At 47.5% G+C, this 56,768-nt stretch carries 55 protein-coding genes, 1 tRNA gene and 2 pseudogenes (1 of these 58 running past the window's edge); 20 read left to right on the forward strand and 38 right to left on the reverse strand.

Annotated features, from left to right (window positions below):
* Positions 1 to 218: pseudogene (locus tag RWM02_RS05925) on the forward strand (cytochrome C); the annotation flags it as partial.
* Positions 219 to 799: 581 nt separating this feature from the next.
* On the opposite strand, the gene ppk2 reads toward RWM02_RS05925, so the two are convergent.
* Positions 800 to 1,609 (reverse strand): polyphosphate kinase 2, encoded by an 810-nt coding sequence (gene ppk2, locus RWM02_RS05930; protein ID WP_314070053.1) that lies wholly within the window; start codon positions 1,607 to 1,609, stop codon positions 800 to 802.
* 138 nt (positions 1,610 to 1,747) lie between these two features.
* Here ppk2 and dsbD point away from each other — a divergent pair, with 138 nt between their 5' ends.
* Complete coding sequence (gene dsbD / locus RWM02_RS05935; protein ID WP_314070056.1) at positions 1,748 to 3,628, forward strand: protein-disulfide reductase DsbD; 1,881 nt, start codon at positions 1,748 to 1,750, stop codon at positions 3,626 to 3,628.
* 91 nt (positions 3,629 to 3,719) lie between these two features.
* A tRNA-Gln gene (locus RWM02_RS05940) sits at positions 3,720 to 3,793 on the forward strand.
* Positions 3,794 to 3,960: 167 nt separating this feature from the next.
* On the opposite strand, the gene RWM02_RS05945 is transcribed toward RWM02_RS05940, so the two are convergent.
* From RWM02_RS05945 to RWM02_RS05975, 7 genes are all read right to left on the reverse strand, one after another.
* Positions 3,961 to 4,326, reverse strand: coding sequence for a nitrous oxide-stimulated promoter family protein (locus tag RWM02_RS05945; RefSeq protein ID WP_314070058.1), 366 nt, complete (start codon positions 4,324 to 4,326; stop codon positions 3,961 to 3,963).
* Positions 4,327 to 4,372: 46 nt separating this feature from the next.
* A complete protein-coding gene (kdsB, locus tag RWM02_RS05950) occupies positions 4,373 to 5,092 on the reverse strand; it encodes a 3-deoxy-manno-octulosonate cytidylyltransferase (protein WP_314070060.1) in 720 nt (239 codons plus the stop codon).
* Positions 5,089 to 6,549, reverse strand: a complete 1,461-nt coding sequence (gene thrC / locus RWM02_RS05955; protein ID WP_314070063.1) for a threonine synthase — start codon at positions 6,547 to 6,549, stop codon at positions 5,089 to 5,091. Before thrC ends, kdsB begins: the two co-directional genes overlap by 4 nt.
* On the reverse strand, positions 6,546 to 6,848 hold the full coding sequence (gene cutA / locus RWM02_RS05960) for a divalent-cation tolerance protein CutA (RefSeq protein ID WP_314070066.1): 303 nt from the start codon (positions 6,846 to 6,848) through the stop codon (positions 6,546 to 6,548). Before cutA ends, thrC begins: the two co-directional genes overlap by 4 nt.
* A gap of 26 nt (positions 6,849 to 6,874) precedes the next feature.
* Complete coding sequence (locus RWM02_RS05965) at positions 6,875 to 7,789, reverse strand: tetraacyldisaccharide 4'-kinase (RefSeq protein ID WP_314070068.1); 915 nt, start codon at positions 7,787 to 7,789, stop codon at positions 6,875 to 6,877.
* The gene (locus RWM02_RS05970; RefSeq protein ID WP_314070071.1) at positions 7,782 to 8,918 is read right to left on the reverse strand and encodes a DegT/DnrJ/EryC1/StrS family aminotransferase; all 1,137 of its coding nucleotides are present in this window, start codon (positions 8,916 to 8,918) and stop codon (positions 7,782 to 7,784) included. Before RWM02_RS05970 ends, RWM02_RS05965 begins: the two co-directional genes overlap by 8 nt.
* Before the next feature lie 216 nt (positions 8,919 to 9,134).
* The gene (locus RWM02_RS05975) at positions 9,135 to 9,890 is read right to left on the reverse strand and encodes an NAD+ synthase (RefSeq protein WP_314070074.1); all 756 of its coding nucleotides are present in this window, start codon (positions 9,888 to 9,890) and stop codon (positions 9,135 to 9,137) included.
* A gap of 118 nt (positions 9,891 to 10,008) precedes the next feature.
* Here RWM02_RS05975 and RWM02_RS05980 point away from each other — a divergent pair, with 118 nt between their 5' ends.
* On the forward strand, positions 10,009 to 10,632 hold the full coding sequence (locus tag RWM02_RS05980; protein ID WP_314070077.1) for an MBL fold metallo-hydrolase: 624 nt from the start codon (positions 10,009 to 10,011) through the stop codon (positions 10,630 to 10,632).
* A gap of 188 nt (positions 10,633 to 10,820) precedes the next feature.
* Here the strand turns inward: RWM02_RS05980 and RWM02_RS05985 are convergent, their stop codons facing one another.
* Genes RWM02_RS05985 through RWM02_RS06015 form a run of 7 tightly spaced genes read right to left on the reverse strand, consistent with a single transcriptional unit; the run spans position 10,821 to position 16,378 of the window.
* Complete coding sequence (locus RWM02_RS05985; RefSeq protein ID WP_314070078.1) at positions 10,821 to 11,357, reverse strand: PaaI family thioesterase; 537 nt, start codon at positions 11,355 to 11,357, stop codon at positions 10,821 to 10,823.
* Positions 11,358 to 11,368: 11 nt separating this feature from the next.
* The gene (gene cmoB, locus RWM02_RS05990) at positions 11,369 to 12,274 is read right to left on the reverse strand and encodes a tRNA 5-methoxyuridine(34)/uridine 5-oxyacetic acid(34) synthase CmoB (RefSeq protein ID WP_314070081.1); all 906 of its coding nucleotides are present in this window, start codon (positions 12,272 to 12,274) and stop codon (positions 11,369 to 11,371) included.
* A complete protein-coding gene (locus RWM02_RS05995) occupies positions 12,274 to 12,453 on the reverse strand; it encodes a hypothetical protein (protein ID WP_122874065.1) in 180 nt (59 codons plus the stop codon). The genes cmoB and RWM02_RS05995 overlap by 1 nt, the downstream gene beginning before the upstream one ends.
* Positions 12,450 to 12,677 (reverse strand): hypothetical protein, encoded by a 228-nt coding sequence (locus RWM02_RS06000; protein WP_002945055.1) that lies wholly within the window; start codon positions 12,675 to 12,677, stop codon positions 12,450 to 12,452. The genes RWM02_RS05995 and RWM02_RS06000 overlap by 4 nt, the downstream gene beginning before the upstream one ends.
* 3 nt (positions 12,678 to 12,680) lie before the next feature.
* Positions 12,681 to 13,799: a DHH family phosphoesterase gene (locus tag RWM02_RS06005; RefSeq protein ID WP_314070083.1), complete on the reverse strand. Its 1,119-nt coding sequence runs from the start codon at positions 13,797 to 13,799 to the stop codon at positions 12,681 to 12,683.
* Between the two features lie 8 nt (positions 13,800 to 13,807).
* Positions 13,808 to 15,970: a flagellar biosynthesis protein FlhA gene (flhA, locus tag RWM02_RS06010; RefSeq protein WP_314070086.1), complete on the reverse strand. Its 2,163-nt coding sequence runs from the start codon at positions 15,968 to 15,970 to the stop codon at positions 13,808 to 13,810.
* Between the two features lie 3 nt (positions 15,971 to 15,973).
* Positions 15,974 to 16,378 (reverse strand): RrF2 family transcriptional regulator, encoded by a 405-nt coding sequence (locus tag RWM02_RS06015; RefSeq protein WP_314070089.1) that lies wholly within the window; start codon positions 16,376 to 16,378, stop codon positions 15,974 to 15,976.
* Positions 16,379 to 16,537: 159 nt separating this feature from the next.
* On the opposite strand from RWM02_RS06015, the gene rpsO reads away from it, so the two are divergent.
* From rpsO to RWM02_RS06040, 5 genes are all read left to right on the forward strand, one after another.
* The gene (gene rpsO, locus RWM02_RS06020) at positions 16,538 to 16,810 is read left to right on the forward strand and encodes a 30S ribosomal protein S15 (RefSeq protein WP_002952011.1); all 273 of its coding nucleotides are present in this window, start codon (positions 16,538 to 16,540) and stop codon (positions 16,808 to 16,810) included.
* 300 nt (positions 16,811 to 17,110) lie between these two features.
* The gene (locus tag RWM02_RS06025; protein ID WP_314070092.1) at positions 17,111 to 17,890 is read left to right on the forward strand and encodes an HrcA family transcriptional regulator; all 780 of its coding nucleotides are present in this window, start codon (positions 17,111 to 17,113) and stop codon (positions 17,888 to 17,890) included.
* Positions 17,887 to 18,414 carry a nucleotide exchange factor GrpE gene (gene grpE, locus RWM02_RS06030; protein WP_314070095.1) on the forward strand — a complete coding sequence of 176 codons (528 nt, stop codon included), beginning with the start codon at positions 17,887 to 17,889 and terminating at the stop codon, positions 18,412 to 18,414. Before RWM02_RS06025 ends, grpE begins: the two co-directional genes overlap by 4 nt.
* A gap of 35 nt (positions 18,415 to 18,449) precedes the next feature.
* Positions 18,450 to 20,327 carry a molecular chaperone DnaK gene (gene dnaK / locus RWM02_RS06035; RefSeq protein ID WP_314070097.1) on the forward strand — a complete coding sequence of 626 codons (1,878 nt, stop codon included), beginning with the start codon at positions 18,450 to 18,452 and terminating at the stop codon, positions 20,325 to 20,327.
* Between the two features lie 292 nt (positions 20,328 to 20,619).
* Positions 20,620 to 21,051 carry a trehalose-6-phosphate synthase gene (locus RWM02_RS06040; RefSeq protein WP_314070098.1) on the forward strand — a complete coding sequence of 144 codons (432 nt, stop codon included), beginning with the start codon at positions 20,620 to 20,622 and terminating at the stop codon, positions 21,049 to 21,051.
* Positions 21,052 to 21,252: 201 nt separating this feature from the next.
* Here RWM02_RS06040 and RWM02_RS06045 read toward each other — a convergent pair whose 3' ends face one another.
* The 5 genes from RWM02_RS06045 to RWM02_RS06065 all read right to left on the reverse strand — a co-directional run bounded on the left by RWM02_RS06045 (position 21,253) and on the right by RWM02_RS06065 (position 27,358).
* Entirely contained in the window at positions 21,253 to 22,011 is a 759-nt protein-coding gene (locus tag RWM02_RS06045) for a flagellin (RefSeq protein WP_314070100.1), read from the reverse strand.
* A gap of 106 nt (positions 22,012 to 22,117) precedes the next feature.
* Entirely contained in the window at positions 22,118 to 23,584 is a 1,467-nt protein-coding gene (locus RWM02_RS06050) for a DKNYY domain-containing protein (protein WP_314070102.1), read from the reverse strand.
* A gap of 61 nt (positions 23,585 to 23,645) precedes the next feature.
* Positions 23,646 to 24,098, reverse strand: a complete 453-nt coding sequence (locus RWM02_RS06055) for a hypothetical protein (RefSeq protein ID WP_314070104.1) — start codon at positions 24,096 to 24,098, stop codon at positions 23,646 to 23,648.
* Positions 24,099 to 24,100: 2 nt separating this feature from the next.
* Complete coding sequence (gene abc-f / locus RWM02_RS06060) at positions 24,101 to 26,035, reverse strand: ribosomal protection-like ABC-F family protein (protein WP_314070107.1); 1,935 nt, start codon at positions 26,033 to 26,035, stop codon at positions 24,101 to 24,103.
* 9 nt (positions 26,036 to 26,044) lie between these two features.
* Complete coding sequence (locus tag RWM02_RS06065) at positions 26,045 to 27,358, reverse strand: sodium-dependent transporter (protein ID WP_314070110.1); 1,314 nt, start codon at positions 27,356 to 27,358, stop codon at positions 26,045 to 26,047.
* A 164-nt stretch (positions 27,359 to 27,522) separates the two neighbouring features.
* Here RWM02_RS06065 and RWM02_RS06070 point away from each other — a divergent pair, with 164 nt between their 5' ends.
* From RWM02_RS06070 to RWM02_RS06080, 3 genes are read left to right on the forward strand one after another with little or no spacing between them, the layout of a single operon-like run.
* Positions 27,523 to 28,842, forward strand: coding sequence for an MATE family efflux transporter (locus RWM02_RS06070; protein WP_314070113.1), 1,320 nt, complete (start codon positions 27,523 to 27,525; stop codon positions 28,840 to 28,842).
* Positions 28,818 to 29,639, forward strand: coding sequence for a M48 family metallopeptidase (locus RWM02_RS06075; RefSeq protein ID WP_314070115.1), 822 nt, complete (start codon positions 28,818 to 28,820; stop codon positions 29,637 to 29,639). The genes RWM02_RS06070 and RWM02_RS06075 overlap by 25 nt, the downstream gene beginning before the upstream one ends.
* Positions 29,640 to 29,684: 45 nt before the next feature.
* A complete protein-coding gene (locus RWM02_RS06080) occupies positions 29,685 to 30,167 on the forward strand; it encodes a tetratricopeptide repeat protein (RefSeq protein WP_314070117.1) in 483 nt (160 codons plus the stop codon).
* A gap of 155 nt (positions 30,168 to 30,322) precedes the next feature.
* Here the strand turns inward: RWM02_RS06080 and RWM02_RS06085 are convergent, their stop codons facing one another.
* The 15 genes and pseudogenes from RWM02_RS06085 to RWM02_RS06155 all read right to left on the reverse strand — a co-directional run bounded on the left by RWM02_RS06085 (position 30,323) and on the right by RWM02_RS06155 (position 47,040).
* On the reverse strand, positions 30,323 to 32,422 hold the full coding sequence (locus RWM02_RS06085; RefSeq protein ID WP_314070120.1) for a TRAP transporter permease: 2,100 nt from the start codon (positions 32,420 to 32,422) through the stop codon (positions 30,323 to 30,325).
* Between the two features lie 352 nt (positions 32,423 to 32,774).
* Positions 32,775 to 33,713 carry a TAXI family TRAP transporter solute-binding subunit gene (locus RWM02_RS06090; protein ID WP_314070122.1) on the reverse strand — a complete coding sequence of 313 codons (939 nt, stop codon included), beginning with the start codon at positions 33,711 to 33,713 and terminating at the stop codon, positions 32,775 to 32,777.
* Between the two features lie 515 nt (positions 33,714 to 34,228).
* On the reverse strand, positions 34,229 to 34,933 hold the full coding sequence (cmoA, locus tag RWM02_RS06095; RefSeq protein WP_314070125.1) for a carboxy-S-adenosyl-L-methionine synthase CmoA: 705 nt from the start codon (positions 34,931 to 34,933) through the stop codon (positions 34,229 to 34,231).
* On the reverse strand, positions 34,930 to 35,811 hold the full coding sequence (locus tag RWM02_RS06100; RefSeq protein ID WP_314070128.1) for a bifunctional riboflavin kinase/FAD synthetase: 882 nt from the start codon (positions 35,809 to 35,811) through the stop codon (positions 34,930 to 34,932). Before RWM02_RS06100 ends, cmoA begins: the two co-directional genes overlap by 4 nt.
* A complete protein-coding gene (locus RWM02_RS06105; protein WP_314070171.1) occupies positions 35,777 to 36,808 on the reverse strand; it encodes an SAM-dependent methyltransferase in 1,032 nt (343 codons plus the stop codon). The genes RWM02_RS06100 and RWM02_RS06105 overlap by 35 nt, the downstream gene beginning before the upstream one ends.
* 45 nt (positions 36,809 to 36,853) lie before the next feature.
* Positions 36,854 to 36,928: pseudogene (locus RWM02_RS10610) on the reverse strand (23S rRNA (cytidine-2'-O)-methyltransferase TlyA); the annotation flags it as partial.
* Positions 36,918 to 38,846 carry an NAD-dependent DNA ligase LigA gene (gene ligA, locus RWM02_RS06115; protein ID WP_314070131.1) on the reverse strand — a complete coding sequence of 643 codons (1,929 nt, stop codon included), beginning with the start codon at positions 38,844 to 38,846 and terminating at the stop codon, positions 36,918 to 36,920. The pseudogene RWM02_RS10610 and the gene ligA, both read right to left, overlap by 11 nt.
* Before the next feature lie 24 nt (positions 38,847 to 38,870).
* Positions 38,871 to 40,007 (reverse strand): dihydropteroate synthase, encoded by a 1,137-nt coding sequence (gene folP, locus RWM02_RS06120; RefSeq protein ID WP_314070134.1) that lies wholly within the window; start codon positions 40,005 to 40,007, stop codon positions 38,871 to 38,873.
* The gene (locus RWM02_RS06125; protein WP_314070135.1) at positions 40,004 to 40,624 is read right to left on the reverse strand and encodes a DNA polymerase III subunit delta'; all 621 of its coding nucleotides are present in this window, start codon (positions 40,622 to 40,624) and stop codon (positions 40,004 to 40,006) included. Before RWM02_RS06125 ends, folP begins: the two co-directional genes overlap by 4 nt.
* A 3-nt stretch (positions 40,625 to 40,627) precedes the next feature.
* The gene (locus tag RWM02_RS06130) at positions 40,628 to 41,170 is read right to left on the reverse strand and encodes a HobA family DNA replication regulator (RefSeq protein ID WP_009495895.1); all 543 of its coding nucleotides are present in this window, start codon (positions 41,168 to 41,170) and stop codon (positions 40,628 to 40,630) included.
* Positions 41,167 to 42,366 (reverse strand): aspartate kinase, encoded by a 1,200-nt coding sequence (locus tag RWM02_RS06135; protein ID WP_297966372.1) that lies wholly within the window; start codon positions 42,364 to 42,366, stop codon positions 41,167 to 41,169. The genes RWM02_RS06130 and RWM02_RS06135 overlap by 4 nt, the downstream gene beginning before the upstream one ends.
* The gene (locus RWM02_RS06140) at positions 42,366 to 42,833 is read right to left on the reverse strand and encodes an RNA pyrophosphohydrolase (RefSeq protein ID WP_295140599.1); all 468 of its coding nucleotides are present in this window, start codon (positions 42,831 to 42,833) and stop codon (positions 42,366 to 42,368) included. The genes RWM02_RS06135 and RWM02_RS06140 overlap by 1 nt, the downstream gene beginning before the upstream one ends.
* Before the next feature lie 216 nt (positions 42,834 to 43,049).
* Positions 43,050 to 43,814, reverse strand: a complete 765-nt coding sequence (locus tag RWM02_RS06145; protein WP_314070139.1) for a hypothetical protein — start codon at positions 43,812 to 43,814, stop codon at positions 43,050 to 43,052.
* A 40-nt stretch (positions 43,815 to 43,854) separates the two neighbouring features.
* Positions 43,855 to 44,991 (reverse strand): PepSY-associated TM helix domain-containing protein, encoded by a 1,137-nt coding sequence (locus tag RWM02_RS06150; protein WP_314070141.1) that lies wholly within the window; start codon positions 44,989 to 44,991, stop codon positions 43,855 to 43,857.
* An 87-nt stretch (positions 44,992 to 45,078) separates the two neighbouring features.
* On the reverse strand, positions 45,079 to 47,040 hold the full coding sequence (locus tag RWM02_RS06155) for a TonB-dependent receptor domain-containing protein (RefSeq protein WP_314070144.1): 1,962 nt from the start codon (positions 47,038 to 47,040) through the stop codon (positions 45,079 to 45,081).
* Between the two features lie 113 nt (positions 47,041 to 47,153).
* On the opposite strand from RWM02_RS06155, the gene RWM02_RS06160 reads away from it, so the two are divergent.
* The 8 genes from RWM02_RS06160 (at position 47,154) to RWM02_RS06195 (ending at position 53,952) form a co-directional block, all read left to right on the forward strand.
* Entirely contained in the window at positions 47,154 to 48,104 is a 951-nt protein-coding gene (locus RWM02_RS06160) for a helix-turn-helix domain-containing protein (RefSeq protein ID WP_122874094.1), read from the forward strand.
* A gap of 273 nt (positions 48,105 to 48,377) precedes the next feature.
* Positions 48,378 to 49,430 (forward strand): radical SAM family heme chaperone HemW, encoded by a 1,053-nt coding sequence (gene hemW, locus RWM02_RS06165; RefSeq protein ID WP_314070146.1) that lies wholly within the window; start codon positions 48,378 to 48,380, stop codon positions 49,428 to 49,430.
* A gap of 65 nt (positions 49,431 to 49,495) precedes the next feature.
* Complete coding sequence (gene tatB / locus RWM02_RS06170) at positions 49,496 to 49,900, forward strand: Sec-independent protein translocase protein TatB (RefSeq protein WP_002946440.1); 405 nt, start codon at positions 49,496 to 49,498, stop codon at positions 49,898 to 49,900.
* Complete coding sequence (tatC, locus tag RWM02_RS06175; RefSeq protein ID WP_314070149.1) at positions 49,900 to 50,655, forward strand: twin-arginine translocase subunit TatC; 756 nt, start codon at positions 49,900 to 49,902, stop codon at positions 50,653 to 50,655. Before tatB ends, tatC begins: the two co-directional genes overlap by 1 nt.
* Before the next feature lie 25 nt (positions 50,656 to 50,680).
* Positions 50,681 to 51,709, forward strand: coding sequence for a tRNA preQ1(34) S-adenosylmethionine ribosyltransferase-isomerase QueA (gene queA, locus RWM02_RS06180; RefSeq protein ID WP_314070152.1), 1,029 nt, complete (start codon positions 50,681 to 50,683; stop codon positions 51,707 to 51,709).
* A 2-nt stretch (positions 51,710 to 51,711) separates the two neighbouring features.
* Positions 51,712 to 52,734 (forward strand): hypothetical protein, encoded by a 1,023-nt coding sequence (locus RWM02_RS06185; protein WP_314070155.1) that lies wholly within the window; start codon positions 51,712 to 51,714, stop codon positions 52,732 to 52,734.
* A gap of 126 nt (positions 52,735 to 52,860) precedes the next feature.
* Entirely contained in the window at positions 52,861 to 53,292 is a 432-nt protein-coding gene (locus tag RWM02_RS06190; RefSeq protein WP_314070158.1) for a VOC family protein, read from the forward strand.
* A gap of 57 nt (positions 53,293 to 53,349) precedes the next feature.
* A complete protein-coding gene (locus RWM02_RS06195) occupies positions 53,350 to 53,952 on the forward strand; it encodes an alpha/beta hydrolase (RefSeq protein ID WP_314070161.1) in 603 nt (200 codons plus the stop codon).
* Positions 53,953 to 54,196: 244 nt separating this feature from the next.
* On the opposite strand, the gene ruvX is transcribed toward RWM02_RS06195, so the two are convergent.
* From ruvX to RWM02_RS06210, 3 genes are all read right to left on the reverse strand, one after another.
* Positions 54,197 to 54,571, reverse strand: a complete 375-nt coding sequence (ruvX, locus tag RWM02_RS06200; protein ID WP_314070163.1) for a Holliday junction resolvase RuvX — start codon at positions 54,569 to 54,571, stop codon at positions 54,197 to 54,199.
* A 476-nt stretch (positions 54,572 to 55,047) separates the two neighbouring features.
* Entirely contained in the window at positions 55,048 to 55,815 is a 768-nt protein-coding gene (gene dprA, locus RWM02_RS06205) for a DNA-processing protein DprA (protein WP_314070165.1), read from the reverse strand.
* Positions 55,812 to 56,768, reverse strand: partial view of a divergent polysaccharide deacetylase family protein gene (locus RWM02_RS06210; protein WP_314070168.1) — the 3' portion only. It continues 669 nt past the right edge of the window; only the last 957 of its 1,626 coding nucleotides appear in the window; its start codon lies off the right edge, out of view — the gene reads right to left on this strand; the stop codon is at positions 55,812 to 55,814. The genes dprA and RWM02_RS06210 overlap by 4 nt, the downstream gene beginning before the upstream one ends.

Raw genomic sequence — 56,768 nt, forward strand, 5'->3', positions numbered from 1 at the left:
ATACCGATAAGCAACTAACCTGCGCTAGCTGTCACGCCGAGGTAGGCCACAGCGGACTAAACAACATGCTAAACTACTGGAAGCCTGAATACAAAATCTACGAAAAGAAAGCCACAATCAAAAAAGAAGAGATAAAGAAGGCTTATTTTGGGGAGGATTATGTAGCACCGAAAGAGGTAAAGGCTGAAGATAAAGCGGATAAAAACGCGACTAAGTAAACTTTCCTAAATTTAATAGCCCGCGTGAATTTGGGCTATTAAAATTTTACTCAAAATCGTACAATTTCAAATTCTCACACCTTTTAAATTATCAAAATCCTCCATTAAATTTCATTACATCATACTCATAGTCTCTGTCGTATCTAGCCTCACGGTATTTTTTCTAAAAGCAAACCTAGGCTCCGTGCTTTACTACGCGGACGCGGCGATAACGGCGACGGCTCAAGCTCTGCTCGTGGGTGCATGGTACGGCGTGGATGATGTGGAGGATGTTTAAATTTGGCTATAAAATGCGCGAGTAACGGCTCTGCGAGGCTTAAATTTGATCTGCCGACGCCGGTAAAATTTGGCAAATTTGAGTTAAAATTAGCCCCGTTCGGCTTTGTTAAATTTGCCATAACCGCTGGCAAATTTATATTTTATAAAACAAGCAAGCGCTGATTTTACCGCCGTTCGTATCAAAAAGGCGCGGGTTTGGCTGCCCGCGTATAAATTTAACGGTCGAGTCAAATTTGACACATTTATGCAAAATCTCGCGAAGCCGTTTGCTGTGCCGTGCGTCAAATTTGACCCGCGACGCCCTATCCGTTCATCTTGGATAGCTTTTCGTTTTTGAGATTTGCCTCCATCTGGCGGATCTCCTCCTCGCCGCTCCTTACGATACCTTTATCGCACTCAAAGTTTTTGGCGTCTATCTTTTTCGGATATTCGACATTTGCTAGGATGTATCTAAAAAGGTTTATGCGAGCCTGCTTTTTGCTATCTGAGACGATGATCGTCCACGGACAAAACGGCGTATTTGAGGCTAGCAGCATCGAGTATTTGGCGATAGTGTATTGATCCCAGAGCTCCTGGCTTTTTTCATCCACGGGGGAGATTTTAAACTGCTTGAGCGGATCTGTGAGGCGCTCTTTGAAGCGCTTTTTTTGCTCCTCTTTTGAAACCGAGAGGTAAAATTTAAAGAAAATGATGCCCGAGTTTTTGATCATCTCTTCAAATTTAGGCACTTCGCGCAAAAACTCCTTGTGTTCCTCCTGTGTGCAAAAGCCCATAACGGGCTCCACGCCAGCGCGGTTGTACCACGAGCGGTCAAAGATCACGATCTCGCCCGCACTCGGTAAATGCGCGACGTAACGCTGGAAATACCACTGCGAGCGCTCGACGTCGCTTGGCTTTTCAAGCGCCACGATGCGGCATCCGCGCGGATTTAGATGCTCGGTTAGGCGCTTTATCGAGCCACCCTTGCCCGCCGCGTCACGCCCCTCGATGATGATGAGTACGCGCAGACCCTGCTCTTTTACGTGATTTTGAAATTTTAAAAGCTCGATTTGCAGCTTTCTAAGCTCGTGCTCGTAGTCGAATTTCACGCTATCCGTGCCGTTTTTACTCACTCTAAACCTCCTTTGGGCATTTTTAAAATGTTACTATCAAATAATTAAAATTTAGCTAAAATACGCCTCTTAATTTAACATTTAACGCTGACTTTATGGGAGCTTGTGTAAAATACGACAAAAATTTCAAGGAATATTATGATTTTTAGGATGATTTTTGCGGCGATTCTGACTTGCTGCGCTATGTTTGCCGAACCGCTTTCGGTCAAAGAAGCCTTCGGTCTCACCGCGCACGCCGACGAACAAAACGTCGAGTTTAGATTCGCCCCGGCGCCAAATATACACGTCTACAAAGATAGCCTAGCAGCGAGCCTAGGCGATAAAATTTTAAACTCGCATCTAAACTTCCCAAAAGGCGAAATTTACGAAGAACGCGAGGTTTATACTGGTAAATTTAGCCTTTTCGTGCCGATAAATTTACTAAAAGGGCTTAGCGGCGGCGAAAATTTCACTCTAAAGTTCGAATACCAAGGCTGCGCCAAAGACGGCATCTGCTACCAACCGCAAGTGCTCAAATTTAGCGTCAAAAAGGGGCTTGGCGGCTACTCCGTCGCGCAGATCATAGAGGCCGCCGAGCCTGATTTTGCAAGCTCGCAAGCCCCGCTCTCCGAGCAAGACTCCATCGCCGCAAGCCTTAGCAGCGCAAATTTCCTCCTCTCGCTCGCCACGTTTTTTGGCTACGGACTGCTACTCTCGCTCACGCCTTGCATCTTTCCGATGATCCCGATCCTATCATCCATCATCGTCTCAAAGCAAGCTAGCAGCGCGCGCGGCGGCAAAGACGGCGCCGTAAATTTAAGCGCGGTAGACGAAAACTCAGTCAAATTTGATAGCAGTAACCCGCACGCTAAAAACGTCAAAAGCAAAAACTCGCGTAATCCGAGCGGCTTTTTCCTCTCTATCGTCTACGTTTTTGCGATGGCCTGCGCCTACGCGGTAGCAGGCGTGGCGGCTAGCGTTTTTGGCTCGGGCGTACAAAGCGCGCTACAAACCCCGGCCGTACTGATCGGCTTTAGCCTCGTTTTCGTCGCGCTCGCGCTTTCGATGTTCGGACTTTACGAGCTTCAGATGCCCCTTGCCATGCAAAACGCGCTTAGCAAAAAAGCTCAAAGCAAGGGCGGCATAATCGGCGTTTTTGTGATGGGATTTTTATCCGCGCTAATCGCTAGCCCATGCGTCGCCGCTCCGCTTGCAGGTGCACTGCTTTACATAGCGCAGAGCGGAAACGCGCTGTTTGGCGGGCTTGCGCTATTTACGATGGGGGTTGGCATGGGCGTGCCGCTACTGCTGATCGGAGCAAGCTCGGGTAAAATTTTGCCGCGGCCGGGCGCTTGGATGGACAAAATCAAGACGCTTTTTGGCTTTATCATGCTGATAATGGCGGTCTGGCTGAGCGCGCGCGTACTAGGCGCTACGGCGGAGCTACTGCTTTACGGCGTTATCGGCGTGTTTGCTAGCGTATTTTTCGGAGCTTTTGATGCGACAAATAGCGAGCAAAGCGGCGGCAAAAAACTACTAAAAGGCGCGGCGCTGCTAGCATTTATCTACTCCGTCTTGCTGATCGCGGGCTCGTTTTCGGGCGCTAAATCGGCGCTAAATCTGCTCGAAGGTTTTAAAAATACAGGCGGCGCAGGCATAAATTTGGGCAAAAACGAACCGAATTTTATCGCCGTCTCAAATTTGACCGAGCTAGAAAATGCGGTAAAAAGCTCGTCTAAACCCGCGCTGATCGATTTTTATGCGACTTGGTGCGCTAGCTGTAACGAGCTTGACGAGATCACTTTTAAAGACGAAGCCGTGCTAAAAAAACTGGAAAATTTCACTCTTTTGCGAGTGGACGTAACGAAAAATAGCAGTGACGACGCACAGATAATGAAAAAATTCGGACTCATCGGACCGCCTGCGATCCTATTTTTTCACGCAGGTAGCCACATGCAAGACGAGCTAAAAAACGCGCGACTCATCGGCTTTTACCCGCCCGAAAAGTTTTTAGCGCATCTTGAAAAATTCGGGCTGTGAAATTTGAGCGGCGATTTTTGCAGTTTTATCCTCAAAATTTGAGATAATTAAAGCTGATTTAAATTTCGCTCGCTATAATTTCGCCTATCGTTACCCTGTAGTTTAGTGGTAGAACTGCTGACTCTGGATCAGCTAACAGAGGTTCGAATCCTTTCAGGGTAACCACTTAATCCCTTTTAAATCCCCAAAATACGGCACTTTTGATGGATTTGTTATACACTTATTGATTTTGCAACGCTCTATTACGCCACTGGTTGGCATAGTTAGGTTATTGCAGCTTTGAAGCTCGGTGCAGTAGAATCGCCTATCAAACTTTAAGCCTCTCGCCGACCCTACTCCGTCGTTTTTGAAAAGGTAAATATCTTTTTAAGTTTTATAAGCCCGAGTTTCACGCCGCTATATCTCATTATCTTTGCCATCTGCGTCCATCTAGGCTTTTCGTAGCACGGATGCGGGCACTTGCGGCAGCTCGGCTTGATATCGTGCGAACAGGCCAAAAGCCGCTCGTGAGCGTAGAAAAACAGCTGCTCGCACTCGGCGCAAAGCTGCGTCTGGACGCTAGTATTTAAATTTTCGCCCTTATAAATTAGCTCCAAATTTATCTCTCGCTTGGGCTCTAGCGCGTGCTTATCGGCGCAGTAAGTCTGCAAAAATTTCGCCAAAGTCGTAACCTGCTCGGTAAATTTCTCATTCGTCATACATTTTTCCTTTGGGCAAATTTACCGAATTTCGGCGCTTGCGGCGTTAATTTACCTCAATTCCGAATTTAGCTCGCGCCCTTTGCAGATCCTCCTCGCAGTCGATACCGATGCTGTCGCTTTGCACTTCGAGCATGAGGATTTTCTCGCCGTTTGATAGAGCGCGCAGTTGCTCGAGCTTTTCGGTATTTTCGAGAGTCGACGGTGCAAATGAGCAAAATCTTTTTAAATTTGCCGCGCCGTAGCCGTAGATGCCCAGATGCGCCTTGTACGCACCAAACTCAGCGCGGTCAAACGGGATACGCGAACGCGAGAAATAAAGCGCGTAACCCGCGTCGTCGGTCACGACCTTAACTAGGTTTTTATCGTCCGCTAGCTCACTGCCGACAAATTTAAAACACGAAAACATAAATGCCCTCTCCGCGTTTTTCTCGCAAAATTCTCTAAATTTGACGATATTTTCAGGCTCGATAAAGGGCTCATCGGCCTGCACGTTTATGATTATTTCATTGTCTTTAACGCCCAGGATGCCCGCTGCTTCGTTGATGCGGTCGGTTCCGCTTTGATGCGCCTGGCTCGTCATCACGGCTTTAAAGCCGAATTTTTGCGCGATCTGCGCCACGCCCTCGTCGTCTGCGGCGATAGCGACCTCACCAGCCGCGCTCACCCTGCGCGCCGTAGCGACGAACATCGGCACGCCGTTTATTTCGCGTAAAATTTTATTAGGCATTCGCGTCGAAGCTAGCCTTGCAGGGATGATAATCATCGCTCGATCCAGGCTAAAATTTTAGCTTCTATTTCGCTCTTTGCGGCGATCTCGTTATGTACGGCGGCTTTTGTAAAAAGCGACTTTATCGCGCTAGGAACTTCGTCGTTAAACTCCGCTGCCAAGGCCTCAAGGCCGTTTTTTTCGTCTTTTAGCGTTTCGTTTTTTAGCGCCTTAAACATGCTTGGAGCAAATTTGACCCAGTGCGCGGTAGAGGTTATCACGGTAGGGCGCGTTAAATTTGCCGCCGCTTTAAAACAAGTAGCCGTATGCGGATCGACGGCGACGCCCTTTGCCGCCCACTCTTTTATGTATTTCTCGCACTCCTCGTCGCTGCAAAAATCAGCGTCAAAGTCCTCTTTTAGCGCGTCTAGCTCGCTATTTGAAAGCTCGTAAAAGCCTTCGCTCGCGAGACTATCCATCAGCTCCTTGGTTCTCACGGCGCCAAATTTATCAAAAAGCAGCCTCTCGACGTTTGATGAAACCAGGATATCCATCGCAGGGCTGATCGTCTTAACCAGGCTTTTGCCGCGCAGATCGTATCGCCCCAGCGTGAAAAACTCGGTCAGGATGTTGTTTGCGTTTGAGACGATTTTGATTTTGCCGATTTTCGCGCCCATTTTTTTAGCGTAGTATGCGCCTAGGGCATTGCCGAAGTTGCCGCTAGGCACGACGATGTCAAACTCGCCCTTTAGCTCGCCCGTTTTGAGTAAATAAACGTAAGCGTAAACGTGATAGATTATCTGAAACAAAATTCGGCCGAAATTTACCGAATTTGCCGCCGAGAGCGAGAGTCCGGCAGCTCTTAGACGCTCTTTAAATTTATCGCTAGCAAGCAGGCTTTTTAGCGCGCGCTGCGCATCGTCGAAGTTACCCTCGATGCCGATTACTTTGAGGTTTGCAGCATCTGCATTTATCATTTGTAAGCGCTGTACCTCGCTCGTGCCGTCTTTTGGGTAGAGGCAGACGACTTTGACGCCCGGCGCGTCCGCGAATGTCTCTAGCGTCGCAGGTCCCGTGTCGCCGCTAGTCGCGCACATTATGAGGTATTTTTTGCCTCTTTTTGCTGCTAGCTCGCTAAGCAGCGCGCCAAACGGCTGTAGCGCCATATCCTTAAACGCGCGCGTAGGCCCGTGATAAAGCTCATTTACGTAGAGGTTTTCGCCGATTTTTCGCACCTGCACGGGATTTTGCGGATCGTCAAATCTCTCATACCGCTTCACCGCCCTCTCAAACATCGCCGCATCAGCGTCAAATTCGAATTTCTCTATGATTTTTAGAGCGATTTGCGCGTAGTTTAAATTTACCGCCTCCGCAAAAAAATTATCATCTAGCCGCGGCAGCTCCGTCGGCGCGTAAAGCCCGCTGTAAGCGGAGCTGGGGCTCAGTAGCGCCTGGCTAAATTCTACGCTTTTTAGGCTCTCGCCCTCGCTTGCTCTAGTTTGAAATAGCTTCATTTGCTTTCCTTTTTTATCCATTTTTTGTATTTTTTGCTAGCTTTATCCGCCTTAAAAGCCACAATCTCTGGCAGATCGTAGTCGTGATGTTTCTTTATAAATTTAGCGACTTTTTTAAATTTAACCGCGGTTTTTACGAGCAAGACACGCTCTTTTTCATCTTTTATCTCACCGTCCCAAAAATAAACGCTATTTGCCTTAAAAACGCTGACGCAAGCGGCAAATTTAGCTTTTACGAGCTTTTTAGCTAGAGTTTTAGCCGAGGCCTTATCGGCGCAAGAAGTTAGTACGAATTTCATTAAAGCGTCCCAAAATTTTTAGCAGATTATAGAATTTTCTCTTTGATAATTCGTTTAAATTTATCCGCCAGCGTCGTTTTTAGCGCGATGACGGAGAGCGGCAGGCCAAATTCATCCATCTTTACGGCGTCTTTTCGCGTGACCAAAAGCGAGGTCGCGCCGTAGCGCTCTAGGATCCCCGCTAGCTCATCGCGCGAAAACGCGTAGTGATCGGGGTAGATCTCGCACCCGGTGCAGAGGCTAAAATAAGGCTCCAGGCGCTGCGGATTTGCGATAGCGGTGACCAAAACCATCTTTGGCGTCGGGTTTAAAATTTCGCTTGTGCGAATAAAATCCTCGCCCTCTTTTACGACGTAGTCAGCTTTGGCGTAAAATTTGCTCGGGTAGCGATACGCGCCGCTAGGTAGGACGAAATCAAAATAAGGCTTTGAGGACGGGCGGATTAGGACGTTAAATTTTTTGATGTGAAATTTGCCGAAGCCGTCATCTAGCAACACGTACTTTGCGCCTAAATTTAGGGCTTCTTTTATCGCGACGTCGCGGTTTTCGCTCACGATGACGTTTGCGTTTTTCACGCTTTTTGCGTACTCCATCGCCTCGTCGCCGCTAACCGTGACGCCCACCAAAATTTCGCCCGAGATTGCGACCTTGACGAGTCCGCTTGAAGCTCTGCCGTAGCCTCGCAAAATGACGACGCCGCGCTCAAATTCGTTTAAGATAGCAATACCAAGCGGCGTCTTTCCGCTGCCGCCTAGAGTTAAATTTCCGATGCTGATAATCGGCAAGCCAAAATCCTTGGCTCGGCTAAATTTAGCCTTTAAAATCACGCCCGCGCAGTAAAGCGCACTCAAGGGCAAAAGCGCTACAGCTAGGCACTTTTGCCATAAATTCGGAGCGTAAAAATACTCCTGCGCAAAGGCGTAAATTTGGCGCTTAAGCACGAGTTCTAGCTATCTCCAGCATAGTCTCACACACGCGGTGCGCCTCCTCGTCGCTAAGCGCATTATAAACCGGAAGCGAAAGCACCTGCTGATACGTCCTTAACGCGTTAGGAAAAGAATTTACCTTAAGCGAATATTTACTTTTATAGTAGCTTAAAAGATGCATAGGCTTATAGTGAAGCGCCGTGTGGATGCCGCGCTCTAGCAGCTCTTTGGCAAACCCGTCTCGATTTTTGTCGATTTTGATGATGTACTGGATATATATGTGATCGCGCTTTTTGATCGGAAGCGAGACGTGCGGGCAGTCTGCTAGCGCCTCGTCGTATAGCGCGGCGATTTGCCTGCGTCGTGCGATAAATTTATCCGTTTTTTCAAACTGAGCCACAGCATACGCAGCGCAAAGCCCGGTGAGGTCATACTTCACGCCGATATCGACGACGTCGTAGACGTAGCCTAGGTTGCCGTCTTTGTCTATGCCGCCTTTTATGATCGCGTGGTTTCGCAGCAACCTAGCGCGCTCGGCGACCGCGTCGTCGTCGGTTAGCATAAAGCCGGCCGTCGCGATCGGGTTAGTTAGCTGTGAATGCACGTTAAAGCAAGAGATGAGCGAGCGACTATCGGAGCCGATTTTAACTCCGTTATAGGTTAAACCGATGGACTTGCCGGCGTCGTCTAGTACCTTTACGTCGTACTCCTGCGCGATAGCGTAAATCTCGTCCATATCCGAGGCCTGTCCCGCGACGTGGTTTACAAATATGCCTTTTAGCTTTTTATGATTGTGCACTTTTAGCGTATTTCGTAGCGACTCGGCGTTCATATTAAAGTCGTCTTCGTTGATGTCGACGAATATCGGCTCGGCGTCAAAGTGCCTGATCGCCTGCGCCACGCTCGGGGTGGAGTTTACCGAGCAGATGATCTTGTCGCCGCGTTTTAGATCCATCGAGCAAAGCGCCAAATGGTGGGCGGCGCTGTTGTTATTTGTAGTGATGGCGTGCCTTACGCCAAAATACTCCGTAAGCTCGGACTCAAGCCTCTCCACGATCGCCAAACCGTGGTCTTTTAGGGCCTCTTTGATGAGCGTGGTTTCGGCCTCGTCGATGGACGGTCGATAAAACGCTATCTCTTCCATTGTGCCTCCTTGTTTTTTATTTTTATCTTACCTTGAATTACGTTTCTTTTTTAAATTTGCTTTTGCGCCGATATTTGGACGGCTTTTATCTATATTTTGCCAAGCTTGCCTCTGCTGCTTTTAGCAAACCTATCGCGACTTTGCCGTCAAATTTCGCCCTTTTCCCACAAAACCTCAGCTAAATTTATTGCCGTAGCAGTAAATTTAGCTCAAATTTTACTCGCCGTCCAAGCTAGCAACGGGCGGCAACGAGAGTTTAAATTTATTCGCTCTCATCCTTGAAAATATAGTCGCGACGAGTTTTGGATCAAATTCTTGCGCCAACTCGTCCTCGCTTTTGCTCTGAGCTAGACGCAAGACCTCATCTAGCCGCTCGTAGCTATAGCCTATGTCGGCCTCGTCGCTTTGCCCTTCCCAAAGGTCGGCGGACGGGGCTTTTGCGATGATTTTTTCATCGATGCCAAGCTCTTTAGCCAGCTCGTAAATTTCAGTCTTAAAGAGCTCGCCGATCGGATTTAGCGCGCACGCCATATCGCCGTAGATCGTGCCGTATCCAAGAAGGCGCTCGCTTTTGTTGCTAGTACCCACGACTAGCGCATTTACCTTTGCCGAATAGTCGTAAAGTAGACACATCCTCGCCCTTGCGCTTAGATTTCCCATGCGCAAATTTGACGGCGGCTCGCCGATTTGCGCGGTAAAGCTATCCAAAATCGGCTGGATTTCGATGATTTTATGCGCTATTTTTAGATCTTCGCAAAGCTTTAGCGCGTCGTTTAAATTTCGCTCGCTCGAGTACTTTGTCGGCATCAAAAGCGCATGCGTTTCAAAGCCCGTACGTGCGCAAAGAGCGGCTACGACGGCAGAGTCTAGACCGCCGCTAACGCCCAAAACAAAGCCCCTGGCGCCGCTTTTTTCGAGGTAACTCGCCAAAAACTCGGTTAGCTTCAGGCTGATCTGCGAATAATTTTTCATAACGATTATCACCGATAAATTTAAATTCCAAAATATTATACAATTTTTTTATAAAATTTAACTTTTAAGCTTAAAAAATATACAATTTATTTTAATTAAATTTTATAAAAGGACAAAGGTGAAAATTTTTTCAAAACCATGCGGAGATTATCAAACTAACTGCTACGTAGTATCCAAAAACGGGCGCGAAATTATTATTGATCCAGGTCAAGATTCATATGACTTTGTCGTAAAAAATTCACACGCGCCGCTCACTATTTTAAACACTCACGGACACTCCGATCACGTTCTTGACAATGTTAGCTTAAAAAATTTTTTTAATATTCCGGTATATATCCATAAAGACGATAATTTCATGCTTCACGAAGACCTTTGGGGCGCCGGACAGCAGCCGATGCATGACGCGATCTGCGTAGGCGGAGTGAAATTTGAGGATGTAAAATTTAACATAGAAGACTTTGAGATCGAGTTTATGCACTTTCCCGGACATACGCCGGGATGCTGTATGGTGCGCGTAGACGACGTTATCTTTAGCGGAGATTTTTTGTTTAGAGGCTCGATCGGACGCTATGATTTTCCGTTTTCAAACGCCGAGGATATGCGCCAAAGCTTGCTAAAATGCAAAAAACTACAGGGAGATTTTATACTGTATCCGGGTCACGGCGAAAAAACGACGCTAAAAGCCGAGCGGGCGAATTTGGACTTTTGGATAGATATGATAAGCAAAGAGATGGGATTTTAGCGGGTCAAATTTGATCTTTTAAAGTTTTAAAATAGCCGCGCCAAATTTTAAAAGACAAATTTGACGGCGGCAAATTTGGCGTTAAATTTATGCAGGTTTTGCCACAATACGGCGCAAAACAAAATTTGAAAGCAAAAGCGGCGCCAAATTTACCGCGCCGCCGGGTATGCTTTTAAATTTGAGCAATTTTACGCGTTTTGCTTCGCCTCTTCTTTGCGTTTTGCTTCGTTTCGTCTTTGCGCGGCTTGTTTTTGCAGGTTGGTTTTGTAAATTTTAAAGATATGATCCTCTAAAATCACGACCTGAAAAGTACCCTCAAACACCTTTATATCGTTTGTTTTGCCCGTCACTCGCACCTCGCGTTTTTTACTCTCGTTAAAGTGCGAGCGCGCGTCGAATTCGATCGCTTCGTTTAGCTTGGTCGGAGCGAAAAAATGTATCTTAGCCCCGATAACGACGCTAAAAGTCTCATTGACCGCCGCCATCGCCGCGTAGCTAGCCGCAGAGAAAACAAACCCGCTGTGTATAAGCCCCTCGCTATCGGCGACCATATCGCCAGTGGCGAAAAAACGCGTTTTAGCGTGATTTGGCTCAAGCTGCGTCACGGCACCGCTTAGGCCGATTTTTATATTCGGCGAGGTTTTTAGCTCGTTGCGAAACGGATTTTCGTCCTCAGGCAACACCACGCTGTCGCTACTGTTGTCGTCGTAGATATTTTCGTCCATTTTTCACCTTTTTATACGCTTAGTTTTAGATAGACCCGTTTTGGCGCGGGATAGCCCTCGACCGTGCGCGCCGGGTCTGCGGGATCTAGAAAATCGCCCAAGCTCTGTCCCAAGATCCACTCCGTTTTTCGCTGTTCGTGCGCGTCCGTCGACTTTGTAGCCAAAATTTGCGCGTCTTTAAAATTTGCCCTCTCGCACCAGTTTAAAAGCGCGCTAATAGTCGGCACGAAGTAGATATTTGGTATCTTTGAGTATGTATTTTTTGGACTCAAGGCAAAATCGCCCTGCATATCAAGATACATCGTGTCCAAAAATAGCTCGCCGCCCGCATTTAGCGCGCCTTTTAGCTCTTTTAGAGTGCGCACCGGATCGCTTCTGTGATAGAGCACGCCAAGACAAAATAGCGCGTCAAATTTGACGCCGTAGTAGGGCAAATGCTCGGCGCCTAGCAGCTCGTACTCTATACTCGAGCGCGCGAACGCATCGATAAATTTAAACTGCAAAAAGCTCATCACGCCCGGATCAAAGCCGATCAGTTTTTTTGGGCGCTGCGTCAACATACGAAAGAGATAGTAGCCGTTGTTGCAGCCGATATCGCCCACGACCTTATCTGCTAGATCCATGTGCGACGCGAGTAGGTTAAATTTAACAAAACTCCTCCATTCGCTGTCTATCAAGATATCGTCTATCTTAAACGGCCCTTTGCGCCACGAGCGTAAATTTAACGCCGTTTGCAGCGTCTCTTTGCGCTGGGCTGGGTTTAAATTTGCGTTTATCTCGACTATATCGTCAAATTTAAGCTCAAATTCGCGTCCCTTAAATTTAGCCGCCAGCTCCTCTATCTCCCGCATCAAAGGCGCGTAGGTTTTGCCCGCCAGCTCCCTAGCCTTCGCCGCTCTAGCCGCTTCTAAGCTCATCACTCCGTCCAGTCGATGATGTTTTTAGGGCACTCTTTGTGATAGACGCCCGTTGCGTCGTAGTACTCCTTGCACTCATTGTAGTACTTCGTCGTCACGCCGCGGTCGTTTAAAAACACGCAACCGCCCAGTATCGCCGCCAGAGCCGATAAAAGTAAAATTTGCGCTAGAGTTTTCATTTGAAAAATTTAGCGTGCTTTTTCTTCATGTATTCGACGACTTCGAGCACCTCGTCCACGCCTTCGGCGCCCGAGTTTTCCAGCGCGTCGTCGATACACTCGATGTAGGTCTCTGCAGCGTCCTCAAGCCTATCTTTTTTCACGCCGGCATAATAAAGCATCGCCTCCAGCATCATCGAAAGCTCGTAACTTAGCTCGTCTACGGTAGGTTCTATTTCTTTCATTTTCTATCCTTGTAAAATCGTTTTTTTGGTTATTAGGTCGGTTATCTGCGCTTTTACGTTCTCATAGCTAAAGCTATCCTTAAAGCCCGCAAAAAGCCCGCCGCTAGCATTTACGTGTCCGCCGCCGCCGACTAAATTTTTAGCCATCAAGCTTACGTCGGCTTTGCCGTTAGCGCGAAAGCTCAGAGTCTTTTTGCTCGTAACGTCGATGAAAAAATCAATATCGGGGTTCGCGACTAAAAAATCGTTGCCGATAACTGAAGTATTGCCGATATTGTAGGTCAAAATACCGTTAAGGTCGTTATATTTTATGCTAAATTTCTCTTTTTCTTCGCTTAGTTTTTTTACGACGAAGGCTGAGATCAGATTGCTTAGCGTATCGTTTTTATCCTCTTTAAAAAAGTCCTTTTTAAACCCGAAAATCGCCTCGTCAAGCCCGACATAGTCGTCTCCCGCGTCAAAAAACTCCCGCGCTCGTTTGATTAGATAAAAAAGATAGCGCGAATTTTCAACCTCAAACATCGTTTTGTTTATCTCTTTTGCGTTTGCAACGAGTCCGAGCCCGACCTTGCCCATTTCAAAATTTACGTCGTCTTTTAGCCAGATATCGACCGCATTTACGACGTCGCTAAAGTGATTTAGGCTAGCATCCACCCCGTAAATTTTAGCGAAAAAATCATGCGTGATCTTAGTCGCGCACCTTGAGCTATCTAAAAAATACCAGCTAAATTTGCTCGCGCACTCGGCTCCGCTTTGGTGGTGATCGAGGAGCAAAATTTTAGCGTTTTTATTTGCGATCGCCTTTTCGTAGGTTTCGCACTGCTCCACGGTCAAATTTAAATCCGTTATCAGGATAAGCGCTTTTTCGTCATTTTTAGCCGCTTCGCCCTCGCCGCGATTTTCGGACACATCTTGCAAGCTCTCGTTTTGCTCGCCGCTTAAATTTGACCGCGTCTGGGCTACGCTTTTATCCGAAATTTGAGCCAAAATTTGATCAAATTTCTCGTCGATCTCCTTGCCGTAGTTTGAGTTATAAAATTTAACGTTTTTAAAATAGTGATTCGTTATTACCTGCGCGCCGTATCCGTCCAGATCGGTGTGCGAGAGGTGATGGATGGTCATTTTCTTCCTTACAAATTTGATATATCTATCGTGCCTAGCGTCTCAAACGGCGTATTTGCCGCAACTTCGGCAAAGCTAAGCACCGTGATATCTATGGCGAAATTCGCGCAGATATCGGCGATAAATTTACGCAAGCTAGGCTCCACGCAAAGTATCATCGAACCGTACTCCGAGATCGGCCGCTTCACCCTCGCCTCGCGCAGAGCCTGTACGATCGCCGACGTCTGCGAGACGTTTATCATCAGGTGATACGCGCCGTCTTTATACTGCACGGCGTCGATCAGCTTTTGCTGCGCGGCAGGCTCCATCACGTAAAAATTTAACCGCCCGCCCTCATCGACGTAAAGCGAAGTGATAGCGCGAGCAAGCGCGGTGCGGACGTGCTCGACGATCATATCGAGATTCTTGCTAACCTCGGCGATGTCGCTTAACGCCTCTAGGATGCTTAGCATATCTTTTATCGGGATGTGGTCTTTTAGTAGCGCTTTTAGCACCTTTTGAACGACTCCGATAGGCGCGATGCGAAGCGTATCCTCGACGATGACGGGGTATTCCGATTTTAGCTTGTCGAGCAAATTTTGCGTCTCTTGGCGAGTTAGGAGCTCGGCGGCGTTTTGTTTTATCAGTTCGCTCATGTGCGTGGAGATGACGCTCGCGGGATCTACGATCGTGTAGCCGCTTAGTATCGCATCCTCCTTCACGCTCGCATCGATCCATAGCGCGTCTAGGCCAAACGCCGGCTCTTTAGTCGGGATGCCTTCGATGTTGTCGCTAACTAGTCCGCTATCCATCGCGAGGAATTTATCCGCGTAAATTTCTCCCTGCCCGATCACGACGCCTTTTAGCTTGAAGCGGTATTCGTTGGGCGGTAGTTGGAGATTATCGCGGATACGGATCTTTGGCATCAAAAAACCAAGCTGTGCCGCGATATTTCGGCGCATCGCTCGTATGCGCTCGATGAGATCGGTCTCGGCGATCTTTAGCAAGCCGTAACCCAGATCAAGCTCTAAAATTTCAAGCTTTAAGATATCGTTTATCTTAGCTTCCTCTTCGCGGGCGATCTCTTCTTCGCTTTTTTTAGGGGGTTTTGGTGCAGCCTGCCCTTCTTCTTCGCCTTGAGCAGAGACTGCACTTTGGGCCTTGGCGGTCAAATTTATCTTGCCCTCTTTTACCTCTTTCATTATATAACCCATACTTAAAAACAAAAGCGAGATAAATCCGAGAGATAGCGTCGGAAGCCCGGGAACTAAAGCGAAGATAAATAGTATAAAGCCGACTATTAGAAGCGTTTTATATTCGCCTAGCAGCTGCGTTAGCGAGCCCTCGGCGAAATTTTCATCGTCCTTGCTCGCGCGAGTGATGATGATCGCCGTGGCCGTCGACGTGATGAGGCCAGGTATCTGGCTCACTAGACCGTCGCCGATCGTTAGGATCGTGTAGTTTTGCGCTGAGGTAGCCATATCTAGGCCGTACTGAAACGAACCGATGAGAAAGCCGCCGACGATGTTTATGATCGTGATGATGATGCCAGCGACTGCGTCGCCTTTGATAAATTTAGACGAACCGTCCATCGCTCCGTAGAAATTCGCCTCGCCAATGATTGCTTCGCGGCGTTCTCTAGCTGTCTTTTCATCGATTAGACCGGCGTTTAGGTCGGCGTCTATCGCCATTTGCTTACCAGGCATCGCATCGAGCGTAAATCTCGCCTGCACCTCGCTCACGCGCGTCGAGCCTTTGGTGACGACCATGAAATTTATAAGCACGAGGATCGTAAAGACGATCACGCCGATGACGTAGTTGCCGCCTACGACGAATTGTCCGAAGCTTGAGATGATCTCGCTCACGGCATCGGGACCGTTGTGTCCTTCGCTTAAAATCATGCGCGTGGTGGCTATGTTTAGCGAGAGTCTAAAAAGCGTGATGATGAGAATAAGCGTCGGAAACGTGCTAAGGTCGGTCGGCTTTGGCACGTAAACGGCGATCAGGATGATGAGTACCGAGATAGAGATGGAAAGCGCAAGAAAAAAATCCAAAACCGCGCTAGGAAGCGGCACGATGATGATCGCTAGGATGGCGATTATGACGCCGACAATCGTGAGCCCCTTAAACCTTACGATAGGCTCTAAAAACGGTGCGACCAGGGTTAGGATATTGCGCTTTTGTTTTGCCAAATTTTACTTCTTGATTATATTTGCTAACGTAATCGTATCTAAAAAATCGTCGATTTTAGACTGAAGCGCGCTAAACATAGGCCAAATTTGACACATTCCGCCCTTGTTGGAGGCACAGCTATCAGCCGAGATCGAGCACTCAAATACCGCCATTTTACGCTTTTCTGCGCTTTCGATTATTCTTTTTATACTGATTTCTTCAGGCTTTTGCGCAAGCATAAATCCGCCGTTTGCGCCCTTAAACGAAACCAAAATACCCTCTCTAGCCAAATTTTGCAAAATTTTAGCCAAAAAGCTTTTTGATATCTCAAGCTCGCCCGACATCGTATCGACGTCCGAGGGAGCGTCTTTTTGCGCTATGTAAATCAGCGAAAGCAGCGCGTATTCGCTCGCTTTTGTCAAAAGCATAAATTCCCCTTAAATTTTTTGCGGATATTTTATTAAATTTTATCTGCAAATTTGATTAAATCAATTTTGATTAAATCAATATTTTTTAAAACAGGTGCCGCATTTTTTGATTTTTATGATATAATCGCCTTTTTTAATCTCACCAATCAGGAGGTCATTATGGCTTTGGATTCGGCTAAAAAAGCAGAAATTGTTGCGAAATTCGCTAGAAAAGAGAAAGATACGGGCTCTCCGGAAGTTCAGATCGCATTGCTAACCGCAAGAGTCGAGGAACTAACCGAGCACCTAAAAATCTACAAAAAAGATCACTCGTCTCGCCTTGGACTACTTAAGATAGTCGGTCGCAGAAAACGCTTGATGAAATATCTAAAAGCTAAAGATTACGCAGCTTACACAAAAGTTATCGCTGAGCTAAACCTCAGAGATAAATAATCCCAAGCCCCAATTTCGGGGCTTTTCTTTCAAATTTTACTTCTTAATTTATTTTCAGAATTTAACACATCAAATTTTAGATTTTTAAAAAAATTAGCATTAAAACCAATTTTGCCATCCTCTTATATTAAATATATTTAATTTTTCCCCTATACCGCTCATTCAACCAAATTTTACCTTTCCAACATTGAGCTTACTACGCTAAAGTTATCTAAATAATTTTTTTTAACTATAGCCCTTGACAATTATCCGCTCAATGTTGTATAATGCGCCTAGCAATTTAAAGGAGAGAGTGCTAATATGATAAAGGTGAGCAAGCGAGATCTGATACTTGATTCTATCATTCAAGCTTATCTTAGCGACAACGCTCCGATCGGCTCTAGCGAGCTTGGTTCGCGTATGGCGATGTCGATCCCAGCCTCTACGATCAGGGTTTATTTTAAAAAGCTCTCTGACGAGGGCGCGATTACGCAGTTTCACGTTAGCGGCGGCAGGATACCGACGGCTGCGACGATGAGAGATTATTGGCGAGCTAGGTTAAATTTCGATGAGACGTTAGATATCGCAAATCCTAGCCTACTAAAGTTGTTAAGCGATAAATTTGAAATTTACGCGATGGTTTTTGAAAGCAAAACCCAAACGCTAAACGAGGTCTTAAATTTAAACAATAGATTTTTGATTTTGAGCTTTAGCGAGGATGAAATAGCGCTCAAATTTAACTCGAAAGTCGAGAAATTTTTGAGCAATCTCATCGGCATAGACCTCGACAGACTCGAGCTTACCTGTATGCAAGTGGGCCTAAACGAGCTAAGAAACAAGATAGCCGAGCTAAAGCGCACTAAAATTCGCTTTTTAGAAAACGAAAAGATAGCGCTTGAAATTTTCGGAGAGAGTTTTAAAAACGCGCTAAGCCCTAGCTTTGAGATGGTTTTTGACTCAAATTTGGTATTTTTCGGCGAGAACTACCTAGGCATGAAGCTAGGCGTAAATTTTGACGGCAAAGAGGCTAAAATGCTTTGCGCGGGCAGTATTTACAATGATTATGAAAGATTTTTAAACAACCTAAAGGAGGCGGCATGAACGAGAATGAAAACGTGGAGCTTGAGCAGCAAATCCCGTCAAATTTCGACGAGAGTATCAGCTTTGAGGGCCTAGACGCGAAGTACGTCGAGCTTCAAAAGCAGCTTGAGGAGCTAACGGATAAGTATTATAGAGCCAACGCGGACTTTGAAAACATCAAAAAGCGTTTCGAAAAGGAAAAAGCGGACATCGCGACGTATGCGAACGAAAAATTCGCGCGAGATCTGCTCCCCGTGATAGACGCGCTTGAGATGGCGGTAAATTTTGAAACCGAAGGCGACGAATATGCGGCAAAAATCAAAGAAGGCATCTATATAACGATAGATCAGTTTAAAAAGTGTTTTGAAAAAAACGGTATCACGCCGATCGAAACCGAGGGCGAATTTAATCCGAATTTCCACAATGCCGTACTGCAAATCGATAGCGAGGACGTGGAAAAAGGAAAAATCGTGCAAGTGATACAAAAAGGCTATCTAATCAACGGCAGAGTTTTGCGACCTGCGATGGTATCGATAGCAAAGTAAAATTTAAAATAAAAATTTAATAAAAAGGATAAACAATGGCAAAAGTAATAGGTATAGACCTAGGAACGACGAATTCATGCGTAAGCGTGTATGAGCGAGGCGAGAGCAAAGTAATCCCGAACAAAGAAGGTAAAAATACGACGCCTTCGGTCGTAGCGTTTACCGATAAGGGCGAAATTTTAGTAGGCGACAGCGCGAAGCGCCAAGCCGTCACAAACCCTGAAAAAACCATCTACTCTATCAAGAGAATAATGGGCCTAATGAGCAACGAGAAAAACGCGCAGGAGGCTAAAGCTAGACTGCCGTACCACGTCGTAGATAGAAACGGCGCGTGCGCTATCGAGATCGCGGGCAAGGTCTACACTCCGCAAGAAATCTCCGCAAAAGTGCTCATAAAACTAAAAGAAGACGCGGAAAGCTATCTGGGCGAAACGGTCGTAGACGCCGTCATCACCGTGCCTGCATATTTTAACGACAGCCAAAGAAAAGCGACTAAAGAAGCCGGCACGATCGCGGGGCTAAACGTGCTTCGCATCATAAACGAACCTACCGCGGCGGCTCTTGCTTACGGTCTAGATAAAAAAGAGGCCGAAAAGATCATGGTTTACGACCTAGGCGGCGGTACGTTCGACGTTACGGTGCTAGAAACCGGCGATAGCGTGGTCGAGGTTTTGGCTACGGGCGGTAATGCGTTTCTCGGCGGCGACGACTTCGATAACCGCTTAATAGACTGGCTAACGAGCGAATTTAAAAGCGACGCGGGCATCGATCTAAAAACCGACGTGATGGCTATGCAGCGCCTAAAAGAGGCAGCTGAAACAGCTAAAAAAGAGCTAAGCTCGGCTCAAGAAACGACGATAAATTTACCGTTTATCACAGCTGACGCTACAGGTCCAAAACACCTCACAAAGACGCTAACTAGGGCTAAATTTGAAGGTATGATCGAGGACCTAGTCGCTCAAACTATCACCAAGATAAACGAGGTCGTAAAAGACGCCGGCCTAAGCAAAACAGAAGTAAAAGAGATCGTCATGGTGGGCGGCTCGACGCGCGTACCTCTAGTACAAGAAGAGGTCAAAAAGGCATTTGGCAAAGAGCTAAATAAAAGCGTAAATCCGGACGAGGTCGTAGCTATCGGCGCGGCGATCCAAGGCGCGGTCATCAAAGGCGATGTGAAGGACGTGTTGCTCCTAGACGTCACTCCGCTAAGCCTAGGTATCGAGACTCTAGGCGGCGTGATGACGAAAATCATCGAAAAAGGCACGACTATCCCGGTTAAGAAAAATCAGGTATTTTCAACCGCCGAGGACAATCAAAGCGCCGTCACGATTCACGTGCTACAAGGCGAGCGCGAATTTGCCCGCGACAACAAATCTTTGGGTCAGTTTAACCTAGAGGGCATCCCTGCCGCTCCTCGCGGAGTGCCTCAGATCGAGGTTGAGTTTGACATCGACGCCAACGGTATCCTAACGGTCTCAGCTAAAGACAAGGCTACAGGCAAAGCCCAAAATATCACGATCTCGGGTTCAAGCGGCCTAAGCGAGGACGAGATCAATAACATGGTCAAAGACGCCGAGCTACACAAAGAGGACGACAAAAAACGCAAAGACGCGGTAGAGGCGCGCAACCAAGCCGACGCGCTCGCACACCAAACGCAAAAGAGCCTCGACGAGCTAGGCGAAAAGATCCCGGCCGAGGACAGAGAGCGCATCCAAAAGGCGCTTGACGAGCTAAAAGAGACGCTAAAAGACGAAAACGCAAGCAAAGAGCAGATCGACGCGAAGGTCAAAACTCTAAGCGAAGCCAGCCACAAGCTAGCCGAAGCGATGTATAAAAAAGACGGCGCCGCAGGCGAGCAAGCAAACGGCGGTAAGAAAAAAGACGACGACGTCATCGACGCCGAAGTCGAGTAAAATTTAGCCCTTGTTTTGGCAAGGGCTTCAAACCTAAATTTAAGGTTTTAGCGTTTTTACGCGCCCTTAAATTTACCCCGCCCGTTAAATTTGACGGGCGGATTTTATAATTTTCTTTTAATTTTTACGCAATCCTAAATTTACAAATCTATTCAAATTTGACCTCACAAAGATTTTTACAAAATTGCGCCTCGCCGATAAATTTAAATTTAACCCTCTTCTGCGCAATCCTTAATCAAAATCATCCCTTTAAACGACCGATTTAAATATAATCAAACAAAAAAGGTCTTAAATGTATCTATTTTTTCTGATCGTTCATATTTTGAGCGCCGTCGCCTTCGTCGGTTACGTATTTTTCGATGTTTGTATATTTCCGTTTGCCAAAAAGCACATAGACGAGGATACCCTCGCTCGCGTCAAAAAAGCCTACACTAAAGGCAGCGCGAAGGTGTTCGGTACGGCATTTTTGCTGCTGATTATCAGCGGCGCTTATATGGCAAAGGATTATTTCGGCGGCGAGAACGGATGGCTGGATAGCCCGTTTCAAATTTTGCTCGCAACCAAGATCGGCGTGCTGGGGTTAATGTGCCTAATCACGGCGATATCGCTCTTTTACGTCTATAAGCTCAAAAAGCCCGATCCATTCGGCAAATACCCGCACGTCATCGCTCTTGTTTTGTGCGCTATAATGATAATCCTAGCAAAGCTAATGTGGAGGGTTTAGGTAAAATTTGCCGCGCCGAGCATTTGCTATATAAATATTTTAATCACAAAGCGTGAAAGCAACATTAAACGTGAAAGTAAAATTTGACCGATTGATTTAAGGCGCGATTAGATCGCAAAAGTCGGAGTAAAAACAAGGAGTAAAAACAAAAGCATTTTAGCCGCCAAGGAGCGTAGCGGCTAAAACGGTGTTTAGTTAAATTTAACCCAAAAGCCTATTAAACTGGCTTTGCAAGCTTGCGGTATTGTGCGCTTGCGCGAGGATAGCGGCGTTTGCTTGCAGGTCGCTTTGCTTGAAAGCGCTTAGATTTTTAGCGATGTCGTTATTTTGCAGCTGCGACTCGCTTTGTCTTAGCGCGACGTTTTTGGTTAGGCTTGCGTTGATACCCGAGATGATGCCGTTTTGCGCCGCGCCGATCTCGCCTCGCAGAGCGTTTATGCTACCGATAAATTTACTCACGCTATCGCCGTTACTCACGTCTATACCGCTAAAATCGGGCGCGTTTAAATTTACGCTCGCCGTGCCGTTGCCGGTTAGGAAGCTCATCTGCCCACCAAATACGTTCTTGCCGTTAAAGCTCGCCTGCTGCGTGCTCTCTCTCATCGCGCCCACAAGCGCGTCCGCCTCGCTTTTTATCATCTTTTGCTGATCAGCGTTTAGGATGCCGCCGTTATATCTCACCGAGAGTTCGCCGATACGGTCGGCGCTTTGCGTGATATTTGCTAGCGTAGAGTCGGCGATCTGCAGTATGCCGATAGCGTCGTTTGCGTTTGCGACACCCTGCTCTAGCGTGGAGCTTTGAGAGCGTAGGGAGTCCGCGATAGCGAGATTTGCGCTGTCGATGCCGCTTATAGCGCGCTGTGCGGAGATGTTATTTAGGGCTTTTGCGCTGTTGTTTTGAGCTTGTTCTAGGTATTGATTGCTTAGGCTTGAGTTTGCGGAAAAATTTCCTAGTTTCATTTGCACTCCTTTTAAATTTGACCCGATTTTAGCGAAAATTTGATTAAAATTTGCTAGCGGCGAGCAAAACGTCAAATTTAAGCATTTAAAAATTCTAGTCGTAAATTTACCGTCTAAATTTTACCTTGCCGCGAGGTTTTGTCACGGCTTCGTTTTCTACCGCTTTTGCGCGATTTCTATACTCGTAGGCTTTGCCCGCGATCGCCGCAAAGATAGCGACCGCCAAAAATATCCAAAGAGCATACCTCTCTTCGCTGTCATAGCTAGTAACCGCCTCAAAAACTAGCTCGCCTTGCGCCGGTACGAGCTGGCCATCTTTTATCATCTTGCGGATATCCTCGCTGCCAAGATTTTTACCGCGCGGATCATACGGCCGCGTCAGGATCTCGATGACCTCAGTATCCGCGATCTCGTAGACGCTAGAGTCTATGAGCTGCCCCGTTCCCATCGCGTCAAAATAGTAAATTTTATCGCCGTTTGCGTAAACTGCGCCGTATACGCCGTTACGAACAAGGCCTATTTTGCGCCACTGCTCGCCAGTTTCAAGCCTAAAAAGCTCCGTATGGCGCGAGCCTAACCGCCTGCCGCTCTTATTTCTGTGCCATACTTCACGGCTCTGCACGAAATAAGTCTGAGCGCCGCTAACAAAAACGCTACCAGCAAGCGGCGAAATTTCGCCCGAAAAAGGATCGTCCGCCGCGCGTTTTAGCTTCCCGTTTTTGTCGTCGCTATGACGCTGCCAAAAGTAAATCCCGCCCTTGCCGCGAAAAAGCAGATGATAGGCGTGCGCGCCGGAAACGCCAAAGGGTAGCGAATAAGGCGCAAATTCGGGCGCAAACTCGCGTTCGTCCGCATAAACCGCGCCGCTAGAAGGCTCTAAAAGATAGTGCGTGCCGTTAAAATAAGCCGCCTCGTGCAGCTCAGTGGTAAATTTGACCGCAAGCCGCGAGCTTTTAAAATAGACGTTTCGCCCGTCCGTGACGTAAAAATCGCTAGTTCGTCCGCGCGCGTCTAGCACGTATCTTAGCGCCCTAGCGTCTGCGCCCTCTAGCTGCCTGCCCTCGAAATACACCCTGCCGCTTTCGCCGCGCAAAGCCGCTTTTTCCGCCGCAAAACCGAAATCTAAAATAGGGGCTAAATTTACGCTAGAAACGCGCTGGGTTTTATAGATATAGCTTTGCGGTTTATCAGCGCCTAGTAGCGCGTACTTTACGGTTTGAACCATCTCGGTAAACTCGCCTAGCTCGTCGTTTCTCTCGCCTGCGTCGCTACAAAAATAACTAATCTCGCCGTCCGTAAAATATCCGTTACCAATCGCCCTAGCGCGAGAGGGATCAAGCCCGATCATAGCAAGATTGCCGCAGTAGACGGCATTTTCATCAGCTCCGACGTTTCGCCCGCGATAACCGCCTGGCGCAAGAACCTTAAATTTATCCGCACGCGCGCCTTTTAGCTCAAATTTACCTCCGCTTGGGACGAGCGCGTAAATTTTACCCTGCGGCGTCGCGTAAAATTCGCTGCTACCTATCTGGATAAATTCACCCTCCTCCTCGTAGCTAACTATATAAACCATAAAAAACACCGTAAAAAGCACGGCAAAAAGCGCGAGAAGGCAAAAAAGTAGAGTAAAATATTTATTTTTCAAGGCGCCGCTCGCTTTCTCGCAAAAGTCTTAAAATTTTAAATCTATCCGCCATAGCTTTTAGCGTAAAAATCGTAGCCGGAAGAGGAAAAAGTAAACCCAAAAGCCCGTCAAAACCGCTAAAATTTATCTTGCCGTTAGCCATCCCCATCACTATGCCGCAGACGAAAAACGCGCTTAATATCAGCCAAAATATAAAAAATGCAATATGCACCTTCATATCACCGCTTGCAATAATCTCAAACCTGATGATTTTGTTTAAAAAGCCCTCTTTTTCATATTCTATCTTAACCAGATCGCCCGTTTCTAGCTCAAAATTCCCGGGCGAAAACGTCGCGCTAAATCTCTGATTGCCCACTTCAAAGCTCACGGCGACAGCCTCGTTTAGCTTGATCGTCCTCATATATAGTCCGCTAACCCTGCCGATTTTGGTAAATTTTTTCAAATCTACTCCAAATTTTCGGCGATTTCAAGCACTTCGAAATATTCGTTTTCAAGCGTCTCCAGCTCGCTTTTTGCCGCTTCTAGGTCGTTATAAAGTGCGGTTAGGCCGATTTGCTGATAGATTTTAGGATCGCTAAGGCCCGCGTTTAGCTCTTTTATCTTAGCTTCCAGCGCGGCGATTTTCTCGGGGTGCGAGGATAAAATTTGCGTTTGCTTGTAGCTTAGCTTCGCGCTTGTTTTGCTCTTTTGTTTTTGCGCTTGCTCGGCCTCGCTAGCCAAGCTTGCTTCAAATTTACCAAGCTCGGCTAATTCGTCTTCTAGCTCAAGGTAGACGCTGTATTCTTGATGCAGCACCTCGATCGCCGTCCCCTCAAATGCCCAGAGTTTGTGCGCGATCTTATCGACGAAGTATCGGTCGTGGCTTACGATTATTATGGCGCCTTCAAAGCTTTGCAGATAGTCCTCAAGGATGTTAATAGTTGCTATATCCAGGTCGTTTGTCGGCTCGTCAAGCACGAGTACGTCGTACTCCTTGCTAAAAAGTAGCGCGAGCGCCACGCGGTTTTTCTCGCCGCCACTTAGTACGCCGATGGGTTTATCGAGAAATTCTTTAGGAAATAGGAAATTTTTAAGGTAGCCGTATACGTGCATATTTCGCCCGCGCACCATGACGTGATCGCCGCCGTTTGGGCAAAATGTCTCGATGAGGCTCTTATCGTCATCCAGAGCGCTTCGCGACTGATCAAAGTACCCCACGCGCACCTCGCCGCGCCTAACTTCGCCGCTACTAGGCTTTTCAAGCCCGAGTAAAATTTTAATAAGAGTGCTTTTGCCGCTGCCGTTTCGTCCGACTATCGCGATACGCTCGCCTTGCAAAACGCGCGCGTTAAAATCCCTAAAAAGCTGCTTGCCGCCGATGATTTTGCTTAGTTGCTTGATCTCAAATAGCATTTTTTTGCGGTTTACGCTTTGCGTTTGGTTAAAATTTTTGCTCGCGCGCTCAAGCTCGAGCCTAACGCGGCGTATAACGCCCGGATTTTTCTTAGCCTCTTCGCGCATGGCTAGCACTCGCTCTTTGCGCCCTTCGTTGCGTTTTAAACGCGCTTTGACGCCGCGGCGCAGCCACTCCTCCTCGGCTTTTAGCTGTTTTAGCAAAGTTTCGTGAGATTTGGCCAGGCTGGCTAGGATTTCCTCTTTTTTAGCTAAATAGTTCGCGTAACCGCCGTCAAACGACGCCAGCGTGCCCTCCTCGATCTCGGCGCTTCTAGTTGCCAGCGCGTCGATAAAATAGCGATCGTGCGAGATAAAAACTATCGTCTGACGCGAGCTTTTTAGCATATCCTCTAAAAATCTCACCATATAAACGTCAAGGTGATTGGTAGGCTCGTCAAGCAGCAAAACATCGGGCTTTTTTAGTATCAGCGCGCCCAGAGCCACGCGGCGTATCTCGCCTCCGCTAAGGCTAGAAACAGCACGGTTTTCGTACTCTTTTAGCTTAAACTCCTCCAGCACGCGCTCGATCTTGCGCTCGATCTGCCAGCCGTCTTTTGCCTCGATAAATTTGATTAGCTCGTCTTGCCTCGCGTTTAGTTCTTTGTTTTGCGGGTCGCGTCCGAGCGCTTCTAGCACCACGGCATACTCGTCTCTAGCGTCAAAAATCTCTTTTAGCTCCAAATTTAGCGCGTCTTTTACGGTAGCCGCATCGTCAAATTTAGGATTTTGCGCGAGCATTTCTACTTTTACGCCGCCTTGCACGATACGCCTACCGCTATCAGGCTCTAGCGCGCCCGCGACTAGCTTCATCAGCGTGCTTTTGCCGCTGCCGTTTTTACCGATGATAGCGATACGCTCGCGCTCGTTTACGCTGAGGCTTACTTTGTTTAAAATTTCATTGGGGCCGAATTTTTTACTAACGTCGATAAGGTCAATTAGAGCCACGCGCGAGCCTTAAAACGAGATATGCATGCTAAGCGCGATGATACAAAGCGTAAGCGCCATCGGCACGTAGATATATCTGCCCGTAAAGTACCAAAACGCGCCTTGCTTTTTTGCCGCGCCAGTGTTGATCTCGTCCATGATCTCTTCTTTTTTGATCACCCAAAACCACGACACCGCGCCGATCACCGCTCCGATAGGTATGATATAGATCGACACGAAGTCCATCCACGGTCCCCAGCTAGTTATGGCTTCCATATTTACGCCGATACCAAAGCATATTATACAAAGCGCGATTAGTACGACGCCGCGCTTTAGCTTAGGAAATTTGTGCATTATCGACTCGGCGACTGCTTCGAACATATTTTGCAGCGATGTCACGCCGCCAAAAATCACCGCCGTAAATAAAATAATCGCGAAAATTTGACCGCCCGGCATGTCTTGTAAAATTTTAGGCAGCGTTACGAAAAGTAACCCGGGTCCCGCCGCCGGATCCATGCCGTAGGCAAAAACCGCAGGTAGCATAACTAGCGCCGCTGTCATCGCCGCGATCGTATCAAAGATCGCCGTCTTTTGCGCGCTATCTACTACATCCTCGTCCTTTGATAGATATGCGCCGTAAACGATCATACCAGAGCCCGTGATAGATAGCGAGAAAAACGCCTGTCCCATCGCCACAACCCACACCATAGGATCAGCTAGCTTGCCCCAGTCGCTGTGAAAGACGAATTTATACCCGCCAAACGCCCCGTCTAGAAACGCCACTCTGATAGCTAGGATAAAAAATAGCACGAAAAAAAGCGGCATCATGATTTTGTTTGTCTTTTCGATACTGTGCGCGCCGAAAAATAGCGTAAACAGCGTGCCCGCAACGACGATAAAGTGAAACGGCACGACCGAATAGGACGAAAGCGCAAAGGACTCAAACCAAGTGTTCGTATCCACGGTCATCAGCGAGCCCGTGATCGCCTGAAATAGCGCCTTTAAAACGTACGCGATGATGACTGCGTAGCCGATAGCGATACACATCGAGCCGGCTAACGGTATCCAACCTAAAATTTTACCGAAAGTGCCCCAGTTTCGGCTCTTCCACGCGTATTCGTATGAGCCTAGCGTACCGGTTTTGGCGCGTCTGCCGATAGCGTACTCGGCAGAAAGTCCGACATAAGAAAATATCGCGACAAAAAACAGATAAACGAGCAAAAACGCGCCGCCGCCGTTCGTACCGACCTTATAAGGAAATCCCCAGACGTTGGCCATACCGATAGCCGAGCCCACGCAAGCGATGATAAACGCCCAGCGTGACGTGAAATTTGTTTTGTGCATTTGATATCCGTTTAGATTAAATTTTTTCAATTATACTTGATTAAGCTAATAAAAAGATTATGCCCGCTCGCCCGCAAAACACGCAGCGACGCCTTAAAACGCTTTAAATTTATATTTGGGTATAATCGCGCGTTATTTAAAATCCACGTTACAAAAGAGAATTTATGAATTTATCGCTCAAAAAACTTACTATCCCGATATTTTTAGATATGTTTTTGCACTTCGTGACACTCATCATAAACACCTATATGGTGACCAAGGTCAGCGTTCATCTAGTCGGCGCCATGGGCGCGGGCAACCAGATAATGGATCTTTTTATGACCATTTTTAGCTTCCTTAGCGTGGGCTGCTCGGTCGTAGTCGCGCAGGCTCTAGGCGCTAAAAATATAAATTTAGCCAAACGCGTCATACACGCTAGCATCACGTTTAACACGATAATCGGGCTTTTTAGCGCGGTTTTTATTTACTTTTTCGGGTTTGAAATTTTAGAACTTTTAAACGTCCCGCAGCAGCTTAGACAGGAGAGTTTTGGCTACCTGCACATGCTAGGCGTAGCGCTTGCTTTTGACGGTATCGGTATGGTGCTAGCAGCCGTGCTTCGCGTTTACAACTTCGCCACCGCCGTCATGCTAGTCTCCCTACTCATGAACGTCATCACCCTTTGCGGCAATGCCATCGCGCTTTTTGGCTGGCTGGGACTGCCAAACTACGGTCTCTACGGCGTCGCGGTATCGACGGTCGTGGGGCGCCTAGTGGGTGTTATCGTGCTATTTTTGATCCTGACCCGCTACGCCAAAGTCAAAATTTTCTTTAAGCGTCTATTTAGCCTGCCGTTTGCGATCTTGCGTAAAATTTTATCCGTCGGGCTTCCAAGTGCCGGCGAAAATTTGCTCTGGATGGCGCAGTATATGGTGGCTTTCGGCTTTGTAGCGAGCATGGGCGAGGCTAGCCTAAACGTGCAGACCATTTACTTTCAGATCACGCTTTTAATCCTACTTTGCGGAGCCAGCATCAGCGTCGCAAACGAAGTCATCGTCGGCCACCTAGTCGGCGCGATGAGATTTGACGAGGCATACTCGCGCACTTTCCGCGCGCTTCGTATCGGCTTTATCGCGACTCTAGCGGTGGTTTTGGCGGCGTATTTCGGTAAATTTGAGATCATGGAGCGATTAAATTTGACCGAGGAGCTAAAGGCCGTCATGCTGCCGCTTTTTACCCTTTCTATCGCGCTTGAGACGGGACGAACGTTTAACATCGTCATAGTAAACGCCCTGCGAGCAAGTGGGGATGCTAAATTTCCGCTTATGACGGGCGCGGTGTTTATGTGGGGCGTGAGCCTGCCGCTGGGATACTATCTGGGCATCGTGCAGGGCATGGGGATCATCGGCGTTTGGATAGGATTTACCGCCGACGAGTGGCTGCGCGGACTCGTAAACACATGGCGCTGGAGAAGCAGAAAATGGCAAGAAAAACGCCTCGTGTAAAAACCGTTTGCGTAAAATGCGGCGAATTTGACGTCGCGCTAAATTTTAAAAAAGGCGTCAAAACAACCCGCCTAAAAGTCGCCAAATCAGGCGAAATCTCGGTCTCGCTGCCCTTTTACGCCGCGCAAAAATATGCGCTAGAGTTCGTGCAAAAACACTACGACTGGCTAAAATCGGCTCGCGAAAAAACGCTAGCAAATTTACCGCGCGAGGATGAGTTTAGGCTACTGGGCGAGGTTTACCGTATCAAATTTGAGCCAAATTTAAAGGGCGTAAATTTGATACGGTTCGCAAGCGATTCAGGATTTTTTGACGGCTTAAATTTGAGCTCGGACGGGCTAGACCCGCACCTTTACGGCGCTAAATTTGACGGCGAATTTGACGCGATTAAATTTAACGCGCAGCCTAGCGAGGCTAAATTTACTAACGCAGACGGACGTAAATTTGACGGAGAGATTTACGCTGCGAATTTAACCGCGCTAGAAAACTACAAAAAAGCTTTTGCGAGGCGCATTTACGGGCATTTTATAGCTAAATTCGCTCCTACCGTAAACCGAAAAATAAACCGCGTCGTCGTGCGCAAAATGACCACGCGCTGGGGTAGCTGCAACTCGCGCAAAGGCTACATAAATTTAAGCCTAAATTTGATCGAAAAAGCCCCCGAACTAGTCGAATACGTCGTGCTTCACGAGCTTGCCCACCTGATCTACCCCCACCATCAAAAAAGCTTCTACGACTTCATCGCTAAGCTCATGCCTGATTTCAAAACGCGGGAACAACGGCTAAACAAAAAATAATTTTAAATATGCTAAAATAGAATATTTTAAATTTAAAGGGAGATAATGAAAAAACTTCTAATGCTAGTTGCCGCGGTTTTTGCTCTGGGCGGCGATTTTGAGGACGGCGTCAAAGCCTACGAGAGCTCTAATTTCGTAACGGCTCGCGAAAAATTTGCGGCCGCCTGCGACGCTAACAACGGCCTAGCCTGCGCAAAACTAGGCGCGCTTTATCAGCTGGGCAAGGACATCGTGCCGGACGGTCAAAAAGCGCTTGAGCTATACGAAAAAGGCTGCGAACTAGGCTCAAAAGAGGCTTGCTCGGGTGCCGGCGGGATATACGTGTCTAGCGACAAAGAAAAGGCGCGCGCGCTGCTAAATAAAGGCTGCGAGCTTGGCGACGGCTTTTCGTGCGCGACTGCGGGATCGTATCTGCTAGAGGAGAAAAAATTTAAAGAGGCCTACGCTCTTTTTGAAAAAGCGTGCAAGATAGGCGATAGCCTCGGATGCCAATTCGCAAGCGATCTAAAACGCTCAAAAAGACTTTAATTTTCCTTACTCGGGTTAAATTTAGCAATCAAATTTAACCCGATTTTATCTTTCTTTCCCACTACAACGCCAACTTAAATTTACAAAAAGCAAAACAAAAAACTAGGCTAAATTTTAAGAGATAGTAACGGTCGCAGAATAAAAAAGCGCAGGCTTTAAGCGCCTACGCCAACTCTCTTTTCCGCTTTATTTTGTATCCATTGAAATGCAAACAGCGCCGCGTAAAGCGAGACTCCGATCGCGTAAGAAACGTATTCGTTCGCGATAAAAGGGATATATTTAGCGCACATATTAGGCACCAAAGTTAGCGGCACTACGCATAAAAGCAGCGCGCGCTCGAGCATGCTTACGCGTTTAACGAAATACCCCTGAAGCGCCGAAGAAAAGGCAAACATGCCTACTAGCGCCGTGCCGAAAATCAGCGCCATCTCGAGCGGATTTGTTATCCACACTATGCCTTTGGCGTCGTTTGGATTGGCGGCGTTTACGCTCTCTATCAAAAGCAGCTTATTGTTAAACACGAACGAAAAAGGCAAAATCGTCGTGCGTAGGTCGTAGAAAAAGCCCTGCACGCCCACGGTTACCGGATTTGCCTTGGCGATACCGGCCGCAGCGTATGCCGCGATGCCCACCGGAGGCGTATCGTCGGCTAGGATACCGAAGTAAAAGACGAAAAGATGCACCGCGATGGCCGGTATGAGAAAGCCGTTTTTGTGCGCCAAAAACAAAATAACAGGCGCTACTAGCGAGCTAACGACAATATAGTTCGCCGTCGTCGGCAAGCCCATGCCTAGTATCAGCGACATTATCGCCGTGAGAAAGAGGATGAGCACGATGTTGTTGCCGGCTAAATTTTCCACGACTTCAGATAGCACTTGACCGACGCCCGTTAGCGAGATCGAACCCACGATGATACCGGCTAAACCCGTAGCTATCGCGATCGTCGTCATACTTTTAGCCGCAGTCACCATCGCCCAAAATATATCCGCAAAGCCTATGATAAAGTCCTCTTTACCGATGTCCTCGCCGTGAGCTATCTTTCTAACCGTTTCTTGGAAAAGGATGATTAAAAACAGCACGCAAATAGCGTTAAAAGCCGCCGAAATCGGCGATTCGTTTGCGATTAGCAAAGTGTAGAGCAAAACCAAAATCGGGATAAGATAGTGCAGACCGCTCACGAAAATTTTAAGCTTAGATATGCCTGCGCCCTGCTCCATGCCTTTTAGCCCGAGCTTACAGCTTTCAAGATGTACGATAAAAAACAGCGACATATAGCACACGAACGCAGGAATCACTGCCGCGATCATGACGTTTGTATAGCTAAGGCCCAAAAACTCGGCGATTATAAAGGCCGCCGCGCCCATGATAGGCGGCATCAGCTGACCGTTCACGCCCGCGGCTACCTCGATAGCGCCGGCTTTGGTGCTAGTTAGACCCGCCTTTTTCATCAGCGGGATCGTAAACGTGCCCACCGTTACGACGTTTGCCGTGGAGCTACCGCTCACCATGCCGGTTAGTCCTGACGCGATAACCGAAGCTTTCGCCGGTCCGCCGCGAAATTTACCCAGCAGCGCAAAGGCTAAATTTATAAAATACTGCCCCGCTCCCGCGCGCTCCAAAAGCGAACCGAACAAGACAAAAAGATAGATAAAACTCACGCTAACGCCAAGCGGCACGCCGAAAACGCCCTCGGTCGTAAGATACATGTGACCTGCGAGCTTATTTAGGCTAGCGCCCTGGTGCGCAATGATGTCCGGCATGTACTGACCGAAATAATCATACGCCAAAAATATCGCTGCGATGATAGGAAGCGCCGGACCTATGATCCTGCGACCCGCCTCAAACAGCACGACCACGGCGACGCAGGCTACGGCTATATCAAAGCCCGTGTAGTCTCCGGGACGCTGCGCTAGAGCGTAAAACTCTATGAGCGGATAGAGCGCAGCTAGCGTACCCAAAACGCAAAGCGCGATGTCGTAAAACGGCAGGCTGGAGTGAGCTTTTTTGTGAATTTTAAGCGGATAGAGCAAAAAAAGTAAACAGATAGCAAAAGCAAGGTGCGCCGAGCGCGACATCGTCGTGTTCATCGGAAAATACGCGATATAAAGCTGAAAAACCGACCACGCAAAGCAGATAATGCTCGTGAAATATATATAAAAGCTCGAGTTTATCTCGCGCGTCTTTACCTCGACGAACTCCTCCTTTTCCTGCGCCGACTCGGTATTTGTTCGTGTATCGTTTAAGTTTTTATCCATATTTGCTCTTTTCTTGACCTCTTAAATTTTTTCTAAAATTCGGCGATTTTGCCCGAGTAAACCGGGACTTTAGTTTTTTAAATTTGGCCCGCTTTGCTTAAGCCTTAAATTTACCTACAAATTTAACCTCGCGCCGTAAAGATACGGATTTTGCAAACGGCAAGCAAAACTAGCCCAAAACGCGCGTATGAGCCAAATCTAAAATTTGACGCTTGATGCGGCTAAAGCAAACTCGCCGCCGCCCAAAAACAAGCTAGCAAAGCGTCAAATTTTAAATCCTCAAAAAACAAGCCCTAAATTTAACAAAAAACAAGCCGCGCAGGTCAAATTTAACCCGCACGACTTAGCTAGTTTATTTTATTATGCCGGCTTTTTTAAACTCGGCCTCGGCAGCAGGGTGCAAAGGCGCAGAAAGCCCCTCTATCAGGCTCTCTTTAGTAACAGCAGCAAGTGCCGGGTGCAGGCTCTTATACTCGTCAAAGTTATCCAAAATCGCCTTCACAACCGCAGCCACGGCAGTATCGCTCATGCTTTTATCCGTGACTAGTACGGCTTTAACGCCGATACTGTTTACGTCGTGATCTACGCCCTCATAAGTGCCTTTTGGTATCGTGCCTTTGGCAAAGTATGGCATAGCAGCTAGCATCTTATCGACCTGCTCGCCCTCGATATTTACGATGTCGATAGGTAGCGAGTTTGCCGCGTCGGTGATGTTAGCCGTCGGGTGACCGACCATATAGAAGTAGCCGTCGATTTTCTTATCTTTTAGCGCGTGCGGGCACTCGCCGGCAGTGAGGACGCCGTGATGTTTTAGCTTTTTCTCGTCAAATCCGTAAGCCTTAAACACGCCAAGCGCTGTCATTTCGTTGCCGCTGCCGGGGTTGCCGACGTTGATCGCTTTGCCCTCGAGGTCGTTTATCGAGCCGATACCGCTTGATTTTGAGACGACGAACGCGAGAAGCTCAGGATAGATCGAGACGACGGCGCGTAGGTTTTGATCGCCGTTGCCTTCAAATTTGCCCACGCCGTTAAATTTATCATAAACCACGTCGCTTTGGACGAAACCGAAATTTAGCTCTTTTTTTAGCACGTTATTTACGTTATAGACCGAGCCGCCGGTTGATTGCACCGAGCATTTCATCTGCGGGTCTTTATTTACGAGGCGACATATCGCTCCGCCCACCGGATAATACGTACCAGTCATCGCTCCCGTACCGATAGATACGAACTCCTTTGCGCCCAGCGCAGACGCGAAAAGCAAGCCGGCTAATGCCAAAGATGTAGTTTTCATTTAACTTCCTTTCAAAGAATTTTTCTGATTTTACTCTCAAAATCCGCATTTTGCGTATAAATTTCACTCTTTTTGCGAGCTTTTTCAAAAATTTGCGACTATTTTACACATTTTAGCCTTAGAAAAATATTTCTTAAGGTAAAATTTATATATTTTTTACAAGCGAAGCGAAAATCATATTTTTACGTGGAGGTTTTTAAAATTTACGCACCGAGACCTGCATCTTTAAGACACTGAATTTGGATTAGTTAAATTTGATATTGCCGTTTGGGTTTCTTTGTACAGAGGCCTTAAATTTTAGCATTTTCGGGGTGTGGGTCTCGGCGGCTCAAATTTGAAGCCGGAATTTGTAAATTTGACTGCAAATTTGAGCGTAAAACGATAAGGCGAAGTATCGTGAGATGATTTTTTGGGGTTGTGCGGTAAATTTTTGGCGAAGATAGAACGCGTAGTTCATCGAGCCAAAATTTTACAAACTCCACAAAAAGCACTCGCGAGGCAAGCCGTTAAATTTCTTACTTAAACGCGACAAACGTCGCAAAATTCGCCCACCTAAATATGCATTCCACATTTTTAAACCCCGCATTAAGCGCCAAATTTCTATTTTCTGCTTCGGTGTATGGTATGAGCACGTTTTCTAGCGCCTCGCGTTTTTGCGCGATTTCGTAGCGCGAGTAGCCCTGCTCTAACTTGTATTTTTCGTATATTTCGATCATATTTTTGCTCAGCGTCTTGTCCTCAAAAATGAGCTTCTCGCTAAAAACAAACACGCCGCCATCATTTATCGCGCGGTAAATTTTAGCCACGAAATCCTGACGCTTAGGCGGGCGGATAAACTGCAGCGTGTAGTTCATCAAAACGGCGTCGCGGGAGTCAAATTCGTACTCTAAAATGTCTGCTAGCTCAAGCTCGATCCTAGCGCCGTACGCCTCTATCTTGGCGCGCGCGTTTTGTAGCATGGCAGGCGCGTTATCCACGCCTTTTAGCGCGAGATCGCTTCTTTTGCGCCAAAGGGCTAGCAGCGTCGAGGCGGTCGAGCAGCCAAGGTCTACCGCGCTTGCGCCTTGCGGTAAAATTTGCGCTAAAAAATCGGCGATCAGCTTTTGCGAAGCCGCATAATACGGCACCGAGCGCCCGATCATATCGTCAAACACCGACGCCACGCTCGCGTCAAATTCAAACTGCTTTTTTATCGGCTCTTTAAAGATTTCGTCCTTCACGCTTTGCTCCTTTGAGGCGTAGCGTCGCCCACGACGTAGAGATCGCACACGCCGACGAACTCCATCGCCTGCTTGATGTCGATCCCAATTTGCTCTTTTAGCCCCCCAAGGCTTTCAAATTTTCGGTTATCGCGTAGCCGCTTGATAAAGCAAACCGCGACGTCGCGGGCGTCCGCGATATTTTCGTTTAGTACGTGCGTCTCGACGCTAAAGTTACCGTCCGTGCTCACGCGGTTGCCGATAAAAGTAACCGAGCCGTAGGTCTTGTAGCCGATGCGAGTCCTCGTCGCATATACGCCCTCACGCGGCAAAAGGTAGCTTTTGATGTCCAAATTTAGCGTCGGTACGAGCTCGCGCGACCCGATACCCTGCCCCTTTATCACGCGACCTTCGATCGAGTATTCGCGGCCTAGCAGGCGGTTTGCCTTGTAGATCTCGCCTTGCTTGATGTACTCGCGTATAGCCGAGCTGTGCACGCCCATACCCTCGAAACAAAACTCGTCCACGATATCCGCCTCGCCATCAAAAATGCGCCGCAAATCGTACTTGTCCCACGCTCTGTTTCGCCCGAAACGAAAATCAAATCCCACGACAATTTTTTGCAGATTTTTAAAATCCCGCTTCAAAAGCGCGATAAACTCGTCGCCCCCAAGCCCCTTTATCTCGTTAAAATCATACAAAAAGCACGGATAGCGAGAGTATTCGGCTCGCTTTAGGCCGGGCGTGATGTTGGCTTTGTTTTTATCGATCACGACCAGCCCGCCGTACTCGCCCAGGCGCTTTAAAAGCTCCTTGTGGCCGCGATGCACGCCGTCAAAGTGCCCGATCGCCACGGCCGTGATATTATCTTTTGTTAAAAGCGTAGAAAAATTCGGCATTTCCTTCCTTTCCTTTTACCTCGCATTCGAGCGTTTGGCGCATTATCCAGCCTAAATTTGCCGCCGCAAGCTCAAATTTCGCCCTCGCCTCGCGCACGGCTTTTGCGTCCGTTACGACCCCTTTTTTGTTTCGTTTAGCGCTCCTGCCGACCTCAAACTGCGGCTTAAAAAGCAGGATAATGTCGCAGTTTTCGCCTGCTAGCGCATCGATAGAGGGCAAAATTTCTTTAAGCGAGATAAAGCTCACGTCGCAGGTGATGAGATCAAATTTTCTCAAAGCGTTTTTTGCGGCGCCAGAGTCAGGCTCGGCGTCTTGGATTTTCGGCGCCAAATTTACGCCGGCCCAATTTGCCTCGTCCATCTTAGCGCCAATCTGCGTTAAATTTGACGGAGCAAGAGCGTCTTTGCTCAGCTCGCCCAAAAATACGTCTTGCTGGGCAAAATTTGATTTGTCGGGATTAAAATTCGGCTCGATTTGGATTTTTAAATTTTGCTCTGAGCCATCAAATTTAGCGTCTTTGACCAAGCTTTGACGCCCCACCGCAAACTCGCGCACATCGGTATTTTCGGCTACTATCACGCGCGAATCGGCTCGCAGGCTCTCATCTAGCTGAGAGCTGCCCACATCAAGCGCGGTAACGCTTTTTACGCCGTTTTGCAGCAAAATTTGCACGAAGCCGCCCGTGCTTGAGCCGACGTCTAGGGCGTTTTTGCCCCGCGCATCAAGCGGATAAGCAGCCAAAAAGCTTTTTAGCTTTAGAGCGCCGCGTCCGACGTAGATTTCGCCGACGAGTTCGATCTTTGCGCCGTTTGGGTTTAAATTTAGCTCGCCGTTACAGGCCTTTTTACGCGCGGTTTCGACGACGTCCGTCAAATTTGCCTCGCGTAAATTTTTAGTTTCCGCTTCCGCGCTATTTTTGCCGGCTTTCAAATTTACGCCCGTAGCCTCATCTAAATTTAGCCCGTCCGAGCCGTCAAATTTATCAAATTCGCCCACCTCAAAGCTAGGCTTAGAGCAAATTTGCCCGTTTAGTAAAATCTTGCCGCTTTTTATGAGTTCGGCGGCTTTATTTCGGCTGATATTTAGGCGGTTTGCGACAAATAGATCAAATCTCAATCATCCGCCTTAGCTCGTCCTCGGTTATCGCTTCGACGCCTAGCTCGCGCGCTTTATCCAGCTTGCTACCCGCCTCCTCGCCGTAAAGTACGAAGTCCGTTTTCTTGCTCACCGAGCCGCTTACTTTTGCGCCGTTTGCTTCCAAAATAGCCTTAAATTTATCCCTGCTCTTGCTAAGCGTGCCCGTTATCACAAACGTTTTGCCGCTTATCGCGCTTTGTTTTGTCTCAAAACTCTGCGCTTGCGGGCTAACGAAACGCAAAATTTCATCCAAATTTTGTCTATTTACCTGCATAAACTCCGCGTAACTCTCTGCCATCGCCTCGCCGAAGCCATCGATCGCGGCAACTTCGCCAAAGCTTAGCTCGCGCCAGTTTTGCGGGTAAATTTGAGCTATCTTTTTAGCCGCTACTTCACCGATGTGCTCGATACCCAGGCTCGCTATAAAGCTATGCAGTGCGGGCGTACGGCTAGCCTCGATGGCACCGAGTAGATTTGCGATCTTTTTATCTTTAAAACCCTCTAACCGCGCCAAATCCTGCGCCGTAAGCTCGTAAATGTCAGCAATCTTGGCGACCAAGCCCGCTTCAAAAAGCTGATTTACTATCGCGTCGCCAAGTCCGTCGATATTTAGGCACTTTTTGCTCGCAAAATGTATCAGCGAATTTATCACGCGCGCCTTACACTCGAGGTTTTGACACTTGACAAAAACGCCCTCGTCTAGCAGCATCGATCCGCACACGGGACACTCGTGAGGCCGCTCTATCGGAGTCTGCGAGCCGTCTCTGCGCTGCTTGAATACGCCCGTGATCTTTGGTATCACGTCGCCCGAGCGGATAATGCTGATAAAATCGCCCTTTTGCACGCCCAAACGCTCGATCTCGTCAAAGTTATGCAGCGTGGCGGACTTTACTATCGCGCCGTCGATATTTACGGGCTCAAGCACGCCAACTGGGGTCACGACGCCGCTGCGTCCGACCTGAAACGCGACGTCAAGCAGCCGCGTGGTCTTTTCGATCGCGGGGAATTTATACGCAACCATAAATTTAGGAAATTTCTCCGTGTAGCCAAGCTCCTCGCTAGCTGCGATGCTCTGCACGCGCACCACGAGGCCGTCCATCATAAAAGGCTTGCTGTCGCGCTGCGCAACTAGCTGCTTATACGCCTCCTCGATCTGCTCTGCAGTGCGACAAATTTTAAAAAATTCCTCTCGCTCAAAGCCCTGCGAATAGATAAAATCGGTTTCAAGACCCAAATTTTGCTCGCCGTAGCCCCAGGGCTTAAACCTCAGCCTGCGCGACGCCGTCACTGCGCTATCTAGCTGGCGCAGGCTGCCGGCGGCCGCATTTCTAGGATTTGATAGCTGAGGCTCGCCCCTTTGCGAGCGGGCGAAATTTATCTCGTCAAAGTCGTTTTTAGCGATCACGACCTCGCCGCGGATCTCGATCCTGCCGTTATAGGCGATTTGTAGCGGGATATTTTTGATGACTTTTGAGTTACTCGTGACGTCCTCGCCCGTTATGCCGTCGCCGCGCGTGATAGCTCGCACGAGAGCGCCGTTTTCGTAGAGTAAATTTAAGCTCGCTCCGTCAAATTTAGGCTGAAGCGCAAACTCCAGCCCCTCTTTGTCGCCGCGCTTTAGCCACGCTAGCAGCTCATCAAAACTAAAAATATCCTCCATCGACCACATGCGCGCGCCGTGGCGAGCCTTGACAAAGCCCTCGCTAACCTCGCCGCCGACGCGCTTTGTCGGGCTAAACATCGAGATATCGCCGGGATTTGTCCTCTCAAATTCCAGCACTTTATGATAAAGCTCGTCGTACTCCTCGTCGGTAGCTATAGGCGCGTCGTCGGTGTAGTAGGCCTTCGCCCAAGCGTTTAGCGTATCTACGGCCTCTAAATACTCTTTTTTATCCATTTTTCCTCGTTAAATTTGCTTTGCTTACCACGCTGCGAGCTTTCTCATCGCGTTTTCCAGCCTAAACATCTGCGCATGCTCGGCCACGTCGTGCGTTCGGATGATCTGCGCGCCGTTTTTAAAGGCCTCCAAATGCAGATAGAGGCTGCCCGGCAAGCGGTCTTTTATCTCGCTAGGACTATAAAAATTTATAACCGATTTTCTACTAGCGCCCGCTAAGATCGGCAAACCGAAGCGCAAAAAATGCTCCAAATTTTTTATCAAAATCATATTTTGCTCCGCCGTCTTGCCAAAGCCGATACCCACGTCTAGCACGATATCGCGGCATCCAAGATCCTGCGCCGCGGCGATCTTGGCCTCAAAAAATGCATCTATCTCGCCCAGCAAGTCATCGTAATGCGGGTTATCTTGCATATTTTCGGGGCTATTTTGCATATGCATGAGGCAGTAGCTCGCGCCGTACCGCGCCGCTAGAGAGCAGAGGCTAACGTCGCCCGTGATATCGTTTATCATCTTAAAGCCGTGATTTAGCGCGTATTCTAGGCAGTACGCATCAAAGCTATCTAGGCTAAATATCGCTTTTTCGTGCAAATTTAGACGGTAAATTTCGGCTACTATCTTTTCCAGCCTGGCAAATTCGACCTCGCGTCCGACGTATTTGCTACCAGGCCTGGAGCTAACCGCACCCACGTCGATATACTCCGCACCCTGCTCGATCATCTCTTCGATGCGAGCTATACCGCTTTTTTCGTTTACGCGGCTTGCGGCGTTAAAGCTATCTTCATTTACGTTTACGACGCCCATTATCTGCGCACGCTGCGGTTTTTTGAACGGAGATTTTAAAAATTTAGCCAAATTTTTTAGCCCGAAATCCTGAGCGGACTCTTTTTTGGCAAGCGCAAGAACTTGCGCATCGGTAGCCATTAAAAGCGCGGCCGAATTTGCTCCGCCCAGAATCACGTCGCGGTTAGTCACGAGCTCCGCGCCCACGCTTAGCGCGTCTTGCTTTAGGATATTTGCGGCCGGCGAGCGCAAATCTTTAATCAAAAAAAAGTTGATCGCCGACTTTTTTTTCATCAAATTTCGCCCCTCGTCGCTAGGACGGATAATCTCGCAAATCTCGTTAAAATCAGTTTGCGGATTAATTTTAAAAATTTTCATCTAAGCCCTTTTTCGTAAATCATAAGAAGTATCGGCGTAAGGAGCGCGTGGGTTTTGGTATTTAGCTCGGCCAGGCGCACGGCTTTGAAAAAATACTCAAGCTCTTCAGCGCTAAATTTGACCCCCTGCGCCGTAGCCTCGAGAGCTATGGCGGCGATTAGCTCTTTTAGGTCGTTTTTACCGAGCTTCTCGGAGCGCTCGAGATTTGATTTTTCATCAATAAACGCGCAAATTTCTTTTAGTTCCAGACGTTTATAATCTAGTCCCGTTTTTTCGCGTTGCTTTTTTTCGAGTCTACTTTCGGTAACTAGGCGCGAGCGAACGGTCGGCAGGAGCATATTTTTCGACTCGCAGGCTATGATAAAAAAGATATTTTTAGGAGGCTCTTCGATGATTTTTAGTAGAGAGTTTTGAGCCTCGACGCGGAAATTTTTAGCGCCTAAAACCAGTAGTTTAGGCTCGCTCTCGGCGATATAGGCCTCGGCGGCGACCTCTTTTGCGTTTTCTAGCAAAAAGTCCTCGGCGAAAAAAAATCTAACTGAATTTACGCCGTAAAGCCCTAAAATTTCCTCTTTTAAGGCTTCAAAATCGCTCGTGATTACGATTTTGCTTCGCATAGACTAAAGCGTTACTTTCGCAAATAAAGCAGCGTCTATGCTCTTATCAAAGAGCCTAAACAGCGACAAAAGCTTGATATCTAGCGCGCCGTCGGAGGAGCTAAGATAAAAGCTATTTTGCGCCTGCTCGTCAAAAAGCCACATGTAGCTATCGTCCTTGCCTTTGGCGATCTGCGAGCTTTTTTCCGCGCTTTTGCCGACGTAAAAAAACACGTAACCGTTTGGAAAAGCAAGACTAAGCATATCTAAAAGCAGCGAGACTTCCTCTTTTGAGCCGATATTTTCAAAAGAGGGATAAAGCGCCTTTAGCGAAAAAAAAGGTAGCACCGGGCGAGCGTTCGTAGGTTTGTTTATATTTTTTAAAAAATACTCCTCAAACCAGCCGCGCTCGCTATCGGTTATCAAAATAAACGCGCGCCCTTCTAGTAAAAATTTGAGCTTCGAGGCGAGCAAGGGCGTCCACTCGGTGCGCCTCTCCTCCATCCAGCTCATCAGCGAGCCCTCCTCGCGGATCGCCTCGAGCGTCCATTTTATAAAATCGCTCATTTATCGAGTTTATAAGCTTCGTGTAGTGCGCGAACTGCTAGCTCGCCGTATTTTTGATCGACGATCATTGAGATTTTTATCTCGCTAGTCGAGATCATTTGGATATTTATACCTTCGTTTGCTAGCGTTTGAAACGCCAAGGACGCCACTCCGGTGTGGCTTTTCATGCCTACGCCTACGACTGAGACCTTAACTATCTCGTCGTTGTATAAAATTTCCCTCGACGCGCTTAGTTTATCCATGCACTCTTTTGCGACGTGAAGTTCGTTTTGCGGTACGGTAAAGCCGAGATTCGTCGTACCGTCTTGACCTACGTTTTGGATTATCATATCCACGTTTATGTTTTTTTCCGCAAGCGCGGTGAAAATTTCAGCCGCGATGCCCGGCTTATCGACCACGCCTCTTAAAGTTACTCTAGCTTGATTTTTATCTAGCGCGATACCGCTTACTAGCACTGCTTCCATACTCTCTTCCTTTGTTATTAGTGTTCCTTCGTTGTGATTAAAGCTACTTCTGGTGACTAAATTTACGTTTAGCTTTTTAGCTAGCTCAACCGAGCGGTTTTGCAGCACCTTTGCGCCTAGGCTGGCAAGCTCTAGCATCTCGTCGTAGCTGATTTTATCTAGCTTTTTAGCCTTTGGCTCGATGCGAGGATCGGTTGTATAAACTCCGTCTACGTCGGTGTAAATCTCGCAAAGATCCGCATTTAGCGCGCCTGCGATCGCCACTGCGCTAAGGTCGCTACCGCCTCGTCCCAGAGTTGTCGCGTCGCCCTTTTCGTCTATACCCTGAAAGCCCGCTACGACGACTATCTTGCCTGCCTTTAGCTCCTCTTTCATACGCTTAGTATCTATCGCCTCGATCCTAGCCTTGGTATGCACACTATCTGTTATGATGCCTGCTAGCCTACCGCTTAGACCTACCGCCGGATAGCCTAAATTTATCAGCGCTATCGTTAAAAGCGCGCAGGTAACGCGCTCGCCGGAGCTAAGCAGCATATCCATCGCCACTCCGTCGGGAGCCTTCGTATAATGCTCGGCGTACTCCACCAGCTGATTAGTCACGCCGCTCATAGCCGAAACCACGACTACGACGTCCGCTCCGCTTTTTTTAGCCTCTATCGCTCTAGCGGCGACGTTTTCTATCCGCTCAAGCGTCCCTACGCTCGTGCCGCCGTATTTTTGGACGATTAACATTAGATAAATCCTTTCTCTTTAAAGTAGCCGATAACCTTGCTATAAATCGGCTTTTTGAAGTGGTTTACGTCGCCTAAAACCTCGCTTGAGTTTATAAATTTATACTCGTTAAATTCGGGTTTTTTGGTATTTATATTTATCTTCGCGCTAGGGCGCAACCGCACTAGAAAATACTTTTGCGTCTGCCCGTCGAAATTATAAAATTTCCTACTCGTCGTGCCCTCGGGGAAGTCGTAGCTAAGCCACTGCGGATACTCGCTAAGCACGTCTATTTCGTCCGTGCCTATCTCCTCTTTTAGCTCTCTTTTTAGAGCTTCTTGCGGCGTCTCGCCCTCGTCTATGCCGCCCTGCGGGAACTGCCAGATACCCGTCATATCGCATCTTTGCGCGATAAATATCCTACAATCAAACGGGTAAGAAGGCGCAAGTATGACCGCCGCAACGTTTGGTCTATATTTTTTTTCCATATTTTTTCCGAGAATTTTTAATTGTGGATTTTAACGAAAAATAGTTAAGATATAGCTAAATATCGCGAGGTTAGCGGAAAAATTTGACGCTTAGGCTTAAAATTTTTATTTAAATTTTTAAACTACGAATTTTACTTTTTACGGCGCGGTAAAATTTGCGCGTTTTGCTTGGTTATCCGTCAAATTTTACCGCCTTATTCGTCAAATTTGAGCCACCTATTTTAGCTCCAGTATCGCCCGCACCTCTTCGTCGGTAAACAGACTCGCGCTTTCGTGCTTTTTGCGCTCGGGTGCGGCTTTTGGCTCGGCGCGCGGCGGCAAATTTTGCGCAGACTCATTAAAATCAAATAACGCAGCCTGCGCGAATGCGTCCGAGGCAGCCGTTTTTACTGCGTCATTAGAAGCGGATATTTTACTAGACGGTGCCGTTTGCGTAGCTCCGCCAAAAACAGGAGTTTCGCGCGGAGCGGCGGTTTGCGCGCTTTGGCTAGTTGGCGCAGTTTTGGTTATTTCGCTTAAAGCACTGGTTTGCGAAATAGCTTTTCCTTGCAGATTGGCGTCTTGACGCGGCATAGCATTCTGTATTTCTTGCAAATTTTGCTCCTGCACGGAAGCGATTTTTTGTTCGCTCTTAGGCATTAAATTTTGCTCAAATTCGGCGCCGTCAATCGCCTGGCGCGCATTTTCAAATTTAACGTTTTCATCAAATTTAACCGCCGTAGCCTCGCCGCTCTCGTTAAATTTATCGTCCTGCAAAAACAAAGATCCGTCAGGCAAAAGCTCGTCCCGCTCGTATTGGCGCGCAAAAAGCTCGCTTACGTTGATAGCGTCTGCGTTACCCCCGCTTTCTCCGCCCGGCGCATCCTTGACGCTTTGGCCGAGCTCCTCGATGCCTGTTATTCGCAGGCTCGGCATCACGGCCTTAAAGCTTTGCAAAATCGGCAAAAAAGAGCCGTCAAATCCATCTAAAATCACTCGCATATTTAGCCTTTTTCAGTTTTTTCGAGCGATTTTATCAAATTTATCTTTTGAGCCGTTTTAAGCTCATCCAAAAACCGCTTATAACGAAAAACAGAACCGATGCCGAAGCTAAACAAAATATAAATTTACCGATCTCGCCCAAAAAATATCCCGAATGCAAGCTTAAAACCGCTTTATGAATCACAAAAGGCCTGGGCATCGAGCTTTTGGCGTCGTCAAACCTCGCGTGCCTGATAATTTGCCCCTTAGCGGCGTTTATCGTCATCGTATTTACTTTATCGTCCTCTTCCAATCCTTTGTCAAAGTAAAATATCATAAAATTTTCGCCGTCTTCTTGCGTGATGACGTTAAAAAGCTCGTAATCCTTTCTATCTCGTTTAAAAATATCTATCGCGGCCTCTAAATTTGCTATCTTGCCCTCGTCCTCCAGCGAAAATCCCCTTACCTGTGTAAAGCTCTTTTTTCTAAAAATTTCCTTTTCGCCAAGCGCGTTATTTACGAGCTTTGCCGCCCAGTCATACGACCAGTAAAGCCCCGTAACGCTCATAAAAGCCAAAAATAAACAAAGATAAACGCCGGCAAATCCGTGCAGGCTGTACAAAAACGCATAGCCTTTGGCCTTGATTTTTAAAGCGAATGCGCGCATAAATTTAGTTTTAAAACTAGGATAATAAATTATCAATCCAGATATAACCAGAACAACTAGAACAATACTGCAAACTGCAACGATGTGTTTTCCTATAAGCCGCAGAGTCTCGTTTTCGCTAAGGCCGAGCCCTAAATTCGTATGCAAATTTAACATTAGTCCGATAAATTTATCGCCGAAATTTTCGCCCGTTATCTCGCCTGTGTATTGATTTATAAAATACGACTTAAACTCGCCTTTAGCATTCGTACCGGATACGCCTAGAGCGTGATTTGCGTCCGAGTTAATCTTGTAGTAGCTAAGCGTAAAATTCGGTTCCCTAGCTTTAAAAATATCTAAAATTTCTCTCGCGCTAAGCTCTTTTTCGCCTCGCTCGACGAAGGTTTTTTGCGAGTTTGCAAGGTCTATAATCTCGTCGTGATAGGATATGACTGCGCCGCTAAGAGCGACGATAAGCAACGGCAAAACACAGGCTAGGCTTAAAATCAAATGGACGTTAAACCAAAACTTCTTTTTCTTTAAAAACGGCATCTTTCTCCTTAAATTTAAACTCGAATTTTAAAAACCGGTAGTGGGGCGGCGATCGCTACGCACCGCCCCGCTTAAATACGGCTAAATTTAGAAATTTACGTTAAATCCGAGTCTATATTTAATCCCGTCGGCGATCAAAATTTCATAGCGTCCCGATTTTGTCGTTACGTATTCGTTAAAGATATTATAAACGCTAAAATTTACGCTCGCGTTTTTAGTTATCTTGTAGCTTGCGCCCGCGTCAAATAGCGTATAATCCCTTATCTCCTCGTCTCCGGGTAGGCCGTAAACAGCTCTGGTTTTGCCTAGATAGTTCATCTGCGTCCAGAAATTTAGATCGGGTGTCGCGTCGTAATCAAACCCTATTTTTACGGTATGTACGGATAGATTGTTTAGAGATTTGCCCTCGTACGCGCCCGATTTTTGCTTTGATCTAGTGTAAACGTAGCTTGAGTGTAGGGCTAAATTTGATAGTATCTGCCAGTCCGAGGCGAGTTCGACGCCTTTTACTTCGGCTTTACCGATATTTACGCTCTCCCAGATGCCGCGCCTATAGGTCTTGCCGTTATGCACGCAAGGAACGCCCGGGCGCGCGACGCAAACGGGCTTCGTACCTAGACCGTCTTTTATCCGCGTATAAAACGCCATCGCCGATACGTTAAGGCTCTCGTCCCCGTAAGCGATGCCGGCTTCGTAGTTTAGGCTAGATTCGGGCTTTAGGTCGCTTTTACCCAGCTGCGCTCCCATACCGCCGGCAAAAGGCAGAGCAAGCCCGTCGGTTCGCATCTTGATATCTGGCGTCGAGTAGCCTGCCGATACGCCGCCTTTTAGCGATAGATTTTCGCTTAGATGATACACGGCATATCCGCGCGGAGATACGTGTCCGCCGTAGTCTTTGTCGTGATTATACCTTAGACCAGCAGTTAGCGTGAGCGCGTCGGTTACGTCAAAATCGTCCTCGCCGTAGAGCGAAAAATCATACCTTTTGACATTTGCGGCATCGGCCGTCGTTGCCTTTTCGTTTAGCCTTTCTCTTCTGTATTCAGCCCCCAGACTTAGCGTGTTGTTATCAAAAAAATACGTTCCCTTGGTATTTAGCGTCGTCGTTTTTAGCGTGAGGTCTTGTTGTCCGCTTTCTTTCATATGATCGTGGGTTAAAAAGCTTTCAAGCAGCAGCTTGTCGTATTTGCCCGTATGCGAGAGCGAGGCGGTATATCCGCTCATCTTTTCAAACGCGACGCTCGTATTATCGCCGGTAGCCCTTCTTAGCGTCTTGCCTTCGGTGCGCTCGTATTTATTTACTACGCGGCGCAAATCAAGCGCTATTTCGTCGTTTTCGGTGGCGTTATACATGATTTTCGCGCCGAAATTTACGTCCTCGTTTTTGCGGTTCGTAAAGACTCGATCGTCTTCAAATTTGTGAAAATACCGCCCATAAAGCGCGATACCCAGCACGTCCGGGATCACTGCGCCGTTTGCGTAAAAGCCGGTTTGGTAGTCGTCATTTATCCCGCTTTTGCCCGCAAGCGTGTAGTAGCCGTTTACGTTACCGCTAAATTCGTTTGAAAAGCCCTTGGTGATGATATTTATCACGCCTCCCATCGCATCCGAGCCGTATAGCGAGCTCATCGGCCCTCGCACGATTTCGATACGCTCGATCGTGTTTGCGGGCGGGAGGAAATTTTGAGCGCTACCGACCGCGCGAAGCCCTCTATACGCGCTATCGCTGGTCGCAGGGCGGCCGTCTATTAAAATTTTAGTGTATTTTTGACCAAGGCCTCTCATCGTGATACCGCGTCTGCTAGCCGCCCCCAGCGTCGCGCCGAAAACTCCCGGAGCGTCTTTTACGACGCTTTCTATATCTTGATGGTTGCGCCTGGCTATCTCTTTTTGCGAGATTACCGAAACGGAGGCGGGCGCGTCCTTGATATTTTGTTCAAAACCCGTCGCGCTAGTTACGGTAACTTCGTTTAGTTTTACTTCATCGGCCGCCTGCGCGCAAGATAGTGCTAGGCAAGCTAGCATAGAAATTTTAGGCATACTTTTCACCTTTAGACTCCTTATTTAAATTTAAACCCTATTTTACTATAATCAGATAATTATTATCAATACTTAGGCAAACGGTAGAGGGATTTTTATCAACGCTAAAAGGATAAAAGCAAATGAAAGTCGAATTTAAAGATATTTTACGAGCAAACGAACAAGAAATCGCGCAAAATTCGGTGCGCTACGGACAAAGCGCGTGGCAAGAGCAAGATAGAAAATGTAAAGTCGAGTTTTTTAAAGGCACAAGCGGCGCAAGCTACTGCAGGAGCGAAATAATCTGTAATAAAAGCGTAAAAAGACGGCTTGAAAGGAGCGCTGGCTACTGCTTTTTGCTCTTTAACGACGCAAGAGCGGACGCCGGGCTTAAGGCGGGTAAAAAAACTTTTTGCCTAAAGGCCGGAGAGTTTTGGATGGGACGCGTGGATAGCGGATTTGAGGGCGTTTGCGAGTATCAAAGTAGCAGCTACGCCGGGCGATGCATCGTGCTAAAAAACGAGCTGGCCGGCGAGCTAGCGGCATTTAAAAATCTAGGCGAAGAAAACGAAATCTGCATCCAAACGGCTAAGATAAATTTAGCCCAAAGCCTGATTTTACGGGAGCTTTTAGCTGCGAGCGAGTTTGAAGGTAAGATGCGCGAAATCTTTATGGAAGCTAAAATTTTAGAGCTAATCTACAAAAGCTTAGGCGCGCCTAAAACGCCCGAAGCCGATGAAAAAAAGCGCAATTTTAGCGACGAATACGTAAAAATTTTAAATAAAGCAAGGCAAATTTTACTAAGCGACGTCCAAAATCCGCCCAGCATAAAAGAGCTAGCCAGAGCGTGCGCAACGAATGAATTTAAACTAAAAACAGGCTTTAAAAGCTACTTTGGCGATACGATCTACGGGCTGCTAGCGACCGAGCGGCTAAACGCGGCAAAAAAACTTTTAGAGCGCGGAGACGTCTGCGTGAGCGAAGCCGCAAAAATCGTCGGATACGCCAGCGCTCCGCACTTTGCAAAGATTTTTAGAGAAAAATTCGGCGTTTTGCCAACGCAAATTTTAAAACAAAAGAAATTTTACACGTAAATTTAACGCTTGCAAAGCTTTGCGGGCGTTAAATTAAAATCAAATTTAAACGTATCGGCGCGACTTTTTAAATTTAACGAGCGGTAAAAACGGCGGTAAATTTTAAATTTAAAAGCGTCAAATAGCTTGTCGGAGTCGGTTTTGCGCCTAAATCCGGCCAAAATTTACCGCAAACCTGCACATAAACGGCACAAAAGCCAAAACGCCAAAATATCAAACGCCGCGCGATAAAGCCGTAAAATCTGCTAAAATACGGCAAAAACAAAGGTCAAAATGCTTCTTTACGTCCACATCCCCTTTTGCGAGAGCAAATGCCCCTACTGCGCTTTTGGCTCGGTGGTGGGCAAACGAAATTTAACGAGCGCGTATTTTGACGCGATGATTGCGGATTTTAGAGAGCAAATTTTAAAATTTGACGTAAAAAAAGGCGAGATCGAGACGCTTTTCATCGGCGGAGGGACGCCAAGCGCCGTGGACGGTGGCTACTACGAGCGGCTATTTGAGGCGGTCGCGCCATATCTGGCGGCAAACGCCGAGATCACGACGGAGGCAAATCCAAACTCTGCAAGCCTAAAGTGGCTCTCGCAGATGAAATCATACGGCGTAAATCGCGTGAGCTTCGGCGCTCAAAGCTTTTTTGAAGATAAGCTTAAATTTCTCGGGCGCATCCACGACGCAAAGCAGATCTACGAAACCATCATAAGCGCCAAGACCGCGGGGCTAGAAAATATCAATGTAGATCTCATCTACGGCACGAAACTAGATACCAAAAAACGCCTAGAGCAAGAGGCGCAAAATATCCGAAATCTAGGCATTTCGCACGTTTCGGCGTATTCGCTAACGCTTGAGGAAAATACCCCCTTTGCCGGTAAGATAACCTACGCAAAAGATAGCCCGAGGCTAGCTAAATTTATGATAGACCGTATCGAAGAAATCGGCCTAAAACAATACGAAATCTCAAATTTCGGTCAAATTTGCAGGCATAACCTCGGCTACTGGCAGGCCAAAAACTACCTTGCCATTGGCGCTTATGCGGTCGGATTTTGGCGAGATCGCCGCTTTTATAACGCTTCAAATTTAAACGCTTACGTAAAAAATCCGCACGCTAAAAAAATCGAAAATTTAAGCGCGGACGAGCTAAATTTAGAGCGGATATTTTTAGGCGCTAGAAGCATCGTCGGTATCTGGCAAAACAGCCTAAACGCAGAGCAAGAGCAAAGAGCGCAACTGCTAAAAAAGAGCGGGAAATTAAAATTTAAAAACGGGCGATATTACGCCAAAAATTTCCTGACCGCGGATGAAATTTCTTTATTTATCGCGGGCTGATTTATGCAAATTTGAGATAAAAAACGATAAAATGAGCGCTTTAAAATAAAATTTAGGATAAAAAAATGTTTGGCATGAGCTTACCCGAGATCATCGTCATAGCCGTCATCGCGGTGCTATTTTTGGGACCCGATAAGCTTCCTAGCGCGATGGTAGAGATAGCGAAATTTTTTAAAACCGTCAAAAAAACGGTCAATGACGCAAAAAGTAGCTTCGATCAAGAGATAAAAATCCAAGAACTCAAAGAGGACGCGAAAAAATACAAAGAGAGTATCGCAAAAACCACCGAAACGGTGCGAAAAAAGCTCACCTTTGAGGAGCTTGACGAGCTCAAAAAGGGCGTAAACGACGTCACTAGCGGCATCACGGACGGCCTAAACGACGTAAAAAAGAGCGTCGAAGCGGTCAAAAACCCGGGCGAAGCCGTCAAAAACGCCGTTCTAGGCGATAACGAGAAAAAAGAGGCGTAATGTTTGAAGAGCTAAAACCGCATTTAGTAGAACTTAGAAAAAGGCTTTTCATCAGCGTCATGACCGTGATCGTGATGTTTGTAGTGTGCTTTAGCTTTTGGAATCAAATTTTAGACTTTATCATCGCGCCGCTGCAAAATACTCTGCCAGATAATCAAAAAATGGTCTTTCTCGAGGTGCAAGAGCCCTTTTTCGTAGCGATGAAGGTGGCGTTTTTCACCGGATTTTTATTTTCGTTGCCGATTATTTTTTGGCAGTTTTGGCTATTTGTAGCACCCGGACTTTACGAAAACGAGAAAAAATACGTCATACCTTTCGTGATATCGGCGACCTTTATGTTTCTCGTTGGCGCGGCGTTTTGCTACTACGTCGTCGTTCCTATCGGTTTTGCTTTTCTTATAAATTTCGGCCAACAGCTATTTTCCGCAATGCTAAACATCGGTGGCTACGTCGGATTTTTTACGAAACTGGTCATTGCGTTCGGTATCGCATTTGAGCTTCCCGTTATCACATTTTTCCTTGCTAAACTCGGCCTAGTCGATGACAAGATGCTCAAAAACTCATTCCGCTACGCTATCGTCGTGATTTTTATATTTGCCGCGATCATGACGCCCCCTGATATCCTCAGCCAGTTTTTGATGGCGGTGCCTCTCATCGGTCTTTACGGGCTTTCTATCTTTATAGCCGCCCGCGTAAATCCGGCTAAAAACGAAGAGCCTGAGCAAGAAACCGACGAAGAAAAAGAGGACGAATAGTTATGAAACAAAGTAGGCTAGCCAAATGAGTCAAATTTTAAATCCAAACTCGCTTGACGCCTACGACTACGAGCTACCGCCGGAGCTAATCGCCAATTTCCCGACCTTTCCCAAAGAGGACGCCAGGCTACTAATCTACGAGCGAGCTAGCGAAAAAATCTCTCATCTAAAATTCGGCGATTTGCCCGAAATTTTACCGCCTTGCGATATTATTTTTAACGATACCAAGGTGGTAAAAGCTAGAATTTACGGCAAAAAAGATAGCGGCGGCGAGACGGAGCTTTTACTAAACTCTCCGCTTGCGGACGGTAAATTTAGCGTCTATATAAAAGGCAAAGTCCGCGCGGGCAGCGTTTTAAATTTCGACCGAAATTTGACCGCCGAGGTCTGCGAGCTCTTTGAGGACGGCTCTCGCACGGTCAAATTTAGCCAAAACGGCGAGCCTTTGGACGCGGCCGCGCTTTATAGAGTCCTATCTCGCATCGGTCACGTGCCTCTGCCGCCTTACATCAAACGAAGCGACACCGAGGACGATGAGAGCTGGTATCAAAGCGTGTTTGCTAAAAACGAGGGCGCGGTAGCGGCTCCGACGGCGAGCTTACACTTTAGCAACGAGATGATCGCGCGCCTAGCCAAAGACCGCGAGATAGCCTACCTCACGCTGCATGTGGGCGCAGGGACGTTTAAGGGCGTGGAGAGCGAGGATATTACGCAGCACAAGATGCACGCGGAGTTTTACGATATCCCGCAAGATACGCAAAATTTAATCAACTCAAACAGACCGATCCTAGGCGTAGGCACGACGGTAACGCGCTGCGTGGAGGAGTTTGCTAGAAGCGGCAAGTCTAGCGGCGAGTGCAGGCTGTTTTTAAATTTAAACAACAAGCCCATCCGCCAAAACTACCTGCTTACGAACTTTCACCTACCAAAATCTACGCTAATCATGCTAGTAACCAGCTTTGTCGGACTTGAGCAGACTATGCGGATTTACAAAACCGCCGTGGAGCAAAAGTACAAATTTTACTCCTACGGCGACGCGATGCTGGTTATATAGCCGTGAGTTTCGCGTATATTTTCCTGATTTTTGCCGCGTTTTATATAGCGGTTTTGGGCGGTTGCTATTTTATGGATAAATTTAGAAGGTCAAACGGCGTGATAAAAAAAGAAACTACGCAAAAAAACGGCAAGAGCGAAATCGGCGAATCTAGCGAGACAAATACGCTGCCAAAAGTCGATATCGCAGGCGGTTTGCTATTTTTGGCCTCCTCGCTAAACGAGGACGCGCAAAAAAACACGAACTACGTGCTGCTAGACTACGATATCGCCTATCCTAGGCTATTTTACGCAGATATCGCAGCCCTTGCAAAGCTCATCGACGCGATGGCTCAAATTTTCCTTTTAAACGTCTCAAACTCGACCATTACGATCAAATTTTTGCTCTCGAACTACTACAAAAACAACATCAAATTTACACTTAGCGTCCACTGCGATCACGATTTTTTTACGGTCAAAAGCACGCCTCGCGTAAATATGAACGCGCAAAGCCGTAAAATTTACGAAACGGCAATGGCGCTGGCCGAGCAAAACGGCTCTAGCATTAGATTCGAGTTTGATCACGGCGTGCGCGCTAGCACCGAGATTTCGCTGCGTCTTTGCGGCGATAAGCTCGATCTCATGAAAAGCTTTAAGATAAAAAATCCCAAAAATTTTAGCGCCCTCGTCGCAGAGCCCAACCCGCACTCGTTTAATATCATCAAAAAAGATCTCGAATTTATCGGTATCGACGTGAAGCCGAGCAACAAATGGAGCATCGTAAAGCGTCACATAAAGGATATGATCTTTCGCCCAAACGTCGTCTTTATCGAGGAGAGCCTGCTGCGCGAGATAGATGGCGCTCTATCTACGCTTTTGATAGAAAAAAAGATCGCGCTAGTCGTGCTAAAAACAACGAACGCGGCGATAAATTTAAACCCGAAAATCCGCGTCTGGACGCTAGTTCAGCCCTATCTCTCCGACACTCTCGTGCGTATCTTAAACGAAACTTACGAATTTGAGACGCAAAACGGGGATAAAATTTAGCTTTTTGAAATTTTACTCGCATTTTTAAAGCTCGTTAAACCGCACTGTTTCGTTTGATAACATCAAATTTGATCCAAAACCGCTACCACTAAAATGATATAATAAGCCCAAATAACGGAGGCTAAAATGAATAAAATAACCTGCATCTGCCTAGGCGTGCGAAGCATGCAAAGGGTGCTGAAATTTTACAGAGACGGCCTAGGATTTAAGACGGATTGCAAAGACGACGACCCGCCGGTATGTTTTTTTGATACGCCTGGGACCAAATTTGAGCTCTATCCGCTAGACGCGCTGGCGCGAGATATCGACGAAAACGATCCGCCCAGAGGCAGCGGATTTGGCGGCATCACGCTAGCGTATAACGTAAAAAACAAAGAGGACGTAGCTAGCGTCATAGAGCTAGTAAAAAAGGCGGGTGGCACCATCGTCAAGGAGCCCCAAGATACGTTTTGGGGCGGATATCACGCGTATTTTGCCGTTCCGGACGGATACTACTGGGAGGTGGCTTGGGGGCCCGGTTTTAAATTTGACGAGGATGGACTGCTTAAATTTAACTAGTTGCGGCGTCAAAGCGCTTTTATTTTAGCCGCTTGCCCGCCGCAAAAAGGCAAAATCATGAAAAATATAGTCGTATACATACACGGAAAAAACGGAAGCGCGGCAGAAGCGGCCCGCTACAAACGGCTTTTTGCAGATAGCGACGTGCTTGGATTTGATTACGAAGCGCGCACGCCGTGGGAGGCGAAAGAGGAATTTGCGCCGTATTTTGAGTCTATCCTTAAAAGCCACAAATCCGTGACGATCATAGCAAACAGTATCGGAGCGTTTTTTGCCATGCACGCCTTGCGGGACATGCGTATAAAAAAGGCGTATTTTATCTCTCCTATCGTAGATATGGAAAATTTGATACTAAACATGCTGTCGCAGGCAAATGCAAGCGAGGAGGAGCTGCGAGATAAGGGCGAACTGAGCACAAAATTCGGAGAAAAACTTTCGTGGAGATATCTTTGCTACGTCAGAGAACATCCTACCCTCTGGACGGCGCCGACGCATATTTTATACGGCGAAAACGACGATCTAACATCTTTTGAAACGATTTGCGAGTTTGCAAACCAAATCAGCGCAACGCTTAGCGTCGTGAAAAACGGCGAGCATAGATTTAGCACGGCGGAGCAAATGCGGTTTCTTGATGATTGGATACGGCGCTATAGCCGGTAGCAGCGCCTAGCTAGGCTTGAAGGAGCTTTTTATCTAAGTCCATACGGTCAAATTTGACTCGAAAACCAGCCGATCAAACCGCTTTTAAATTTTACGCAAAAATATCGGCTAAATTTACCGCGGGGCGTAAATTTAGCTCAAATTTTACTCGATCTCCGTGCTAGCAACGACCGGCCGAGACGCCCCCGACATAGCCTAGCGCAAAACTCAAATTTGCCGCCGTTTTACCGCGCGCCAAACTGCCTCAAAGCCCCAAATACCGCTTTAAAATAATCATCGCCGCGATGCTATCTAGCCGTCCGTCGCGCCTACTCTCGGCGTAAATTTCGCTCGCCTCAAAGCTACTCATCGCCTCGTCCTGATAGACCACTTCGCCGTCAAATTCCAGTAACGACACGAAGTGCGCGATCCTCCGCCGCATCTCGTCCTCGCTAGATCCCCCAAGCGGCACGCCCACGACTAGCTTTTTTGCTCCGTATTCGCGCAAAACGGCGCTAACGTCGTGCGCGGCTTGATTGCGATTTTTGCGCAGTATGGGCGTTTGCGGTATCACGGTTTGCCCGACGGCTAGCGCCACGCCGATACGTTTTAGCCCCACGTCGATGGCCATTATGCTCATTTTCGTCCTTTAGATTTTGATTTTTGCGCCTGATTTTGGTTATTTGCAGGCAAATTTATATCAAAAACTCGCTGCCGTTTGCCGATTTTGCGAGACATTAAAAAATTTGCTTTACAAATAAATCCGCAAAAGCGGCAAATTTAAGAAATTGTCAAAACAATTAAACCCGTCGCAAACAAATTTGCCGTAAAATTTATCACGTAAATTTGCCTAATCTTGGCAAACGCAATCCGCTAAAAATGCTACTCCAAGCAAGCCCGCGCAAATTTAAAAAACCGAAAAAACGAGCAAGCGAATTTCACTCTCGCACGCCAAAAATTTACGTAATCCTAAAATTTAAAAATCGCCTGCAAACCGCACGAATTTAAACTAAAAGCTGCTTAAATTTGCCGCCGTTTAGCCTGGTCTTTCAAATTTAAACCGCTCGCCTAGCGTAAATTTTAAACCTACGTCCTTACAAAACAGATAGAGCAAATTTACTCCGCAAATACCGTAAGCCCCGATATTCGCAGTTTGCCTTCGAGCTCGTATTCGTAAATTTTATCGCCGAATTTTGCCAAGGCTGCATCGAGGCTCGCGCCGTTTTTGCAAAATTTTATCACCTCATCGTCTTGCGCAGGCGCGGGTTTGCCGCCGAAACGAAGCGCAAATTCGTCAAAATCGTTTATCAAATTTGCCGCGCTGCTAGCAACCAGCTCGTTCGTCCCGTCGCTCTCGCCTAGGCGCTGAGGCAGCGTAAATATCGGCACGCCAAGCTCCTTTGCCATGCGCGCGCTTTGCATCGAGCCGCTTCTGGTATCGGCCTGCGCGACGACCAGGGCCTGCGAGAGCGCGACCACGATGCGGTTTCGCTCCAAAAATCTATATGCAAGCGGCGGCTCGCCCGGGTCGTATTCGCTAAGAGCCAGCGCATTTTGATAAATTTCTTTGATGATTTTGGCGTTGCTTTGCGGGTAGATTTTATTTAGTCCGTTGCCAAAAACGGCGACCGTGTGCGGATACGCGCCCTTGTGCGCGGCGATATCCACGCCGATGGCCGCACCGCTAACTACGCAAACGCCGCTGTTTGCTAGCGTCCTAGCTAGCGCCTCTACGCACTGCCTGGTGTAGGCGCTGGCCTTTCTCGAGCCCACGATCGAGACCATCGGGCGCTCAAGCAGAGCCAAATTTCCCTCGAAATATAGCTTTTGCGGCGGCTTTTTAAGACGCAAAAGACCGCTAGGAAGCTCGGCTAAGACGTTCAAAAAAGGTCCTTTAGATAGACGACCTCGACCTCTTGCAAGAGTTTTGCGCTTTCTTGCAGGACTTCGATCGTGTTTTTGTGCGGATGGCCGATCGCGATGGCGTATGAGCGCTTTTTAGCCAGCTCGACGGCGTATTTTAGCTGCTTTCGCACAGCCGCCTTTGAGCCGTCGTGATCCAAAAACACGTCGCGAGCGATGTAGGGCATCGAGTATTTTTTCGCCGCGCCGTAAACCTTGGTCGGCGAGGTCGTCTTGCTATCGACGAAGATCAAATTTTCATCACGCATCGCTCGCATTAGCCTATCCATCGCGGTCGCGTCGCTCGTAAAACGGCTGCCGGTGTGGTTGTTGATGTATTTTAGATCCGGAAAATCTCGCTTGATGCTTTGCAGTTTTTTAGCGATCTTTTCGTAGTCGTCGTTTACCGTGAGAGTGCCGATCTCGGCGCCCTTAAAGCCGCCTAGAGCCTGCATAGGCAGGTGGATCATATAAAAGCCAAAACGCCGCGCCAAAACAGGCGTCTCGGGGTGGGCGGAGGTCGCTGGGAAAAAGGACGGCGTGAGCTTTAGATTTACCGATTTTATCGCGTCTGCTTGGTGCTTATACGCCACGTCGTCGATGATGATGACTAGACGCGGCTTGTAGCCCGCTTTTACGGCGGCCTTTACCTCGTTTGTCTCGGGTGCGGTTTTTTTATCCGTTTTTTTCGAGTCTGCAATTTTAGCTTTTTCGTCCTTTTTAGGCTTTTCTTTTTCGATCTTTTCTTGCTCGTTTGGCTCGGAGTTTTGCGGCGCGTTTTCTGCGTCAAATTTCGCCTCGACCTGCCCCGCTTGATCGTTTGCGTCGCTAAATTCGATATGGATTTTTTCTTTTTTTAGCGCTTGTTCGAGGGGGTTATTTTGCGCCTGCGGCATAGGCGTATCATCAAAGATCACGGCTTCGGAATTTGCAAA

Source organism: Campylobacter showae, assembly GCF_963515975.1.
Classification (GTDB): domain Bacteria; phylum Campylobacterota; class Campylobacteria; order Campylobacterales; family Campylobacteraceae; genus Campylobacter_A; species Campylobacter_A showae_F.

What these genes read in the sequence shown, in the direction of transcription:
- grpE (WP_314070095.1), top strand. Translation starts at nt 17,887, where the DNA reads ATGAACGAGAATGAAAACGTGGAGCTTGAGCAGCAAATCCCGTCAAAT.
- folP (WP_314070134.1), bottom strand. Translation starts at nt 40,007, where the DNA reads ATGAAAATTTTTAAAATTAATCCGCAAACTGATTTTAACGAGATTTGC.
- RWM02_RS06005 (WP_314070083.1), bottom strand. Translation starts at nt 13,799, where the DNA reads ATGACCATCCATCACCTCTCGCACACCGATCTGGACGGATACGGCGCG.
- dsbD (WP_314070056.1), top strand. Translation starts at nt 1,748, where the DNA reads ATGATTTTTAGGATGATTTTTGCGGCGATTCTGACTTGCTGCGCTATG.
- RWM02_RS06140 (WP_295140599.1), bottom strand. Translation starts at nt 42,833, where the DNA reads ATGGAAAAAAAATATAGACCAAACGTTGCGGCGGTCATACTTGCGCCT.
- RWM02_RS05975 (WP_314070074.1), bottom strand. Translation starts at nt 9,890, where the DNA reads ATGAAAAATTATTCGCAGATCAGCCTGAAGCTAACCGAGTTTTTGGCG.
- RWM02_RS05970 (WP_314070071.1), bottom strand. Translation starts at nt 8,918, where the DNA reads ATGGAAGAGATAGCGTTTTATCGACCGTCCATCGACGAGGCCGAAACC.
- RWM02_RS06080 (WP_314070117.1), top strand. Translation starts at nt 29,685, where the DNA reads ATGAAAAAACTTCTAATGCTAGTTGCCGCGGTTTTTGCTCTGGGCGGC.
- kdsB (WP_314070060.1), bottom strand. Translation starts at nt 5,092, where the DNA reads ATGATTATCATCCCTGCAAGGCTAGCTTCGACGCGAATGCCTAATAAA.
- RWM02_RS06040 (WP_314070098.1), top strand. Translation starts at nt 20,620, where the DNA reads ATGTATCTATTTTTTCTGATCGTTCATATTTTGAGCGCCGTCGCCTTC.
- RWM02_RS06100 (WP_314070128.1), bottom strand. Translation starts at nt 35,811, where the DNA reads ATGCCGAATTTTTCTACGCTTTTAACAAAAGATAATATCACGGCCGTG.
- tatC (WP_314070149.1), top strand. Translation starts at nt 49,900, where the DNA reads ATGTTTGAAGAGCTAAAACCGCATTTAGTAGAACTTAGAAAAAGGCTT.
- RWM02_RS06015 (WP_314070089.1), bottom strand. Translation starts at nt 16,378, where the DNA reads ATGCTTTTGACAAAAGCGAGCGAATACGCGCTGCTTTCGCTGATTTAC.
- RWM02_RS06135 (WP_297966372.1), bottom strand. Translation starts at nt 42,366, where the DNA reads ATGTTAATCGTCCAAAAATACGGCGGCACGAGCGTAGGGACGCTTGAG.
- RWM02_RS06195 (WP_314070161.1), top strand. Translation starts at nt 53,350, where the DNA reads ATGAAAAATATAGTCGTATACATACACGGAAAAAACGGAAGCGCGGCA.
- RWM02_RS06025 (WP_314070092.1), top strand. Translation starts at nt 17,111, where the DNA reads ATGATAAAGGTGAGCAAGCGAGATCTGATACTTGATTCTATCATTCAA.
- queA (WP_314070152.1), top strand. Translation starts at nt 50,681, where the DNA reads ATGAGTCAAATTTTAAATCCAAACTCGCTTGACGCCTACGACTACGAG.
- tatB (WP_002946440.1), top strand. Translation starts at nt 49,496, where the DNA reads ATGTTTGGCATGAGCTTACCCGAGATCATCGTCATAGCCGTCATCGCG.
- hemW (WP_314070146.1), top strand. Translation starts at nt 48,378, where the DNA reads ATGCTTCTTTACGTCCACATCCCCTTTTGCGAGAGCAAATGCCCCTAC.
- RWM02_RS06045 (WP_314070100.1), bottom strand. Translation starts at nt 22,011, where the DNA reads ATGAAACTAGGAAATTTTTCCGCAAACTCAAGCCTAAGCAATCAATAC.
- cmoB (WP_314070081.1), bottom strand. Translation starts at nt 12,274, where the DNA reads ATGAGCTTAGAAGCGGCTAGAGCGGCGAAGGCTAGGGAGCTGGCGGGC.
- dnaK (WP_314070097.1), top strand. Translation starts at nt 18,450, where the DNA reads ATGGCAAAAGTAATAGGTATAGACCTAGGAACGACGAATTCATGCGTA.
- RWM02_RS06160 (WP_122874094.1), top strand. Translation starts at nt 47,154, where the DNA reads ATGAAAGTCGAATTTAAAGATATTTTACGAGCAAACGAACAAGAAATC.
- RWM02_RS06070 (WP_314070113.1), top strand. Translation starts at nt 27,523, where the DNA reads ATGAATTTATCGCTCAAAAAACTTACTATCCCGATATTTTTAGATATG.
- RWM02_RS06150 (WP_314070141.1), bottom strand. Translation starts at nt 44,991, where the DNA reads ATGCCGTTTTTAAAGAAAAAGAAGTTTTGGTTTAACGTCCATTTGATT.
- thrC (WP_314070063.1), bottom strand. Translation starts at nt 6,549, where the DNA reads ATGAAGCTATTTCAAACTAGAGCAAGCGAGGGCGAGAGCCTAAAAAGC.
- rpsO (WP_002952011.1), top strand. Translation starts at nt 16,538, where the DNA reads ATGGCTTTGGATTCGGCTAAAAAAGCAGAAATTGTTGCGAAATTCGCT.
- RWM02_RS06085 (WP_314070120.1), bottom strand. Translation starts at nt 32,422, where the DNA reads ATGGATAAAAACTTAAACGATACACGAACAAATACCGAGTCGGCGCAG.
- RWM02_RS05945 (WP_314070058.1), bottom strand. Translation starts at nt 4,326, where the DNA reads ATGACGAATGAGAAATTTACCGAGCAGGTTACGACTTTGGCGAAATTT.
- RWM02_RS06190 (WP_314070158.1), top strand. Translation starts at nt 52,861, where the DNA reads ATGAATAAAATAACCTGCATCTGCCTAGGCGTGCGAAGCATGCAAAGG.
- RWM02_RS06000 (WP_002945055.1), bottom strand. Translation starts at nt 12,677, where the DNA reads ATGAAAGAAATAGAACCTACCGTAGACGAGCTAAGTTACGAGCTTTCG.
- RWM02_RS06090 (WP_314070122.1), bottom strand. Translation starts at nt 33,713, where the DNA reads ATGAAAACTACATCTTTGGCATTAGCCGGCTTGCTTTTCGCGTCTGCG.
- ligA (WP_314070131.1), bottom strand. Translation starts at nt 38,846, where the DNA reads ATGGATAAAAAAGAGTATTTAGAGGCCGTAGATACGCTAAACGCTTGG.
- RWM02_RS06145 (WP_314070139.1), bottom strand. Translation starts at nt 43,814, where the DNA reads ATGCGAGTGATTTTAGATGGATTTGACGGCTCTTTTTTGCCGATTTTG.
- RWM02_RS06125 (WP_314070135.1), bottom strand. Translation starts at nt 40,624, where the DNA reads ATGCGAAGCAAAATCGTAATCACGAGCGATTTTGAAGCCTTAAAAGAG.
- RWM02_RS06050 (WP_314070102.1), bottom strand. Translation starts at nt 23,584, where the DNA reads ATGGTTTATATAGTTAGCTACGAGGAGGAGGGTGAATTTATCCAGATA.
- RWM02_RS06075 (WP_314070115.1), top strand. Translation starts at nt 28,818, where the DNA reads ATGGCAAGAAAAACGCCTCGTGTAAAAACCGTTTGCGTAAAATGCGGC.
- RWM02_RS05985 (WP_314070078.1), bottom strand. Translation starts at nt 11,357, where the DNA reads ATGGACGAAAATATCTACGACGACAACAGTAGCGACAGCGTGGTGTTG.
- RWM02_RS05995 (WP_122874065.1), bottom strand. Translation starts at nt 12,453, where the DNA reads ATGAAAACTCTAGCGCAAATTTTACTTTTATCGGCTCTGGCGGCGATA.
- RWM02_RS06065 (WP_314070110.1), bottom strand. Translation starts at nt 27,358, where the DNA reads ATGCACAAAACAAATTTCACGTCACGCTGGGCGTTTATCATCGCTTGC.
- RWM02_RS06130 (WP_009495895.1), bottom strand. Translation starts at nt 41,170, where the DNA reads ATGAGCGATTTTATAAAATGGACGCTCGAGGCGATCCGCGAGGAGGGC.
- cutA (WP_314070066.1), bottom strand. Translation starts at nt 6,848, where the DNA reads ATGAAATTCGTACTAACTTCTTGCGCCGATAAGGCCTCGGCTAAAACT.
- ruvX (WP_314070163.1), bottom strand. Translation starts at nt 54,571, where the DNA reads ATGAGCATAATGGCCATCGACGTGGGGCTAAAACGTATCGGCGTGGCG.